45 protein-coding genes are annotated in these 52,448 nt (G+C 54.9%); 26 read left to right on the forward strand and 19 right to left on the reverse strand.

What is annotated here, in order from left to right:
- Positions 1–138: 138 nt before the first annotated feature.
- From NA637_RS09520 to NA637_RS09535, 4 genes are read right to left on the reverse strand one after another with little or no spacing between them, the layout of a single operon-like run.
- A complete protein-coding gene (locus NA637_RS09520) occupies positions 139–1,374 on the reverse strand; it encodes a TolC family protein (protein WP_019751560.1) in 1,236 nt (411 codons plus the stop codon).
- Positions 1,374–1,676 (reverse strand): DUF3240 family protein, encoded by a 303-nt coding sequence (locus NA637_RS09525; RefSeq protein WP_019751561.1) that lies wholly within the window; start codon positions 1,674–1,676, stop codon positions 1,374–1,376. Before NA637_RS09525 ends, NA637_RS09520 begins: the two co-directional genes overlap by 1 nt.
- Entirely contained in the window at positions 1,669–4,752 is a 3,084-nt protein-coding gene (locus tag NA637_RS09530) for an efflux RND transporter permease subunit (RefSeq protein ID WP_019751562.1), read from the reverse strand. Before NA637_RS09530 ends, NA637_RS09525 begins: the two co-directional genes overlap by 8 nt.
- Positions 4,752–5,789, reverse strand: a complete 1,038-nt coding sequence (locus NA637_RS09535) for an efflux RND transporter periplasmic adaptor subunit (RefSeq protein ID WP_031314781.1) — start codon at positions 5,787–5,789, stop codon at positions 4,752–4,754. Before NA637_RS09535 ends, NA637_RS09530 begins: the two co-directional genes overlap by 1 nt.
- A gap of 274 nt (positions 5,790–6,063) precedes the next feature.
- Here NA637_RS09535 and NA637_RS09540 point away from each other — a divergent pair, with 274 nt between their 5' ends.
- From NA637_RS09540 to NA637_RS09555, 4 genes are all read left to right on the forward strand, one after another.
- Positions 6,064–6,225 carry a hypothetical protein gene (locus NA637_RS09540; protein WP_155738440.1) on the forward strand — a complete coding sequence of 54 codons (162 nt, stop codon included), beginning with the start codon at positions 6,064–6,066 and terminating at the stop codon, positions 6,223–6,225.
- A gap of 9 nt (positions 6,226–6,234) precedes the next feature.
- Complete coding sequence (locus NA637_RS09545) at positions 6,235–6,909, forward strand: heavy metal response regulator transcription factor (RefSeq protein WP_256072045.1); 675 nt, start codon at positions 6,235–6,237, stop codon at positions 6,907–6,909.
- Positions 6,906–8,300 carry a heavy metal sensor histidine kinase gene (locus tag NA637_RS09550; protein WP_019751565.1) on the forward strand — a complete coding sequence of 465 codons (1,395 nt, stop codon included), beginning with the start codon at positions 6,906–6,908 and terminating at the stop codon, positions 8,298–8,300. The genes NA637_RS09545 and NA637_RS09550 overlap by 4 nt, the downstream gene beginning before the upstream one ends.
- 201 nt (positions 8,301–8,501) lie before the next feature.
- Positions 8,502–8,711, forward strand: coding sequence for a hypothetical protein (locus NA637_RS09555; protein ID WP_019751566.1), 210 nt, complete (start codon positions 8,502–8,504; stop codon positions 8,709–8,711).
- Positions 8,712–8,837: 126 nt separating this feature from the next.
- Here the strand turns inward: NA637_RS09555 and NA637_RS09560 are convergent, their stop codons facing one another.
- Complete coding sequence (locus tag NA637_RS09560) at positions 8,838–9,113, reverse strand: metal/formaldehyde-sensitive transcriptional repressor (protein WP_019751567.1); 276 nt, start codon at positions 9,111–9,113, stop codon at positions 8,838–8,840.
- Between the two features lie 138 nt (positions 9,114–9,251).
- Here NA637_RS09560 and NA637_RS09565 point away from each other — a divergent pair, with 138 nt between their 5' ends.
- The 6 genes from NA637_RS09565 (at position 9,252) to NA637_RS09590 (ending at position 15,721) form a co-directional block, all read left to right on the forward strand.
- Positions 9,252–10,379: a nickel/cobalt efflux protein RcnA gene (locus tag NA637_RS09565; protein WP_019751568.1), complete on the forward strand. Its 1,128-nt coding sequence runs from the start codon at positions 9,252–9,254 to the stop codon at positions 10,377–10,379.
- A gap of 215 nt (positions 10,380–10,594) precedes the next feature.
- A complete protein-coding gene (locus tag NA637_RS09570) occupies positions 10,595–10,768 on the forward strand; it encodes a DUF1289 domain-containing protein (protein ID WP_019751569.1) in 174 nt (57 codons plus the stop codon).
- A gap of 162 nt (positions 10,769–10,930) precedes the next feature.
- Entirely contained in the window at positions 10,931–11,872 is a 942-nt protein-coding gene (locus tag NA637_RS09575; protein ID WP_023629706.1) for a chromate resistance protein ChrB domain-containing protein, read from the forward strand.
- Positions 11,865–13,235, forward strand: a complete 1,371-nt coding sequence (gene chrA / locus NA637_RS09580) for a chromate efflux transporter (RefSeq protein WP_019751571.1) — start codon at positions 11,865–11,867, stop codon at positions 13,233–13,235. Before NA637_RS09575 ends, chrA begins: the two co-directional genes overlap by 8 nt.
- A 181-nt stretch (positions 13,236–13,416) precedes the next feature.
- Positions 13,417–14,721 (forward strand): MFS transporter, encoded by a 1,305-nt coding sequence (locus NA637_RS09585; protein WP_019751572.1) that lies wholly within the window; start codon positions 13,417–13,419, stop codon positions 14,719–14,721.
- A gap of 40 nt (positions 14,722–14,761) precedes the next feature.
- Positions 14,762–15,721: a zinc ABC transporter substrate-binding protein gene (locus NA637_RS09590; RefSeq protein ID WP_019751573.1), complete on the forward strand. Its 960-nt coding sequence runs from the start codon at positions 14,762–14,764 to the stop codon at positions 15,719–15,721.
- Between the two features lie 26 nt (positions 15,722–15,747).
- On the opposite strand, the gene NA637_RS09595 is transcribed toward NA637_RS09590, so the two are convergent.
- The 3 genes from NA637_RS09595 to NA637_RS09605 form a co-directional block, all read right to left on the reverse strand.
- Complete coding sequence (locus NA637_RS09595; RefSeq protein WP_031314779.1) at positions 15,748–17,193, reverse strand: sensor histidine kinase; 1,446 nt, start codon at positions 17,191–17,193, stop codon at positions 15,748–15,750.
- Positions 17,194–17,543: 350 nt separating this feature from the next.
- Positions 17,544–18,221: a hypothetical protein gene (locus NA637_RS09600; RefSeq protein ID WP_023629704.1), complete on the reverse strand. Its 678-nt coding sequence runs from the start codon at positions 18,219–18,221 to the stop codon at positions 17,544–17,546.
- Positions 18,222–18,233: 12 nt separating this feature from the next.
- Positions 18,234–18,971, reverse strand: coding sequence for a HupE/UreJ family protein (locus NA637_RS09605; RefSeq protein ID WP_023629703.1), 738 nt, complete (start codon positions 18,969–18,971; stop codon positions 18,234–18,236).
- Between the two features lie 514 nt (positions 18,972–19,485).
- On the opposite strand from NA637_RS09605, the gene NA637_RS09610 reads away from it, so the two are divergent.
- Genes NA637_RS09610 through NA637_RS09620 form a run of 3 tightly spaced genes read left to right on the forward strand, consistent with a single transcriptional unit; the run spans position 19,486 to position 21,006 of the window.
- Positions 19,486–19,791, forward strand: coding sequence for a metal-sensing transcriptional repressor (locus NA637_RS09610; RefSeq protein ID WP_019751578.1), 306 nt, complete (start codon positions 19,486–19,488; stop codon positions 19,789–19,791).
- Positions 19,792–19,828: 37 nt separating this feature from the next.
- Complete coding sequence (locus NA637_RS09615; protein ID WP_029380634.1) at positions 19,829–20,269, forward strand: YqaA family protein; 441 nt, start codon at positions 19,829–19,831, stop codon at positions 20,267–20,269.
- 53 nt (positions 20,270–20,322) lie between these two features.
- A complete protein-coding gene (locus tag NA637_RS09620) occupies positions 20,323–21,006 on the forward strand; it encodes a TraX family protein (RefSeq protein ID WP_019751580.1) in 684 nt (227 codons plus the stop codon).
- Between the two features lie 66 nt (positions 21,007–21,072).
- Here the strand turns inward: NA637_RS09620 and NA637_RS09625 are convergent, their stop codons facing one another.
- Positions 21,073–23,226 (reverse strand): SEC-C metal-binding domain-containing protein, encoded by a 2,154-nt coding sequence (locus tag NA637_RS09625; RefSeq protein ID WP_019751581.1) that lies wholly within the window; start codon positions 23,224–23,226, stop codon positions 21,073–21,075.
- Positions 23,227–23,577: 351 nt separating this feature from the next.
- On the opposite strand from NA637_RS09625, the gene NA637_RS09630 reads away from it, so the two are divergent.
- On the forward strand, positions 23,578–24,708 hold the full coding sequence (locus NA637_RS09630) for a DUF3800 domain-containing protein (RefSeq protein WP_019751582.1): 1,131 nt from the start codon (positions 23,578–23,580) through the stop codon (positions 24,706–24,708).
- 86 nt (positions 24,709–24,794) lie between these two features.
- On the opposite strand, the gene NA637_RS09635 is transcribed toward NA637_RS09630, so the two are convergent.
- From NA637_RS09635 to NA637_RS09650, 4 genes are read right to left on the reverse strand one after another with little or no spacing between them, the layout of a single operon-like run.
- Entirely contained in the window at positions 24,795–25,241 is a 447-nt protein-coding gene (locus NA637_RS09635; protein WP_019751583.1) for a hypothetical protein, read from the reverse strand.
- A complete protein-coding gene (locus tag NA637_RS09640; protein ID WP_123902471.1) occupies positions 25,238–27,172 on the reverse strand; it encodes a hypothetical protein in 1,935 nt (644 codons plus the stop codon). The genes NA637_RS09635 and NA637_RS09640 overlap by 4 nt, the downstream gene beginning before the upstream one ends.
- A 1-nt stretch (position 27,173) precedes the next feature.
- Positions 27,174–28,673, reverse strand: a complete 1,500-nt coding sequence (locus tag NA637_RS09645) for a tyrosine-type recombinase/integrase (RefSeq protein WP_081259081.1) — start codon at positions 28,671–28,673, stop codon at positions 27,174–27,176.
- Positions 28,660–29,847, reverse strand: coding sequence for a tyrosine-type recombinase/integrase (locus tag NA637_RS09650; protein ID WP_063977569.1), 1,188 nt, complete (start codon positions 29,845–29,847; stop codon positions 28,660–28,662). Before NA637_RS09650 ends, NA637_RS09645 begins: the two co-directional genes overlap by 14 nt.
- Here NA637_RS09650 and ligD point away from each other — a divergent pair.
- The 4 genes from ligD to NA637_RS09670 all read left to right on the forward strand — a co-directional run bounded on the left by ligD (position 29,797) and on the right by NA637_RS09670 (position 35,336).
- Positions 29,797–31,737, forward strand: a complete 1,941-nt coding sequence (ligD, locus tag NA637_RS09655; protein WP_336605498.1) for a DNA ligase D — start codon at positions 29,797–29,799, stop codon at positions 31,735–31,737. The two genes, NA637_RS09650 and ligD, sit on opposite strands and share 51 nt — an antisense overlap.
- Positions 31,738–32,131: 394 nt before the next feature.
- Positions 32,132–34,324 carry an FAD-dependent oxidoreductase gene (locus NA637_RS09660; RefSeq protein WP_256072046.1) on the forward strand — a complete coding sequence of 731 codons (2,193 nt, stop codon included), beginning with the start codon at positions 32,132–32,134 and terminating at the stop codon, positions 34,322–34,324.
- A gap of 205 nt (positions 34,325–34,529) precedes the next feature.
- Positions 34,530–34,838, forward strand: coding sequence for a hypothetical protein (locus NA637_RS09665; RefSeq protein ID WP_041013812.1), 309 nt, complete (start codon positions 34,530–34,532; stop codon positions 34,836–34,838).
- Positions 34,839–34,868: 30 nt separating this feature from the next.
- Positions 34,869–35,336 (forward strand): antitoxin Xre/MbcA/ParS toxin-binding domain-containing protein, encoded by a 468-nt coding sequence (locus tag NA637_RS09670; RefSeq protein WP_191122669.1) that lies wholly within the window; start codon positions 34,869–34,871, stop codon positions 35,334–35,336.
- Positions 35,337–35,381: 45 nt separating this feature from the next.
- Here NA637_RS09670 and NA637_RS09675 read toward each other — a convergent pair whose 3' ends face one another.
- On the reverse strand, positions 35,382–36,380 hold the full coding sequence (locus tag NA637_RS09675; RefSeq protein ID WP_041013810.1) for a DNA-binding protein: 999 nt from the start codon (positions 36,378–36,380) through the stop codon (positions 35,382–35,384).
- 100 nt (positions 36,381–36,480) lie between these two features.
- Between NA637_RS09675 and NA637_RS09680 the strand changes: the two genes are divergently transcribed.
- Positions 36,481–37,530: a site-specific integrase gene (locus NA637_RS09680; protein ID WP_080950572.1), complete on the forward strand. Its 1,050-nt coding sequence runs from the start codon at positions 36,481–36,483 to the stop codon at positions 37,528–37,530.
- A gap of 74 nt (positions 37,531–37,604) precedes the next feature.
- On the forward strand, positions 37,605–38,237 hold the full coding sequence (locus NA637_RS09685; protein ID WP_256072047.1) for an HAD family hydrolase: 633 nt from the start codon (positions 37,605–37,607) through the stop codon (positions 38,235–38,237).
- 86 nt (positions 38,238–38,323) lie between these two features.
- Here the strand turns inward: NA637_RS09685 and NA637_RS09690 are convergent, their stop codons facing one another.
- A complete protein-coding gene (locus NA637_RS09690) occupies positions 38,324–39,214 on the reverse strand; it encodes a cation transporter (protein ID WP_256072048.1) in 891 nt (296 codons plus the stop codon).
- 92 nt (positions 39,215–39,306) lie between these two features.
- Between NA637_RS09690 and cadR the strand changes: the two genes are divergently transcribed.
- On the forward strand, positions 39,307–39,711 hold the full coding sequence (cadR, locus tag NA637_RS09695; protein WP_003292662.1) for a Cd(II)/Pb(II)-responsive transcriptional regulator: 405 nt from the start codon (positions 39,307–39,309) through the stop codon (positions 39,709–39,711).
- A gap of 122 nt (positions 39,712–39,833) precedes the next feature.
- On the opposite strand, the gene NA637_RS09700 is transcribed toward cadR, so the two are convergent.
- The 3 genes from NA637_RS09700 to NA637_RS09710 all read right to left on the reverse strand — a co-directional run bounded on the left by NA637_RS09700 (position 39,834) and on the right by NA637_RS09710 (position 43,519).
- Positions 39,834–41,207, reverse strand: a complete 1,374-nt coding sequence (locus NA637_RS09700) for a heavy metal sensor histidine kinase (RefSeq protein WP_256072049.1) — start codon at positions 41,205–41,207, stop codon at positions 39,834–39,836.
- Positions 41,204–41,878 (reverse strand): heavy metal response regulator transcription factor, encoded by a 675-nt coding sequence (locus NA637_RS09705; protein ID WP_256072050.1) that lies wholly within the window; start codon positions 41,876–41,878, stop codon positions 41,204–41,206. The genes NA637_RS09700 and NA637_RS09705 overlap by 4 nt, the downstream gene beginning before the upstream one ends.
- A 321-nt stretch (positions 41,879–42,199) precedes the next feature.
- Complete coding sequence (locus NA637_RS09710) at positions 42,200–43,519, reverse strand: OprD family porin (protein WP_102833696.1); 1,320 nt, start codon at positions 43,517–43,519, stop codon at positions 42,200–42,202.
- 830 nt (positions 43,520–44,349) lie between these two features.
- On the opposite strand from NA637_RS09710, the gene NA637_RS09715 reads away from it, so the two are divergent.
- From NA637_RS09715 to NA637_RS09730, 4 genes are all read left to right on the forward strand, one after another.
- Complete coding sequence (locus NA637_RS09715; RefSeq protein WP_256072051.1) at positions 44,350–45,657, forward strand: TolC family protein; 1,308 nt, start codon at positions 44,350–44,352, stop codon at positions 45,655–45,657.
- Between the two features lie 8 nt (positions 45,658–45,665).
- Entirely contained in the window at positions 45,666–47,012 is a 1,347-nt protein-coding gene (locus NA637_RS09720; protein WP_256072052.1) for an efflux RND transporter periplasmic adaptor subunit, read from the forward strand.
- A gap of 17 nt (positions 47,013–47,029) precedes the next feature.
- Positions 47,030–50,200, forward strand: coding sequence for an efflux RND transporter permease subunit (locus NA637_RS09725; RefSeq protein WP_102833684.1), 3,171 nt, complete (start codon positions 47,030–47,032; stop codon positions 50,198–50,200).
- 233 nt (positions 50,201–50,433) lie between these two features.
- A complete protein-coding gene (locus tag NA637_RS09730; RefSeq protein ID WP_023444716.1) occupies positions 50,434–50,559 on the forward strand; it encodes a hypothetical protein in 126 nt (41 codons plus the stop codon).
- Positions 50,560–50,837: 278 nt separating this feature from the next.
- On the opposite strand, the gene NA637_RS09735 is transcribed toward NA637_RS09730, so the two are convergent.
- Positions 50,838–51,167 (reverse strand): hypothetical protein, encoded by a 330-nt coding sequence (locus NA637_RS09735; protein WP_080950630.1) that lies wholly within the window; start codon positions 51,165–51,167, stop codon positions 50,838–50,840.
- A 393-nt stretch (positions 51,168–51,560) separates the two neighbouring features.
- On the opposite strand from NA637_RS09735, the gene NA637_RS09740 reads away from it, so the two are divergent.
- Positions 51,561–52,448, forward strand: an 888-nt coding sequence (locus NA637_RS09740; RefSeq protein WP_256072053.1) for a cation diffusion facilitator family transporter, incomplete at its 3' end; no start/stop codon positions are given.

Below are 52,448 nucleotides of genomic sequence, written 5' to 3' on the forward strand. Positions count from 1 at the left end.
CCCTTATTATTCAACTGCTGAGTGGCGACCGCTTCCTATCATTACTGCCCAAAACTAACTGGAGCATGATAAGTTCATTACGATTTTGACAGATGGCCCGGCACTCCCTGCCGGGCACTTCAGGCTAAACGAGCGTGCTCAGCTTTCGTCCAACCCCCATATCCAATGGGCATCGATCAGCAGTGACAAGTGAGTCCGCAAAGTATCGACATGCGCCTGCAGTGCATTCGATGCCGATGTCACTGCTTGACGTCGAGATAGCAGCAGGGACTGCAGGTCAGCCTCACCCAATTCGTAGGCGCGTTGCATTTGTGCCTCGTTCTGAGCCATGGCCTCAGCCCCCTCTGTAGCAATGCGGAAGTTTTCATAGGCGCCTGAGGCCATCTCCACATCACTGGCAATCGCAGCTTCCAGTTCTCGCTTGATGAGGTCTACGTCCTGGCGGGCAGCACTCTCTTGGGCCATTGCCTGGCTGTAACGAGCACTGCGAGTACCGCTTGGAATCGGCATGCTGAAGGTCACGCCGTAGATTCTTTCCCTAGCGCCCTGCTCCGAAGCAGTGAACACACCCAGCGTCGGGTCTGGGATCTTGTCTGCCTTGGCACGTGCCGACTGGCCTTCACTTTTCAGCAAGCTGGCCTCTACCCTGCGCAGTACATCACTTTCGGCGAGGATCCGCTCACGCCAGGTTTCATACTGACCAAGCTCTGACGATGGCACCGGTAAAGCCACGACCTTTCGGTCGATACCCGGGAATCGCCGTGACAACGTCGCCCAACTGGCTGCAGCTTTGACCTTCGCCTCGTTACCCTGGCGAAGTTGATCAGCAATTTCGGCTTTCACGAGACTGACATCAAGCTTCGATGCGTCCCCCGCACGGTTACGCTTTTCAACCGCAGCAAGACTTTCCTTGGCCGAGGCCAACCCTTTGTTGGCGATTTCGAGAGCGTGTTCAGAGGCCAGCCAATCGAGCCACATCGTCATGAGCTCACGCGCAGTCTCGTGACGTACCTCACCATAAGTCGCATCCGCCAATTTGACCGTGGCACCACTGATATCCTGGTCTGCCTGGCCTTTGCCAGGCAGCCGAATGGTGCGCTGAATGCCAACGTTCCACTCGTTGTAGTTGGGACCAGCATCGACACGCCGCTGCTGGCCGGTTGCTGTCGCATTCCACTCGTAGGGCGACTTACGAATAATCCCCGCCTCAAGCATGGCTGCATCCATGGTCGATCTGGCCGACGCGACGCGCGGATCCGCATTGAGCAACGACATCGCCAGAGGTTTGGGCAGGATGTTCATGGGTGCGACTGGCTGAGCGCCTGCAACGGAACTCAGTCCCATCAGAACCACCAGGGGTAAAATGCGTTTCATCACATAAACTCCCCAAACTCACTGACCCGAACTGTCCAATAGCGCACGCCCGTGTTGGGAAACTCCTGCCTGAGCGAGTCCAGCAACGGCTCAAGATGCTGTTGCTCAACGACCAATTGGATCTGCACGGCACGGGCACGCCCCATCACGCGTTCAACTGGATTCAGGGCATCCGTGGACAGACCATGGGCAGCGACAGTAGCGCTGGTGAAGATCCTCGTGCCGACTGACACCAGCAAATGGTCGATGATTTTTTCTTCAAGGCTCGGGGTGCAGAGCAGCGTCAACCAGATGTCAGGCATCGGCAGTCTCCTTTTTGGCATGTGCAAAACGCAGATAGAGGATGGGAAGCAACATCAGGGTCAGGGCTGTTACGGTGATCAAACCACCAATAACAACGATGGCAAGAGGTCGTTGAATTTCAGATCCAGGTCCCGTGGCGAACAGCAGCGGGACGAGACCGAATGCCGTAATCGACGCCGTCATCAATACCGGGCGAAGTCGTCGGCGTGCGCCCTGAAGTACAACCTCCCTCATCGGTAAGCCTTCGCCATGAAGCTGGTTGAAGTAGCTAACCAGAACGATGCCGTTGAGCACTGCAATACCCAGCAAAGCAATGAAACCGACCGACGCAGGCACCGAGAGGTACTCTCCAGTAACCCACAGGGCGACGATGCCGCCCACCAGCGCGAATGGAATGTTGCTCAGGATCAAGAGCGCTTGGCGAACCGAGCCGAAGGTGGAGAACAGCAGGACGAAGATCAGGCCCAGCGCCACCGGAACCACGACGGAAAGCCGTGCTGCGGCGCGTTGCTGGTTCTCGAATTGCCCACCCCAGCTGATGCGATAGCCATTGGGTAGCTCAACCTGCTGAGCGACCAACGCTTTCGCTTCTTCGACGAAGCCGACAAGGTCTCTTCCGCTGACGTTGGCGATGACGACGCTGTAGCGACTGCCCATTTCACGGTCGATCTTCACTGGGCCATCGGCACGCTCCAGCTTGGCCACGGCGCTCAGTGGAATGGTCTTGCCATCAGGTGTAGTAATACGTACGGCATCGAATTCCGCGGGCGAATTGCGTACCGACTCGGCGGAGCGGATGAGAATCGGGGTACGCTGGTTACCCTCAATGACCAGCCCGGCCTGACGCCCTTCGATCTGCACGCGCAGCGCGTCCTGGATCGTCTCGACATCCAGCCCGAAACGGCCCGCTTGAAGGCGGTCAATTTCGACCCGCAGGTACTGCACGCCGTCGTTCTGAACGGTGTACACATCCTGGTTACCCTGAATGGTCTTGAGCAGCGATTCGATCTTGCCACCGAGCTGATTCAGGGTTGCCAGATCCGGTCCGTACACTTTGACGGCCAAGTCACCCCGCACACCGATGATCATCTCAGAGACGCGCATCTCGATCGGTTGGGTGAAGCTGTAGTCGATACCAGGCATTGGATCGAGGACCTTGCGGATCTCCTCCATCAATTCTTCCTTGGTGTCCATCCGCCATTCCGACATTGGTTTGAGCAGCAAGTAGGTGTCGGTCTGGTTCAGGCCCATGGGGTCGAGACCGATTTCATCAGAACCTGCCCGCGCAACGATGCCGCGAATCTCAGGGATGGCCTTCATCAAGGATTGATGGATCTTCTTATCCAGCTCGGCCGTCTGTTCAAGGCTCACCGAGGGAAGCTTCTCGATACCCACGATCAGGTCGCCCTCATCCATGGTCGGCATGAAGGTCTTGCCCACTTGTGTGTAAACGAGCCCCGCTACCACCAACATGGCGCCGGCAATGATTGCGATCACTTTCTGGCGAGCAAGCCCCCACTCAAGGATGGGGCCATACGCACCCAATAGCTTGCGTGCCAACCAGGGGTCTTCATGCTTGACCTCTCGCAGCAGATAGGAAGACAAGACGGGAATCACAGTCAGCGAGAGCAACAACGAAGCTGCCAGTGCGAAGACAATCGTCAGTGCAACCGGAACGAAGAACTTGCCCTCCAGATCCTGAAGCGTCAGCAGCGGCAGGAACACCGTGATAATGATCAAGATGCCTGAGGTGACGGGGACTGCTACTTCGCGAACCGCTCGGTAGATGATGTGCAGCCGTGGCAACTTCCCACCGGAAGTGTCTGTGGCCAGGCGCTGGACAATGTTCTCCACAACGACGACTGCGGCATCGACCAGCATGCCGATCGCGATCGCCAACCCGCCGAGGCTCATGAGGTTGGCGGACATGCCGAAGAAACGCATCATGATGAAGGTGATCAGCGCTGCAAGCGGTAGTACCAAGGCCACGGTCAATGCTGCACGAACGTTACCAAGGAACAATGCCAGCAGCAGAACGACCAATACGGTCGCTTCAATCAGTGCTTTGGATACGGCACCTACGGCCTTGTCCACGAGGGAAGATCGGTCATAGAAACTGGTGATCTTGACGCCAGGAGGCAAAGTGGCCTCCAGCTCCTTCAGCTTTTGCTGAACACCGCTGACAACTTCACGGGCATTAGCCCCCTTAAGGCCCAGCACCAAGCCCTGAACGGCTTCACCTTTACCGTCCTGGGTTACTACGCCATAGCGCGTCAGGGTGCCAAGGCGGACTTCGGCCAGGTCGCCAACGCGAACCGGTGACGAGTCACTGGGGTTGACCACGACAGCCCGCAGGTCATCCAGGGTGCGAATGCTCCCCTCACTGCGAACCAGCAGAACTTCATCCCCCTCACCGAGGCGTCCGGCACCATCATTGCGGTTGTTGGTGTTCACCGCGTTGGCCAGTTGCTGCAGGCTGACACCATTGGCAGCCATGCGAACGGGGTCCGGCAGCACTTCAAACGTACGAACCTGGCCACCCAACGAGTTGACATCAGCGACGCCGGGCACCGTGCGCAATGCAGGTCGAATGACCCAATCCAGCAGGCTACGGCGCTCGACCAGCGACATGGCCTCGCTATCGACGGTGAACATGAACATCTCACCCAGCGGCGTAGTGATGGGGGCCATACCGCCGCTGATACCGCTGGGCAGGCTGTCAGTCAGGTTGCCCAAGCGTTCGGACACCTGCTGGCGAGCCCAATAAATGTCCGTGCCATCCTGAAAATCGATGGTGACGTCGACCAGGCCATACTTGGTAACAGAACGCAGAATCTTGGTTTTCGGGATGCCCAGCATCTCGACTTCGATGGGCACCGCGATGCGGCTTTCCACTTCCTCAGGTGTCATGCCAGGCGCCTTCATGATCACCTTGACTTGGGTGCTGGCAACGTCCGGAAATGCGTCAATAGGAAGACCGCGGTAGGCGTACCAGCCCGCTGCGGTCAGCAGAACTGTCGCCAACACCATGAACAGGCGTTGGGACAACGAGAATTGAATGAGACGGCTCAGCATTACTCTCCGTCCTCTTCCAGCCAGGCACCTTTCAGCGCAATAACGCCAGCAACGGCAACCTGATCCTGCTCACGGATGTTGCCCTGCACGCGCACAAGCTGCCCGGCACTGGCCTCAACCTTCACAGGGCGCGCTTCGAAACCCTCAGGCGTACGGACGAACACAACGGAGTCAGCCTTGTTGCGCGCCACTGCGGAGATGGGGATATCCCAAGAATTACCGGCGGACTGGACCGGGATCTCGACAGTTACCAACTCACCCGGGCGTATAGCGCGCCCAGGGTTTTCGATCTCGGCCCGCAGCACTACAAACTGGTTGTCTGCTGTAACGGTCGGACTCAGGTTGATCACTCGCCCGCTCACATTCTTGTCGACGATCGTTACCGGTGCACCGGGCTGGATACCGATACTGGCCTGAGAAGGCACTTGCACATCCAGCCACAGGGCGTCGACCTGGGTGATGTTGAGCAACGATGTAGCGCCATCTACACGCTGCCCAGGGCGAACGGAGATTGCACTGACGATCCCATCCTGGACGGCGGTAAGGATTATCCGGTCAGATGGAATACCTGAACGGACGACTTGCTCCATCATCGGCGGGGTCAGACCTGCCAACGCCAGCTCCGCTTTCGTCTGGACCAACGTCGCTTCGGCTTCCTTCAGCGTGGCCTGTGCTTCCTGAGCCCGGCGCTTGGGAATAATCCCCTCATCAAAAAGCGTCTGCTCACGGGAATAGGCCTGACGGGCAAGCGTTGCACGGGACGCAGCCTGCAACAGTTGCAACTGAAGCTGGCTCATGGCTGGGCTGGAAAGCCTGGCTACGGGGTCGCCTTTGCGTACGGGTTGGTATTCGCCCACCAGTAACTGAACGACAACACCTTCCAGCGGGGAGCTGACGATCTGTTCAGCCTTTGGCGGCACGACAACTTGGCCAGGATAACGACTGCTGACCGTCTGCTTCATGCTTTGGACCGGTGAAACCTTGATACCCAAAGCCTGAATCTGGTCTTCTGCAACAGAGAACTTCTCAGCACTCATGGCGGGCCCGGAAATAATAATTGCGGTGAAAAAAGAGAGACTCTTTACACAGCGCAGGTATCTTTCATTGTTCATCAGAAGTTCCCCGTCAAGCGCCATAACAAGGACATGATCTCGACCTGTTTGAGGATTTGAAGATAAGCAAGGCGTGCACAACTATTGGGGCTAACTATTTAACCCGCTCGTCTGCTGCACTCTATGCGCGGAAGGGAAGTGTCGTAGACTCCTCTACTGCTCCGATTCTAGAGGGCAGCGACTATCAGGAACGTTACGGGTGAATTACAAATTTGTAGGAATTGCCCGGCCGCATTTTTTTCGCGCTAAGATCACCCTCAACGCGGCCTGCGGGCGCTTGAAGCCCCAAGCAAGACACACCCTGAAACACATGAAAAAATATTTAATTGACCGCAAGCAATATTTTACTGACGAATTTTAGAGATCAAATATGCGCGTTCTAGTTGTGGAAGATGAAACTAAAACTGCCGAATATCTTCAGCAAGGATTGACCGAGAGCGGTTATATCGTTGACCGTGCAAGTAATGGCGTAGACGCTCTTCACCTGTTCAACCATAACACCTACGGCCTGGTCATTCTCGATGTAAATCTGCCAGAAGTTGATGGTTGGGAAGTGCTGGAGACCATCAGGAAAACCAGCCGCGTGCGCATCATCATGCTCACCGGACGAGGCCGGCTTCATGAAAAGCTCAAGGGTTTGGACGGCGGAGCGGATGATTACCTGGTGAAGCCCTTCGAGTTCCCGGAGTTGCTCGCTCGCGTCCGCTCACTCCAGCGCCGCGGCGATGACATGATTGAAAGCAATACGCTCAAGGTCGCCGACCTGGAGCTTGACCCCGGCCGTCACCGCGCATTTCGCGGCGACCTGCGCATCGAGTTGACCACCAAGGAGTTTGCCCTGCTGCACCTGCTGATGAGTCGCGCAGGCGAAGCCCTGGCGCGATCCCAGATCATCTCGCTCGTGTGGGACATGAATTTCGATTGCGATACTAACGTGATCGACGTTGCAATCAGGCGCCTGCGTGCGAAGATCGATGACCCGTTCCAGGTCAAGCTCATCCATACGATGCGCGGTGTTGGGTACGTGGTAGAGGACCGCTCATGAGGCAGTTGAGCCTGGCTGCCAAGCTGGGATTGAAAGTCGGCTTCATGAGCGTGCTTCTTCTGGTACTGTGCGCGTCCATTGGCTATGTGATGCTCGGCCAAGCGCTGGAGAGCACGGCCCGTTCAGCGCTTGAAACCAAAATGAGCGGCATGGCCCATAACATTGCGACCATCGAAGATGTATCGGGGGTGACCGCTGATTCCCACCTGCTCGTCGATCTCGCGATGGGGCACAACAATCTGTATGTCAGCATTTTCGACTCTGCTGACAGCAAGGCTCCATTACTGACCATCGGCTCCAAACAAGTGAGTTTCGAGCTCCATCGCTTCCCTGCTCGGGACGAATTGGCCTTCCATGAGTGGCAGGATCAATCGGGAAATCCGATGCTCAGTGCGGCGCAGATCATGCGCTTGAAAGACGGCACCCAGATTGGCGTCTACATGACTGTGGACGAGTCGTCGGACGCACAGCTCCTGGGCGCCATGGTCACTTGGGCGCTGACCGCATCACCGTTCATTCTGGCCGTTATTTTGATTGTGGCCTGGTGGACTGTCCGACGTGGCTTGCTGCCGTTGACCCGTTTTCTCAAGGTAGCGTCCAAGATTTCCACCGACAATCTGGGCCACCGCCTGCCCACTGACAAGCTGCCGGCAGAGCTTCGACATCTGGCGGATGGCATGAACTTTATGCTCCATCGCCTGGATGGTGGGGTACAGCAACTCTCGCAATTCTCGGACGATCTGGCCCACGAGCTCAGGGCACCGCTGTCAAATCTCATGGGGAAAGCACAAGTAGCGTTGTCGCGTGAACGCTCATCCGCTGAATACCGTGATGTGCTCGAATCCTGCCTGGAGGAGCTGGACCGCATGACGCGCATGGTTGCGGACATGCTTTTCCTGGCCCATGTGAGCCAGCCAGCTGCCTTGGTGGAATTTGAGACCGTGGCCTTGGTGGATGAAGTGCAGAGGGTCTGCGACCTGTTTGCCTTCTCGGCCGAGGAAAACGGAGTAGCACTGCAGATTTCAGGGAGCGCCGATGTCGTGAATGGCAACCGACTCATGATCCAGCGAGCAGTTTCGAATCTGCTATCCAACGCTATTCGTTATTGCCCGAAAGGCGAATCGGTCCAGGTCAAAGTCCACCGTGGCAGCGATCAGATTCAGTTGAGCGTCGGTAACCCTGGACGCGGTATTCCCGATCAACATCTGCCTCATCTGTTTGAGCGCTTCTATCGCGTGGACAGAGGCCGAGCACGTAGCGAGGGGGGCACAGGTCTCGGTCTAGCGATCGTGCGCTCCATCATGAGCCTGCACCAAGGCACTGCCAAGGTTGAAGTCAGCGGTGACAGGTATACCTGGTTCCATCTCAGCTTTCCGACCAGCCATCTGTGACCTAGCGCCCGGCCTCACAAGCTAATCCCAACGTAAGGCCTTCCGATGGATCGAAGGCCTGAAGCCTGTTCATCTCTTCAATCATACGGCGTCGTCTTTCAACATTGTAATTCGCGCCTCACGCTCTCGTCAGAGACAGGTCTTTAAGCTTCAGGGTATCGAAACCTCAAGATCACTACCGATCCAGCCCCGGAGTTTGATATGCGACTGACTAACCTTTTCCTGATTGGCGTAATGGCAGTGGGCATCAGCGGCCAAGCCTTTGCAGAGGGCGGGGCCGAGCGCTCACTGAAATTCAACAAAGAATTCCGCGATGACCAGAAACGCCTTTGGGGCGAGAAGGAAAAGGAGGCAGAGCAGTCGAAGCCTTCGTCCACCCAGCAAAAGGAGGGCCCTAAAAGCCAGTCCTGAGCTGATAGATGTGCTGTTCATCTACCTATTTTTTGCTGCTCGATGATCAAAGGCGCCTCGGCGCCTTTTCTCGTTTCTACCATCCCACTCCGCCATACCGACTACCCGACCTGCTAGGTCAGCTCCTCACTTCAAGTAAGACCTGAGTACCGAGGAGATTTTGTCTGCCTCCTCTAGTCGCTGAGCCGCATCCAGATGCTCTGCCGCCAGATGCTCACGGATATGGCCTTCCACCACCTCGGCCATCAGCCCATTCACCGCCCCCCGGATCGCGGCAATCTGCTGAAGGATTCCCAGGCAATCCTTTTCCTGCTCCAACGCTGCCTCCAGGGCGGCAGCCTGCCCTTTGATCTTCTTGACCCGAGTCAGCAACTGACGCTGATTCTTCATGGTGTGAGACATGACAACCTCTTTTCATATCCCCTACTGGGGGATAGTATTTTAAGGGTACGATTTCAACCCAATCGTACGACAATTTAAAGGGCGGCCTCTATGACTGCCGCCCTCACGCGCTATTGGCACTACTCCAGAGGTCTCACCATGGGTTTCGCAGAACTACTTCAGCAGGGTACCGCCCACGCTTGGCTCTACTTCCCAAGCGCCATCCTGCTCGGCGCCCTGCATGGCCTTGAGCCAGGGCACTCCAAAACAATGATGGCAGCCTTCATCGTCGCTGTGCGAGGAACTGCCAAGCAGGCGGCTCTCTTGGGGCTGGCTGCCACGTTCTCCCATACAGCCGTGGTCTGGCTCGTCGCCATGGCAGGGATGTACCTGGGCGGCAACCTTGATGCTGAAACCACCGAGCCCTACTTCCAGCTAGGCTCAGCAGCCATCATCATCGCCGTCGCATTGTGGATGCTTCTGCGCACCTGGCGCGGAGAGCAAATGTGGAAATTCGAGCAAGGTGACGGGCACGATCACGGCCATGAGCATGCCCATGATGAGACACGCCGCGTCGACACTGGGCATGGACGTGTTGAACTGTCGATATTTGAAATCGGGCAACCACCTCGGTGGCGACTGAAAACCTTAGATGGCCATCCATGGCAGGCCGCTCAAGTTAAGGCCCTCACGACTCGGCCGAACGGTGAAACAATGTCGTTCGCCTTCGAGAAACGTGACGGCTTCCTGGAATCCATTGACTCGATTCCTGAGCCTCATGAGTTTTCAGTACGCCTGACCTTGGGTCATTCCGACCATGCTCATGACTACGATCTGGAGTTTGCCGAAGCGCATGATCACCACCACCATGGCGAACTCGATCAGCTCGAACTGAGCGTCGATGGCTATCAGGATGCGCACGAGCGCGCCCATGCAAACGACATCAAAAAGCGTTTCGCCAACCGTGATGTGACTACCGGCCAGATCATCCTGTTCGGTTTAACTGGCGGCCTGATCCCATGCCCGGCAGCGATCACTGTTTTGCTACTGTGCCTGCAGGTCAAGGAAATCGCACTCGGGGCCGTGCTGGTACTGTGTTTCAGCATCGGCCTCGCCATGACCCTGGTAACTGTTGGGGTCGCAGCAGCGGTCGGAGCGAAACGCGCCTCCAATCGCTGGCCCTGGTTGGGAGCTGTGGCTCGTCGAGCACCGTACCTGTCCAGCATGATCATCATCGCCGTAGGCATCTACGTGGGTATCAACGGCTGGATCGGACTCACTAGCTAACGAGGGATGTCATCCAATCGTGCATTTTGCGCGTTTGGCGCTCCCGTTGCGGTCGTCGCCATTGATGGCCAATGCCGCAATGAGGGAATCACGAGCGGCTACTGCCGCTCCATGAAACCTGACCACAAATGTCCTTCGAGTGAGATATGTGGGTGCTGGCCACACTTGCTGCCGGCATTCGCACACTCCGACTCAGACCCACAGGTAATTCATCAATGGCTTCGCAAATCGAGAACCCTTGTATTTCACTCTGCCAATTGAAGGGAGATCTTTGTGTCAGCTGCGGGCGCTCAAAAGATGAGATCCGCAAGTGGAAGCGCATGAAACGTCCAGAAAAGATGGCCGCCGTGCAGAAAGCTGCCGCGAGACTGAAGGGGCTGAAGAAGTAGCCCTGGGGCACCATTCAGCGCTCCAGCACCAGAGTTCAAGTGGATAGCGTCGGCGCCGCCACGCTGCTCAACGGGCTTTGCGCATGCGGGCATTTACTCGTTGATTTCGACCGACTCAAGACCTAATGTAGATACAGATACATTTTTTGTTGAGTATTCTACATGAGCGAATGGTCGCTACTGATTCTCGGGCTTCCCACGGCTAACGCCACGGAGCGAATGCGCGCTTGGCGAACCCTCAAGGCTTCTGGTGCTGCAGTACTACGAGATGGCGTATACCTGCTGCCACAACAAAGCACGGCTCGCGAAGCGTTCGAAGCCGTGGAACGAGACGTGCTGGCGATCAATGGCACGGCATTTCTGCTGTCTCTGCCTGAGCGTGAGGAGCGCTTCAGTGGGTTGTTCGACAGAAGCGAGGACTACGCCAAGCTGATGGAAGAAATTGCAGGCTGCCGAGCGGATCTTTCACCGGACAACGCCCTGCAAACCGCGCGGCAGGTGCGCAAGCTTCGAAAGGCTTTCAGCCAATTGGCGGCGATCGATTTCTTCCCTGGCGTGCTCAAGGCTCAGACTGACTCGACCCTGCAGGCGCTTGAGACCGCAATCAGCCGTGCACTGTCATCCGATGAGCCCAGTGCGCACGACGAGACAATCATCAGACTTGAGCGCAGCGAATACCTGGGTCGCCGCTGGGCGACTCGAAAACGCCCCTGGGTGGATAGGCTGGCGTGTGCCTGGCTCATCCGTCGCTTCATCGATGCTGACGCCCAATTCCTTTGGCTGGAAAGTCCCAGCGACTGCCCGACCGATGCGTTGGGCTTCGACTTCGATGGCGCGAGGTTCAGCCATGTCGGCCAGCGGGTGTCGTTCGAGACCCTCATCGAAAGCTTTGCGGTTGAACAACCAGGCCTGTCTCGGTTGGCAGCTGTTGTTCATTACCTGGATGTAGGTGGAAGCCAGCCCTCCGAGGCACCTGGCATCGAGCGCGTCCTCGCGGGTTTGAGAGAAAGCATTGGCGATGACGATCAACTGACAACGGTCGCCGGAGGCATCTTCGATGGCCTGCTGACGGCTTTCGCAAGTGAGGAAAAACAAAATGGTTGATACCACCTCCGCAGTCAGCGAACAGCCTCCGTCGCAAGCTGCTCAGCAGCCGATCGGCTTGTTTGAAGCGTTTCTGTTTTGGCTCAAGCTGGGCTTCATCAGCTTTGGTGGACCCGCCGGGCAGATTTCGATCATGCATCAGGAGCTGGTTGAGCGACGGCGGTGGATCAGCGAAAAGCGATTTCTGCATGCGCTCAACTACTGCATGTTGTTGCCTGGACCAGAGGCTCAGCAACTCGCCACGTACATCGGCTGGCTCATGCACCGTTCATGGGGCGGTGTGATTGCCGGTGCGTTGTTCGTGCTGCCGTCATTGTTCATCCTGATCGCTTTGTCCTGGGTCTACGTCGCCTTCGGTGAGGTGCCCGTGGTGGCTGGGATTTTCTATGGCATCAAACCGGCGGTCACTGCCATCGTCGTTCACGCGGCTCACCGGATCGGGTCGCGTGCACTGAAGAACGGCTGGCTGTGGGCCATGGCCGCCGCTTCGTTCGTGGCCATCTTTGCCCTCAACGCCCCATTCCCGCTTATCGTGCTGGTAGCCGCCATCATTGGCTATTTAGGCGGTCGCTTTGCTCCAAGTAAATTCGTGATCGGAGGTGGCCATGGCGCCACGAAGAACAGCTATGGACCTGCCCTGATCGATGACAACACCCCAACGCCTGAGCATGCCCGCTTCAGCTGGGGACACCTGCTGCGACTACTGCTGGTCGGTGCTGCGCTCTGGGTCCTGCCCATGGGGCTGCTGACGCTGTCGTTTGGCTGGGACGGTACTCTGACGCAAATGAGCTGGTTCTTCACCAAGGCCGCCCTGATGACGTTTGGCGGTGCATACGCTGTGCTGCCCTATGTCTACCAGGGCGCTGTCGGGCACTACGGGTGGCTGACACCCACCCAGATGATCGATGGCCTCGCCTTAGGGGAAACCACGCCAGGGCCACTGATCATGGTAGTCGCCTTCGTAGGCTTCGTCGGGGGTTACGTGCATCCAATGTTTGGCGCAGAACACCCGTTCCTCGCCGGCGCAATCGCGGCGAGCCTCGTCACCTGGTTCACTTTCCTGCCGTCGTTCATCTTCATTCTCGCCGGTGGCCCGTTGGTAGAGTCGACGCACAACGAGATGAAGTTCACCGCACCACTGACCGGCATCACCGCAGCAGTTGTGGGGGTAATCCTGAATCTGGCGCTGTTCTTCGGCTACCACGTGCTTTGGCCAAAGGGGTTCGCTGGAACATTCGACTGGCCTTCAGCGCTGATCGCGATCGCTGCAGCGATTGCCTTGTTCCGCTTCAAGCGTGGCGTCATCCAGGTACTGCTTGCCTGTGCCCTGGCCGGTCTGGCAGTTCATATGTTGCGTATCTGATGCCGGTTGCCGGCTGACATCGTTGGCCGGCTCCTCAACAAGCACCTTGCCCCCTGAAAGTGCATGCCCCTGACTAAGCCTGGATTGACCATATCCCCCCCAGGGGGATACGCTATAACCAATTCACGCTGCCTGCGATGCCATATCGCGGCCAGGAAAACAGCACTGCAGGGAGGTTTGCATGCTATCGGTCCTGAAAAATCGAACCTACAGACACCTGTTCCTGGCTCAGGTCATTGCACTGGTGGGTACCGGGTTAGCCACCGTTGCCTTGGGCTTGCTGGCCTTCGATCTGGCGGGCGCCCAGGCAGGCGCAGTACTGGGTACCGCGTTGGCGATCAAAATGGCGGCTTACATCGGCGTCGCACCCGTTGCGGCTGCGTTCGCGGAGCACCTGCCTAGAAAAGCCATGCTGGTAACGCTGGACCTGGTGAGAGCCGCGGTTGCTTTGCTGCTGCCGTTCGTTACGGAGATCTGGCAAGTCTATGTACTCATTTTTGTCCTGCAGTCCGCCTCTGCTGCGTTCACCCCAACCTTCCAGGCAACTATTCCAGACATCCTGCCCGACGAACGCGAATACACCAGAGCGCTGTCGTTGTCTCGACTAGCCTACGACCTGGAAAGTGTCATCAGCCCGATGCTCGCAGCGCTGCTGCTCACCGTGGTCAGCTTCCACAGCCTGTTTGCCGGCACTGTCGTGGGCTTCCTGGTATCTGCCGCGATGGTAGCCACAGTGGTTCTGCCCGCTGCTATACGCGGCCCCAAACGCAGCATCTACGAGCGAACCACCAAAGGTATGCGGATCTTCCTGCGCACTCCACGACTGCGTGGCTTGTTGGCCTTGAACCTGACCGTCGCGGCAGCCAGCGCGATGGTCATCGTCAATACCGTCGTGCTTGTTCAATCTCGTTTCGGGTTGCCGCAGAGTTCAACGGCAATGGCGCTCATGGCATTTGGTGCAGGATCAATGATCGTCGCACTGGCACTCCCACGCCTGCTTGAACGTCTGGATGACCGAAAGGCGATGCTCGCTGGCGGCGCGGTCTTGGTCGTAGGCCTGCTGCTCGGGACCTTCGTGAACAGCTATTGGAGCCTCGTGGGGTTGTGGGTTGCACTGGGAGCTGGTTACTCCCTTGCTCAAACCCCATCAGGACGCATCTTGCGTCGTTCATCAACTTCCCAAGACCGCCCAGCATTATTCGCTGCGCAATTTGCCTTGTCCCACGCTTGCTGGCTGATCACCTACCCCCTGGCTGGGTGGCTAGGCGCTAGCGTTAGCCTGACCGCGTCTTTCATTGGCCTGACGCTTGTCGCAGCAATGGCTTGGATTCTGAGCAAGCAGATATGGCGACCGGAGTATGACGAAGAGGTGGTCGCGCATTCTCATGTCGACTTGCCGGAAAACCACCCACATGTTGCTGAAGGTAAGGCACATGCCCACACATTCGTGATCGATGATGATCACCCCAAATGGCCGGGTTGCTGATTCTGCTGGGTCTGGCTGTTCAATTTTTGAAGGACGTTTAATGCTCAAGAACGCGTTAATGATCAGTGCTGCAATGATGCTGGGGATGGCAAGCCTCAAGGCGTCAGCCGCTGTAAACCTGGTGACCAGCATCAAGCCTCTGCAACTGATCGCGGCGGAAGTGCAGGACGGATTAGGCGAGCCTGTCGCGGTCGTGCCGGCGGGTGCCTCCCCACATAGCTTTACGCTCAAGCCGTCAACGGTGAGGGACTTGCAACAAGCCGACCTGGTGTACTGGATCGGTCCGGACTTGGAAACTTATCTGAGTAAAACACTAGAAGCCCGACGCGGCAAAACCGTCTCGATTCAAAACCTGGACGGTCTGCATGTCCGCCACTTTGGCGATAGCCAACTTGGGAAAACCAATCAGGTAACCCCTGACGAGCATCCGGATGATGCCCACGACGACCTTCACCGCCCGGGCTCCATCGATGTTCACCTCTGGTTGAACCCGGGGAATGCATTGATCATCGCCAAGCAAATGGCAGACGATTTAGCAATCGCAGACTCGCAAAATGCGGAGCGCTATCAAGCCAATTTCGCAGCATTCCGAGAACGTCTAGAACAGCAGGATGGGGATTTGAAACGTCGCCTGGCCCTTCTGTCAGGTAAGCCATTCTTCCTGTTCCATCAGACCTTTGATTACTTCGAGGAGGCTTATGGACTGAAGCACAGAGGCATCCTCACGATAGGCAACGAGATTCAACCCGGAGCCCGACATGTCGCCGAGCTCAAAGCACTGCTCAAAGATGCAGGTGCCAGCTGCATTTTCTATGAGCCACCCGTACGCCCCAAGTTGGCGGAGACCATTGCTGCAGGCATGCCAGTGCGCTTCGCTGAGCTGGATGCCCTCGGCTACGGGATCACGCCTCAAGCAGGTGGTTACAGCATGCTTCTTGATCGTTTAGGGCAGTCAATGGGTAGTTGCCTGGAGCAACTCGATCGCAAGTCCTCGTCATGAAATGCTGAGGGATCACCCAGGCTTCATCACTGAGCCGCAAGGGCAAAAGTAAGACGAACCTGGGTCCCCTCGTTCTGCGCACTGTGGATGTCTACCTGTCCACCAAAGCGCTCCATGATGCGTTTGACCATCACCAACCCAATGCCCAAACCACCTTGCTTGGTCGTTGTGAATGGCTGAAAGAGCCTTTTGCGTTGTGATACCGACATCCCGCTACCGGTGTCGGCGATCGCGATGGTCAGTTTCGGTTCGGAGGAATGTCTGAGCACTTCGATGGTGAGAAGGCCCCCTTTTGGCATTGCCTCAAGAGCGTTGGAGAACAGGCTGTTCAGGACCTGCAGGAGCAGGAGGCGCTGGCTCAGAACCGCTGGCTGGTCATTGGCTGCTACAAGTTCAACTTCAACGCCGCTACTGCGGATTTGCGACTGGAAAGAAGCCAAAGACTCTTCTACCACGGCCATGGGATCAACGTTTTCGCTGGCTCCGGCTGATGGGCCGGATGTCACAAGGAGGTCGCGGACCCATTGCGACATGCGATCAACCTGATTGATCACGTCATTCAGGTTACGTTGCAGCCCATCGGGTGCCATCGCCTGCATGAGCTCCGCACTCGATCGAATACTCGCCAGAGGATTACGCAGACTATGGGCAACAGCGGAAGACATCTCACCCATCGCGACTAGCGTTTCATTTTCGATAATCTGCTTTTGCTGGGCGATGAGAAGGCCTGCCGCTTTCCGCACGACCCGGTACAAAGCCAGGTAGATCAGCGCTCCCCCAATCGAAGTGGCCAGCCACATCAACAAATAGCCGCGCTGCGTTCTGGCGATCAGATCCGAGGGCTCCTTGTAAATTTCAATAAGGGCAACCGCTTCGCCAGAAGCATTGAGCATGGGAATGTAGTTTTCAATGAACAGCCCTTGTGGAGGCCTTGGGAAGTTCTGCTCCTCTCTTTCAGGTACCGCACTGTGATAGGTCGCGAACACACGCTTTCTGGTTGCGAAGGAACGGGCCAGTTCCTCGTCATCCCATATTTGCATGCCGACCAGTGCTGGATTGCTTGACCAGATCACGACGTTGTCAGGGGCGTAGATGTTGATCAGTAACGAATCAGGTTGCTTCGAAATGTTGTCGATGTGTGCCAGAAACTCTCGGCGGGCAGTTTGTCGCCGAATGCGCTCCTGGTTCGATAGAACGATATCGGCCCGAGGGTCCAACACCTCCCCCATCTGACGGTTTGGCAAGTAATGTTTGCTCAACTCACTGGAAGCCAGCGACTGAATGAATTGTGCAGTGAGGGCCGCATCGCGCTGGATGCTTTCGTTCACAACGAATCGAGAGGCGATGAAACCCAGGCCCAATGCGACCAGAGTGATGATCAGGACACTCACAATGGAAAACCAGCGCAGCAAATCGAACTGCATAAGGCGCGCAGTTGCATCCCTTCCAACGAAAAAGTCCCGTAAACGCATGTGAGGCCCTCTCCCAGGCTTTCTGACATGTGCATTACGGGTTATAGCTCAACCTGATCACCCCACCTGTTACACGTCAGGTAATTAGCGTGGTGGCCTATCGATGGGGGATGAACGGAGACAGTTGCGGGGCCGAGCGACCCCGCAACGTTCAATCACTCGTGAGAGTGCCCATGGCCCTCTGAACCAGAGGTGCCCTCGGTTTCTGTACCGCCACAGGCGGTCAAGAGGCCGAGCAAGCAGATCATCATGATGGAACGGGTCAGTTTGATAGCCATTTGGCAAAATTCCGGAAAATTGACTGTAGGTAAAACCGGCCCCCCGCACTCGACATGGGCGCCGGTCGCGGTTTACTTCTTGACGTTCAGATAGTCGCCTGATGTCTGCAGCGCGATGGTCACATTGCCCGAGGTGCGGTTACGCCAGAACCAGCCGTGGGTTCCATCGAACAGCGCTGTCAGCTCGCCGTTATCGCCTTTGACCTGACGCCCCTTGCTGTAACTGTGGAAATCGCCTTGCGCAGCGTTGTAAGTCTCACCGTGGGTATCGTGGTTGACTGGACCGGAGGCCGTCCATTGGTAAGAAACCACGCTGCCCTTGAGCATCTCCAGCTTGATCTCACGACCCTCGCCAGGTTTGAGGGTCAACGTAACCTCGTCAGACTTCGCGGCTGACTTTTGAGCGGCTGGCTGAGCGGGTTGCACAGCTGCAAGCTGCTGAACCGGTGCAGGTGCCTGAACAGGTGCAGGAGCCGGAGCCGGTGTAGCCGCTACCGCGGCAACAGGTGCTTTGGCCTGTTGCGCAGCCAACTCATCAGCCAGAGCCTCCTGAGCCAATGTGATCTTGATCTCCCCCATCTGGGTGAGGCCCATGGCACGACCGACGCCTGTCGGGTCCACCGCGTATTCCGATGGCATTACAACGGTAACGAGCAGCCCCATCGCAACGGCAAACGCGATAACAGAGGAACGGACGAGTTGACGGCTGGACGGCAGTTCACTTGCCGAAGGAAGTGGAGAATTGAACATGATCGAAGGTCCTTAAGCAGAGATAAACAGGCCGGTAATCTGGTAACCCATCAAGAGGAAACCGGCGCTCATCATGGCAACGTTGGCGGTATAGGCATGGCGCCAGAAGCTTGGTGTGCTGCGCCAGAACCCCATCAGGATGAGGATTGCGCTCAGCGCCAAAAGCTGGCCGATTTCGACGCCTACGTTGAAGGCAATCAGGTTGGGGATCAGGCCATCCGCCGAAATCTCGTACTCCTGGATCTTGGTGGCCAGGCCGAAACCATGCAGGAGGCCGAAGATCAAGGTCGCGGCCTTTGTATTAGGCTGATAGCCGAACCAGCGCTTGAAGGCGCCCAGGTTGTCCAAAGCCTTGTAGACCACCGAGAAGCCGATGATCGCGTCGATGATGTACGAGCTGATGCTGATCTCCGTCAGCACCCCAAACAACAAGGTCACCGAGTGGCCAACAGCAAACAGCGTGACGTAAAGGCCAACGTCCTTCAGGCGATAGAGGAAGAAGATGACGCCGAAAAGGAACAGCAGATGGTCGTAGCCCGTCATCATGTGCTTGGCGCCCATGTAGATGAACGGGATCAACATGACCCCTGTGCTTTCCTGGATAAAGCCCTTGTCACCCTCTGCTACAGCATGGGCCAAGGCTTCTGGCATGCCAATGAACAGGGAAGCAACCAACAGGAACAGCAGAAACAATGGGTGGCGTGAACGCGTGGCGAACAGTCCCCTACCCGTTATCGAGTGCAGATGCATGGATAAACCCTTTCTTGCAATGATCGTGAGCCGCTAAGCGGCTGATGTCAGCAGGCAAGTAGAGGACGAGGTGGGCGCTCGATGCGGAAAATAGGCGGTCGAGGCACTGAATCGCCGGGTAATCCCATGCGAACCGAGGGCTCGAAAGTAGAAAAAAGCTGGACGGAGGACGTGAGTTGAGGCGTCTCGTGCTGATGGTCAGGGGTAAGCGGTGAGTGATAGTGGTCTGCGCACTGGGCACAGCTCCAGGAGGACTCAGCATGGTCATGCCCGTGCTGGACTACCTGCTTGCTGTACACAGGGCTCTGCGTCGGCACTGAAAGCGAATAGGCGTGACCGGTCCAAGCCAGCAGAAAGGCTATAGCCAGAAACACAGTCATGGTCGCTGAAAGTAGACGGCGAGACATCCTGACGCCTTCGTAACGGATACGGACTAGCAAACGGACACGTTTGACCTAACCCCCCTAGGGGGATAGCATGCAAGCCTAATGTAAAGCCGTCCGAGACTCAAGCCATGACCGAGCCAGTCCATGAACATATCCATGGCCACACCCATACTCATCAGAGTCACGAAGCAATCATCAAACGCCTGAAACGTGCTGACGGCCATCTGCGCAGCATCATTACCATGATCGAAGAAGGCCGTGAGTGCGTAGACATCGCCCAGCAGCTACATGCTGTCGAAAAGGCAGTTTGCCAAGCCAAGCGCACGCTCATTCAAGACCATATCGATCACTGCCTGGAAGATTCGGTTACCGCTTTGAGCAATGGTGATCGATCCGCAATCGACGAATTCAAGCAGATCACCAAATACCTCTAAAGGTTGTCCATCGCTTGCCCGTAAGGCGGTCACCATGATGTTGGCCCTTGGCAGTTACCTAGGTCTATTCCTGGCCGCATTCGGTGCTGCGACTCTGCTTCCAATGCAGTCCGAGGCAGTGCTTGCAGGGATGCTGGTCTCTGAGTATTACGATCCCCTGCTGCTTTTGACCGTTGCCACCTTGGGCAACGTGCTGGGTTCTGTGGTGAACTGGCTGCTAGGGTTGGGGGTTGAGCGTTACCGGGATCGCCGCTGGTTCCCAGTAGGTCCTGACAAGCTGCAGAAAGCGCAGAACGTGTACCACCGCTATGGCTACTGGTCTCTCCTGCTCAGCTGGGTCCCGCTGATAGGAGACCCCCTGACCCTTGTCGCGGGCATCATGAGAGAGCCGCTCTGGCGCTTTCTTCTGATCGTCTCGGTGGCCAAGGGCGCTCGGTACCTCATTCTCACCATGCTTGTCCTGGGAAGTATGCCTTGAACGTACAAAGCCGGGACACGGCCCCTACAAAGCCACGCAACGCAGAACAAGACTTGATCAAGTGGATCGCTCTCCTCACGATGGTTTTTGACCACATGCGTTTGGTATGGCCTGGTGCAGAGGATCTTTTCGTCCTGGGTAGACTTTCGTTTCCCCTGTTCTGCCTCGCTATCGCAATCAACGTCGCACGCACCCAGCCGGGCGAACTCTTCACCCGTAGTAATGGCCGATATCTCGCGCTGATGGTGCTGTTCGCTGCCATCTCGGAGGTCCCGTACCGAATGATCAGTAGCTCAGGCACGTTTAACGTGCTTTTCACGCTGATCTTGGGGTTGATGGTTGCCTGGGGAGTCCACCACCGGAACTGGTCCAGCCTCTTGATGGCTGCCATAGCACTCGGTTTCGCCAGTGTTTTCGCAGATCCACTGATGTACGGGTTTTACGGGGTATTGGTACCAGCGGCTTTAGTACTTGCGATCAAGCGCCCGGAATTTTTCGCGATGGTCCCGGTTGTACTGTGCGTGCTAGCCAATTCGCGTACAGGGCTTTTTTCGCAAGCCATCCACTTGGAGCCCGCTGCCTTGGCCGCCCTCATACTGGCTGCTCTGGCGCCACTTCTCGGACTGATAGTTCTGTGGTCGCGTATGCCTTTCAGGGTTCCGCCTGTGACTCAGTGGAGCTATTGGTTTTATCCAGGACACCTCGCTGCCTTGCTCGGTATTCGCTCCCTAATGTGAAGGCTTCGGTTGAGCGTATAGGTGTCCACTACTCCCCTTCGGTGAACCTGCTGCTCATTAACCAGGCTAAGACATACAGCACTTTTTGTATTTTTTCCCACTCCGGCAGGGGCAGGGTTCGTTCCGACCCACTTTCCTCCCATTCGACTGGCGTATGAGAGACTTTAACGATGATATTGGCGCTGGCGCCTGAGCATCTCTGGTGAGTTCGTCCATCTGATCAGACTCAGTCCAGGGAAAATTCAAAGTTACGCCGAATTGAATGTCACAATCCCCGTCGACAGCCAAGCCAAACCAAGTATCTGATCGCATAATGTACTTACGCTTGTGGCAATGGAATTGCAGCCGGCGCATCGCTGCCGGCGACGGCATTCTATTAGAGTGGAAGCAGATCCCGGAGTTACCTTGCTCAGCCCCGATCGTAAAGTCGTGCCCCTGCCCATCCTCTCGCGTCATACGAGTAATGGCTTCCAGCCCACGATGCACATTAAAAGCAGCATCCTCATTCATGGCTAAAAGCTGAAGTCCGAGTTCAAGCGTTGCAGGATTGGCCTCAGCTTCGATCTGAGAAATAACCTGCTCATAGCGCGTGCCTGCCAATCTAGTCAGTATGCCTTCAGGTGTATGCTTGCCGGGATGCCCCTCCCGCCGTACAGTCATAGCGGTATCGAGATCGACTGCATATGAGTCATCAATCATCACGTAGCTGAATTCCTCATCAAGCCACATGTTTCGTTTAAGATGGAATCCCAAGGCCGTCAGTTCATGACTCAGATTCACCTTACCGGCTGCGGCAATCCGTAGACGAATGTAGCTGAGGAACCTCAGCGGTGACGTTAACATCTCCGCAATAGCGTCCAAGAGGAAGACGTCCATAACGAGTGGCGCTTTGATCACCTCAGTCGTCTGGTAAGTTAGGTACTGACTGGATTGAAAAGCTAATGCCGGATAGTGTTCAGAAACGACGCTGAAAAGATAGATCTCTTTAGGAGGATGAGGAAGCTTCAATTCTCGACCTTGATCATTCTCCAGTCTGCACTCTCCCTCCACGATAATATTGGCGCAAATCCATCCCTGATCGTAGGACTGCTGAATGGCAGCGGCGAAGTCGGACTTTAGTTGTCCGTCATTGCCTTTTCTAGCCTCAAGGGTCAGCTTTTTCGCCTTGGCTTGGATGATGATCAGTCGATCCCCGAACACCACCAGCACGTCTGCTTCACCCGCAACGTCCTTGCCCTTGAACAAATTCACATTGGTATGCACGTTGTCCTGACCGAAAACGGCTCTCAATCTCAGCGCTGAGAACTGCTCTGCAAATGCACCGCGATGCTCCATAGCAGTCGGCCGGTACGGCTTGTCGGCCCACATCCAAAAAAAGGGCGACTCATAAAGTGCCTCATAAATTGCGTAGTGCTGGAACAGCAACACAGTACCGCGACCGGTTGGCAGCAACGGTGTGGCAGCGACCGCGTTGAAATCGCCAATGGTTTGGAACTGCAGGTTATCGCCAGTTAGCGTCAATGCACCGAAAACAGCTTCGACAATGGGAACATCCAGCCCGCTTGAGTCCGCAACAAGCTGTGCTGAATATTCGAACGCTCCTATCAATATGTGGGGGTCAATCACTGGGGCTCTGGACTTGGCAAAAGTCGCGCACGCCTTCTCGTCCATTAGGTTACACATTGTGCTAGCGACCAACTGGGCCTGGGTGATGGTGAAGCCCATTTTTTCAACGAGCCAGGTATCGTCCGCGCCGTACTTTGTGGGAAGTAAATCTCGGTACTGGAAACTATATGCGGACTCGGTTCCATAAAAAATCGGCTCCCGCATGGACATACCGTCCCAGCCTATCTCGGCTGTGCTACCGCTGACCGCTTGGGCCGTCAGAGATGAAAGCATCGGTCGAGAAAGTGCGTGGTGTAGCTCCAACATCAGCGTGTCGGTGCGTTCTACCAAATATCCCAGGACCTCTACGGTGGGCACGCTCATGTCCAAAGCCTGGCGGACCATCAACCCAAGCAAAGTCGTGATCTCAGTCCTCAATAATCGGTCGTTGGTGAACAGATGAGCCATATCCTTCGGGTTCAGCTCATCGCGGTACAGGACCAGGTTGTCCCGGTGACATATGAAGGCAATCGCATGAACGTAGCCAGGTGAGGCAGTTAGCTGCACAAGATCAGCTAGAACCTCCGTTTCGGTTCGACCTACAGGTGTCGGCATGCGGCATTACTCCATGGTTGGCTTAGGCGATCGGCAGACAGGTCTTGAGCGCGACATCGATGGTAGCGTGGCTTAATTTCCGCCATTAGCCCCCCGCGAAGCCTTTACAAGCTAGGCGCATGACATCCCCCATGCGGGTTTCAGTGCTCCCAGAGCAACCGCGGTTCCCAAATCCTATGATCGAAGCATCCTACACTGCGGTGACGCCCTACCGCCTGCATGCGTAGACCTTCCTGACCGGAATGATGATGCTCTGTCAAATGGTGGTTCACGTCTAGAATGAAACAGATATCCCGGCATGCGTGAAGGGAATCACTACTACCACTGACACGCCGCACAAGGAATAGATTTATGTATTTTTATGTAGATGAGAGTGGGCAAACGGGTCTGAATCTGTTCGACCCGCAGCAGCCGATTTTATACTATGGTGTACTGTCCTCGCCGCACAATGTGGATGAGGTCGCTAATGATGAAATTCAAGAACTACGCGAACGCTTTGGCGTTGCAAGATTGCACTCAAGTGAGTTGGGCATGGGGCGACTGACCAGTATTGCCTCTGAACTCTCGGCATTGCAAGCAAAGCTAGACTTGACCATAGATATTTATCGGATATCCAAACCTGATCATGCTTTGATAAGTTTTTTTGACCAGCTCTTTGATCAGGGGCTCAACAAGGCAGTTCCATGGTCAGCATATTGGACTCCTTTACGTTTCGTAGTATTAGCGAAGCTTGCATACCTATTTGATGAGGATTTGATTAAACTAGCCAGGAAGGCTCGAATCGAGAAAAAGACCGAAAAAGCAAATACTATATTGCAAGAGGTATGTAACACGCTGCTGTGTCGGATTGACTATCTTCCCGACCCTAGAAGTCGCGAAATAATACGAGATGCTCTTACATGGGCCTGCAAGCATCCTGATGAAATCCATTACAACATATACAGCAACAATGATCGCCTTCAAATATCTCCTAATTTAATCGGCTTCCAGTCAGTCATGCATGGTATTGCACTCAGACTGAAAGTCGGCGGAGGGGATGCCGCTGCAATCGTGGTTGACAGGCAAGGTGAGTTTAATCGCGCTCAAGAATGGGTCGCTAACTTTTATAGGAGCGCGAAAGATAAGGGTGGGCCATGGGAAGTTGGGCCGGGCCTGCCTAAAATGGATCTATCCAACATCCCCGACATTCCTATCACGTGCACCCCTGGCGATATGAGTGCTGGTTTAGAATTGGTGGATATTTATCTTTGGTTGATGAAGCGTCTTTTTGAGAAAAAAGATTTGAGCCCTGAGTTGCTAGAGCTTTTAGCGCCTCAAATGGAAAAAGGAATGACTGACGAGGTTTCGTTTGCTGGAATAATGAAACGATGGGAGCCAGTTCTGATGAATCTTCCTGATCCAAGCCCCGAAGAGGAAAAGCGTGCGCGACAACTCATGGCCCGTCATGAAGAGTATCGAAAAAATCATCTTGATGGAATATAGATTCGTTTAGGCAATCATCCGGGGCGATATGGACTCGGTGCAGCAACAGACTGCACCAACCGTAAACTGAATGCGACAGCACCAAATCATTTGATGTCGACAACCATCGCCTTTGCAGGAGCAGCATCAAGAATTTGTACAGCATCACCTACCTCTTTGTATTCCTTCCAGAATCGTTCGAGTGCGCTCATACCACCAGCTAATTGTACTGCGCGAATAAGACCTGCATGCGCAGCTATCAGCCTCTTTAATTTAAGTACCAGTACTTCATTGTCTCTGTTTAAGCGCTGCGATTTTTTGTCGTGTACGTCGAAAGAAGATAAACTCGCTGCCGCAGCCCGCGCTTCAAGTTGTTTTTGGCGACTTTCGACAATGAGTTTCATTCGTGCAGGGTTGCGTGTAAATGCCGAGGCGTTTTTGAGCAGCGAATGGTGGCGAGCGATTGCCCGCGCCGTAATATCGACGTCCTCTAGCGCCAACTGATCAAGAACTTTTTTCAATTCAACATTTGAAGGATCCAGCAAGGTTCTCATGAGAAGATGTCCTTTTTGTCAAGTCTTGAGTAATCGACTCCATCGGGATAAATTGTTTCATATGGCTGAGCTTCAATTGCTTTTTGCACACCATCAATGAGTTTGGATGCATGCGCAATTTGATTCGCTCGACCTGTTGTTCTCACCGGCTTGCCCTCAGCAGAGCAGCGCATAATCACTAGACTTTCTTTCAAATCAATCAACGTCTGCCGATGATGGGGCAAGCCACTTGCTGCAAAATGCCTGCATCCATCGAAACACTTGAGATGTCTCGAGCAAGGATTAAGGGAGAAGCTGTTGGTGCAGAAGCCGTAAGGAGTTACATGAAATCCATCTGAGTTGGCTGCGAGGTATGCAAACGCTGCCTCATCACCATGTTCTAGTTGAATTCTCTTGAAAGATTCTCCGATATGGCTACTAACAGCTATGCCGCTCACGACCATTTTTGCCACTAATTCGTGAGTGCTACCTGCGGGAATAAACTGCTGCGCTACAGTGGGCAGTTCGACGAATTTGAGTTTTTCAGCAAGGCTACGATGATCGTACTCATAACTCTGTGCTACTGACACTCGGCCAAACTGATGTGTGATGACTGTATCTGAAACGTTCTGGCGAAACAACTCAGTATTCATCAAGTGTCGCAACGAATGAGGTTTGATAGACAATTTCTTCATTTCCGAAGTTGAGCCATACTTCTTAAAGAAGGAAAGTGAACCATTACCTTTCACCATACCAAGCGAAGTGTACATTCTAAGCTCGCGCGGCGTGGTAATAACTGAATCACCAGAAACAGCGGCGCTCGACAAAGGCCATTTCTTAATACACCCGGCAGTAAGAAATAGCCGTTGCCATGTCCCTACAGTACCTCCTGAATCCGTTCTAAATATTCGCAGGTCAGATCCGAACGTTTGAGACTGATTTAGATATTGATTTTCCAGAACCCCCCTAAATGGCTTCGTAGCAAGCCTCGCTTCCAGTATCGTGCTTTCAATGAGCTGCTCAAATCTTTTTGGCACAAAATAAAAACTTTCAATCAGAGTGCCAGGAGTTTTGTTTCGTTTTTTCTCTGAATAATAGCGCAATCTCAAAGAACGTCCTACCCCGCCGATATCGGATGCGCTTTTATTGGTGACCACATCTACATGCTCGACCCATGTCAGGCAGTCTTCAGGCAGCGTTAACACCTCATTAATACGCAAACCCGTAAGTATTAATATCCTGATAACTAAAAAATAAATTAAATCATTATATGTTCTTGCGCGCTCACAAAACACGATTCTAGTCAACTCGAATAGCGAGTCTGCCTCAGGAAGCTTGGATGCATCTTTTCGTACCAGGTAGCCGGCTAAAAGCCCTGGCCTTCGATCTCGCTTTACCGTTGGGCGAACAGGACAGAAGTTTGAGATCATGTTTTCATCAATAATCTTGGCCACAGTAGCTATATCCCGCGAGGCCTTTTCACTCCACGACTTAATAGATAGTAGCGCTTCAAAATTTTCTCGTGAGATCTCATATGGAGTTAGTACGGTACTTGAGAATAGTCGCCTTGCTGCCTTAGCTACTACTTGCGCGCAATCCGCTGTGCGACCACTCAAGCAAATACTCCCGATTATAGCCTTGATGAAGTCTTGGACTATTGTTGGAAGCACTCGACTGGCTGGAAGGCGTGCTTCAGGCCAGCCTGCGGTTAGGGCCAGTTGATGAGTTTCTATATCTACTCCGAAGCCCCCTGTACCATATGCATGCCTGTCGTGACTATCGTTAAGGATTCGAAGATCCCAATCTGTACCTTTTATCGGTTGGCCACAGTCATTCAGAGGAATGTCCCAGATTACTCCTTTTGCCTCAACAGCTCTGCGCACACTGGTGACAAACTTCTCAAATAGATATTTCGCCGATGGCTCATTGGACGGAGATTCAATCACGGCCATTTTACTTCGCCCCCGCAATCTGATCGATATTGTCTAAAATTTGCTGAGCTCCTGAGAGCGCACGAGTGAGCTGGAGATAAGCTGGGCTTTCCGCACTGATACCAATGTCCAAAAACCTCCTAACCTGTTGTCGCATGCCGTCAACGGCCTGCAGATGAGGTTCCTTTTGCAAAGAGGGCATAAACTTTGCACATCCATAACAAGACGTTACTGGATTATAGGCACAATGGCTCTGACCTGTCTGACATAGCCCTACTCCTGCAATGAGGGAATTGCCTACGACAGCTCCTATCTGCTGATCTTCTTGCGCGTTTAGAATTTCCTCAAGAGAAGCAAATCTACCTGAAGCAATGCTTTGGAGTTTCGCATACAACTTAGATGCCCCAAGCGCCGAATTGACGAGGTCGGCTTGTTGCATGCTAGCGTGTATATAAGCTCCAGAAGTACCCGTATAGACATGACCTAAGAACTTACAAATGCTTTCGCGACTATGCCCGGCATCTGCCAATGACTGCGCTGCAGTATGACGCAACTGTGGAGCGGTACAATCCAGGTTAACTCCATAACGCCGGCAGAAAGCCTTGGCTTCCGCCCAAAGAGCCGTAGAGTTGGTTGCTTCGAATAGTCGTTTTCTGCCTGCAGCTTTTGCAGACTCCCACAGTCTTTTTACTATCTGGACCCACTCTGGTTTAACCTGACGAACAATTTCAAATTGCTGCTCATCACGCTGCTTGGCTGCGTGAAACGAAACAATGCAAGCACTTTCATCATTTGCATCCTTAAAAAATCTTACATGCTCAGTATCCAAGCACAACACCTGCACAGGTCGAACACCGTGTTGATATATAAACACCAAAGCGGCCGCCCCTTCTAAATATTCATTTTCGACTTCAGCACTCCATGCTTCTGCATCTAATGATCTTACAATATCTGCCTGCAAGCTTATATTTACAAGTTCTTCCCGACTTATAAGGGTGTTCTTCCTGCGTGCCATTCCTGCATTTGCATGGGTATTCAAGCTACGAACTAGACTTAGGGCCCTCCCATTCCAATGCCCCACCTCAGCATCGCAAGCCATTTTAAGGAGACGTTTCATAACACCTGAAAAAGATGAGTCTGTGACATGCTCATTCCAAGCATTTCTTAGCTCTTCCGCAGGGGTCGTAACCAGCGTACAAACACTCTCCCATTTGCGGACCAATAACCTTGCAGCACGATGAAGACTACTAGGACTTTGATGCCCAGACGTCAACATTGCTAGCCTTCTCTGCAAAGCGCCCGCGGAGCCGCTCGCGAATGAAATCGATTCAGCACCCCCTTTATAACTGAACTTCCACTCATTTTCGTCAGCCTCAACCACATAAGTAACATCAGTGTACTTATCGTAAAGAGAAATAATTGCTGGCGGCAGTGGCCAGGCCCATTCGAGAATAAAAGTTTCAGCACTACTTCCCGCACAATTCACGGTAGTTGAAGCGCTCTTACCCTTATATGCTCTCATGTTGAATATCTCGCAACGCGCTTATTTTTAAGTCAAATAGCCGACCCCACGCCTGCATGAGATCTTCTTGAATTGCTGCGCGGGCATAATGCTCTGGCATAGCCGAATTTACGGACCAGCCAAAAAATGCACGCATACGCTGGAACGTAAGTTCCCTGTCTTGTTCACAATCCATGAACGTCGCGTAATATGCTGTTGCGCAGGTATGCCGAAGATCATGGGGGGATATATGTGCCTTTCCGCCTGTGCGATCACTGAATTTTTTTAATGCCTTGGGTGAGATTGCGCCTGACAGTGCGTGGAAAATCTTGGTTACAGCCTCAGCAGATAGAGGAGCTCCTGTAGCCGCTGTAAAAGCGTAGCCGTGCTCTGACGAGTCGTATCTGCTCTCGGCTATGTACTGTTGATAAAGGTTTGCAAGTTCCGGCGAAATTGGTACTTGCCTATGTGCCTGCTCAGTTTTCATGCTTGGGGCAGTAGATCGGGTTTCAGATTCTGTCCCGGCCGTAACGTCCAGCCAATACACAACCTCTTGAGACTTCGTATCTACGTCAGATTTGAGAGCATCACAAGTCAGCAGCATCAACTCGCTGCGCCTGAGTCCTACCAGCAGAAGCATGTTAAGGATCAGCCAATTCCTGTTCTTAATGCGCACACCTTGGAAGGGGTTTCGATCTGAAGCAGGATTTCCAACCTCAAGCAGATCAAACAATGTGCTCGCTGGAATCGAGCGGATAAACCTTACCCGCCCCCTCTGAGGCTTTCTCATCCTTCCCATCGCAGACAAGGTCGATCGAAGAGAACGCCATGCTTCGCACGAAGCTGATCGATGAGAGGCCAGGTGCACCATGAACCTTCTGACAGCATCCCATCGCTGAACAGCCGTTGTTGAGTAGTTTTTGGCGGATGTCAGATTCAGATAAAACGCCTCCACCAACTCCTGCGTTCTGGCCGCATCACGGCTACTCACAGCTGAATCGAACGAATCAACCCCGTACCGGTCATCACAGAAAGAGTAGAAAACATCTATGTGACGCAGGGTTGTCTTACGGGTGTTCTCCGCTAGGGCATGTCCTTGATTACTCAGGGACCACACGGTTGCCCAAAACCTAGGGAGCATGCGATGAGGATCAACGATGACGAGGTCGGGCAACGCACCAGTTTTAACCATCATGAAAGCCACCGATCACTGAGTGTGAATCATTTGAGGAGACCCCATCCCATTGAGCTTAGATCGCAACAGGCCGGCAGGTGCCTATTAAAGTTCGACGGCTACCGGATCATGGCGCGAATCGATTCAGGCAAGGTGCAGCTATTCACCCGCAACGGTCATGATTGGACGGCCAAGATGCCGCAGCAAGCCGAAGCGCTGGCCGCGCTGGGGCTGGAGTCCGCCTGGCTCGACGGCGAGGTGGTAGTGCCGAACGAGGAGGGCACACCCGACTTTCAAGCGCTGCAAAATGCGTTCGAAATCGGGCGCAGTGGCACCATCGTCTATTACCTGTTCGATCTGCCGTATCTGAACGGCCTGGATTTGCGGCAAGTCCCGCTGGAAGAACGCCGCGCTGCTCTGGGCCAATTGCTCGAGGCCAACGACAACGAGCTGCTGCGCTTTTCCGCCGATTTCACCGAGCACCCGGAAAGCGTCCTGGAAAGCGCCTGCCAGATGAAGCTCGAGGGATTGATCGGTAAGCGCGCAGGCAGCACCTATGTCTCCAAACGCAGCAATAGCTGGGTGAAGATCAAGTGCAAGAACCGCCAGGAGTTCATCATTGTCGGTTTCACAGATCCCAAGGGCACGCGCAGCGGTTTTGGTGCCTTGCTGCTGGGCTTGCACAACGATAAGGGTGAACTGCATTACGCCGGTAAGGTGGGCACCGGCTTCAACCAGGCGACGCTGAAAAGCCTGCATGCCAAGCTCAAATCGCTGAAGGCCGACAAGAGCCCGCTGGCTAAGACACCACCCGCTGCGGATGTGCGGGGTGCGCATTGGCTCAAGCCGGAACTGATGTGCGAAGTGGCCTACGCCGAAATGACCCGACAGGGCGTGATCCGCCATTCGGTGTTTCATGGGCTGCGTTCTGACAAACCCGCCAAAGCGATCACCCACGAGCGCCCAGCGAAATCGGCGAAGGCCAGCTCGGGCAACACCGCAACCAGCGCAGCGAACAGCGCCAGCGGCAAGATCAAGATCTCCAATCCGGAGCGCATAATCGACAAATCCATCGGCGCCACCAAGATGGAGCTGGCCCGTTTCTACGCCGAAGTGGCGCCTTGGGCCTTACCGCACCTGCGTCACCGGCCATTGGCGCTGGTGCGCGCGCCGGAAGGCATCGATGGTGAGCTATTCTTCCAAAAACATACCGAGAAGCTGAGTATCCCGCACATTACCCAGCTGGATACTGCATTGTTTCCGAAGCATGCCGCGCTGATGACCATCGACACGGCGGAAGCGCTGGTCAGCGCCGCACAGATGGGCACCATCGAGCTGCACACCTGGAATGCGGTGGCGCCGGTGCTCGACCACCCGGATCGCTTCGTGCTCGATCTCGACCCGGACCCTGCGCTGCCATGGAAACGCATGACCGAAGCGACCCAGCTGACCCAGACCCTGCTGGATGAGATCGGCTTGCAATCGTTCCTCAAGACCAGCGGCGGCAAAGGGTTGCACATTCTGGTGCCGCTTGAGCCAGTCCACAGCTGGACCGAGGTCAAAGCCTTCAGTCAGGCCATAGCGCAATACATGGCGAAATTGATGCCCCAGCACTTTTCCGCGGTCAGCGGGCCGAAGAATCGAGTCGGCCGCATCTTCATCGATTACCTGCGTAACAGTAAGGGCGCGAGCACTGTCGCAGCGTATTCGGTGCGGGCTCGCGAGGGGCTGGCTGTGTCTGTGCCTATCCATCGAGATGAACTGACCGATCTCAAGGGCGCCAACATCTGGACCATCCGCAACCTCATCCCGCGCCTGGAAGAGCAGGGCGATGACGATCCTTGGGCCGGCATCGGCGAGACGGGGCAGACAATCACGGCGGAGATGCGCGAGCGGCTGGGGATGAAATAGGCGTAGACGGCAGCCGTAGCGGATCTGAGCCTTTTAGTGGGAGTGCTCACTTACCCCGTATCGCGTGGGCGTGCGTCGAGAGGGCAAATAATCGTCCGATTGCATTAGCGCCTCCGTTGGATGATGGCGAGCCCTTGGCGATGGCGCCCGGTCCGCTGATCACCGGTGCATGCCACAGATTTGTGGCAACGAGTGAGGGGGAGGGCTGTCGGTCGTCGACCCGGTCGGAACACCTGCCTTCCGCAAGGCTCGAAGTTAGGCGCACCGAAAGAGAGCCGTCCTTTGAGTATTCCGTGTTCAATTATCGCCCCCGGGTCCGCGCTGCTGCACCGGGTCGCCAAACGGACCCTGTCCGAGCTGCAGTCATTCGGGTTCGAAAGGGGGTAGGGCAGGCATGAAGCTCTCGCGCATCCTGATCGTGCTGGTCTTCATCGTAGGGGCTTTCTGTTTCTTCTGGTTCGATCTGGGCGAGTACCTGACGCTCGAGAATATCCAGTCCAAGAGCGGGGCACTGCGGGACCAGGTGCAGGCGCATCCCGGGTGGGCCGGCACGGTGTTTTTCACTGTTTATGCCGGGCTGACGGTGTTGTCATTTCCCGGCACGGTGGTACTGACGATCCTGGCCGGCGCTCTGTTCGGCTTGGTGAACGGCACCATGCTGGTGTCTTTCGCCAGCAACGTGGGCGCACTGATGGCGATGCTCATCAGCCGCTTTCTGTTGAGGGATTGGGTGCAGCGCCGTTTCGCCAAGCAGATTAGTGGCATCAACCGTGGCCTGGAGCGAGACGGGGCGTTTTACCTGGTGTCGTTGCGCCTGATTCCCATCGTCCCGTTCGTTCTGCTCAATCCGGCGCTTGGCTTGACCCGGGTGAACATCTGGACGTTCTGGTGGACGACTCAGCTCGGCATGCTGCCGGGCAATGCGATTTATGTGAATGCTGGCCGGCAGTTGGCGCGCATCCGGGAGATATCCGACATCCTTTCGCCGAGCATGATCAGCACGCTGATCCTACTGGCCGTGTTCCCACTCGCCGCGACGCGGCTGCTCACGCTGTACAAGGCGAGGAAGGCGTTTCGCGGCTGGAAGAAGCCCAAGCGCTTCGAACAGAACCTGGTTGTGATTGGCGCCGGCAGTGGCGGCCTGGCAGCCGCGCGGATTGCCGCATCGATGAAGGCGCGTGTAGCGCTGGTCGAGCGCGATCGCCTTGGTGGTGCCGCGCTGCATCGCGGCAGCGTGCCGGCGAGGGCGCTGACGAAGGCGGCCAACATGGCGCACGCCTTGCGCAAGGGCGACACGCTCGGCGCGGGACAATGCCCGACCATCGATTTCTCAAAAGTGATGGACCAGGTGCGCCGCACGCTCGGCGATGCGCAGGCGCGCGTCACCGTCGACAGCTACCGGGAGCTGGGTGTCGAGGTCATCGAAGGCCAGGCCCGACTGACCTCACCGTGGATGGTGCAGGTGGGCGAACGCAACATCAGCACCCGTTCGATAATCATCGCGACGGGCAGCAGCGCCTACCTGCCACCCATTCCGGGGCTCGATCAGATCGAGCCGCTGACGTCTGAAAATCTTTGGACTCTGCAAGAACGGCCTGATCGCCTGGTGGTACTGGGCGGCAACAGGAACGCCTGTGAACTCGCTCAGGCGCTTCAGCGGCTGGGTTGCCAGGTGACCATGGTGGTCGAGAACCAGCATCTGCTGGACGACCTCGAGCCCGAGGCGCGGGCCGCCGTCTGCGATGCGTTGGATGCCGATGGAGTCACCCTCATGCTCGAGCACCTGCCCGAGCGTATCGAATCGTCAGAACAGGGCCGTCAGTTGATATGCGGGGCGGGACAGAGCAGCCAGGCCGTTTCGATTCCTTTTGACCGTCTGTTGGTGACGCTGGGACGCCGTGCCCGACTCGGCGATCTGGGCCTGGAAGATCTGGACTTGAATACCCGCGACGACGGCAGTCTCGAGGTGGATGAATACCTCGCCACACGCTATCCCAACATCTTTGCGGTAGGCGCCGTGGCCGGCTCTGACACCTCGACCCACGAAGCAGCCCATCACGCAAGGTTCGCCACCCTCAACGCGTTGTTTTCCGGCCTTCGACGTGTCGTGGTGAGTGATCGGGTCATGCCCAGCGTCGCCTTTACCTCGCCGGAGGTCGCCATGGTCGGCCTTACCGAACAGCAGGCCCAGGCAGCACATCAGGAATATGAAGTGACCCTGATCCGGCTCGAGGACTTGGCGACTGCGCACCTGAGCGCCGGCAACAAGGGCTTCGTCAAGGTGCTGACCGATCGCGGCCGAGACCGCATCCTTGGCGCTACCGTGGTTGGCGATGGCGCCAGTGAGGCGCTGGGCATCTTCGTGGTCGCGATGAAGCACAAACTGGGCCTGAAGAAGTTGCACCGAGCCGTGCATCTCAATCCGACACTGGCAGAAGGCAGCGTCGCGGTGGCCGAAGCCTGGCTGCAAGCCCACAGCGCAAAACGCCCGTTGAAATGGTTGGAGCGGCTGCAGCGCTGGCGTCGCGGCGGCGAATCGAGGCAAGCCGAAACAGGCAACGAGTCGCACACCAAGTCAACGGTATAGGGGTGCGTGCCGAGATAAGGGAAAATTTCACTCACTTCCTCTCTAACCTTTTGATCCATAGGTGAATTCTACGCTCGAATACATTGGGCGTGCCGACATACGCTACCCTCGTCACTTCGAGGTGATCTCTCGGGTCGCCTTTTCAATGCCTTTATATCGATTGGTAAGTTGGGTGGCAGCCTAAAGCCTCCCTTCCTTGGAGCTGATGATCATGCGCCACGTTGCTACCGAGCCGACGGAAACGACCTCAGACGTTACTTGCGACGCCTGTTGCCAAAGCACACGCGTTGAGGGCTATGGGCACCAGTTCGGTGTTCTTCAAGCTTGCTGGGGTTACGGTTCAAAGCATGATGGCGAGCGCTATGAGATTCACCTTTGTGAATCGTGCTTTTTCCGAACGCTGGCCATGCTTCGTCGCGAGCGAATGGTTAACACCATGTTCGATGATGAACCTGACGCCAATCAGGATGAGTTTGGTTTGGTGCGAAAGGATGATTTCTGGGCCGAAGGTTGAGTGCGCCGATCAGGCAGCATTCGCAGTCACATGGTCAATGACTCAACGGCTCCTGCAGGCTTTGCATCCGCTGAGCCTGAAACTTTGGATATGCATGACCCCGGAGACAGTGTAAACAACCTCTTCGATAAGCTGGATTTGCCGAAAGGCCACTACTACCTGCATCTGGCTGTACTGGCGGGCCTGCCAGCTCCGTTGATCGCCGACCTGGCTCGGGAGCTTGGGCGATCGCCTGTGCAGATAGCGGAATGGGTCGGGATATCTGCCTGCGGTGAATCAATGTCTGAAAAGGAGAGTGAGATTTACTGTCGCCTTGTCGAGACTCTGGATGTTCTGCTGGATTTATATGACGGCAACCTAGAAGGTGCGCTCCGATGGCTGACCACAACGAATATGCTGCTGGCAAATGCGCGGCCGGTCGATCTGGTGGTAACAGAAGCTGGAGGGCGTGCCGTACAGCAGGCCATTCATGCGATTGAACATGGCTTGCCTGTCTGACCCGCCCACGGTACCGGTGTCTGTTTCTGGCCGCAGTGAGCCGGATCATGGGCTACTTGCATTGCCGGGGACGGCAGGCGGTGCATGCCTGAGCAGCTTTAGCTGCGCGAGGGCTTCGGACAAGCGCTCCTGTAAGCCCTGGGCTCTTTGTGCCTGAGCATCGGTGGCTTCGCCAAGCCGGGCGACTTCATCTTGCAAAGCGCGGCAGCGCTGCTCCAGTGCATCATTCGTACGCTCCATTCCGGTCAACGTGCTCCGGGCGATCTCCAAGGCCTGAGTTTTCTGCGTGAGATGCTGTTCTTGAGCACGCTGATCCTTCTGCATCTGCCGCGCCTCGGTGAGTAGACGTGCATTGTCACGGTTAAGCTGGGTCAGCTCGTCCTGCTTAATGATCAGAGTCTGCCGGAGCTGTCGGAGCTCAACCTGCAATTGCTGAACTTGGGCTTCGTGACGCCGCTGGTCTTGCTCGCGCTGATCCTTGCTGGCCTGCCGGTAGTGTTCCAGTGCGTCACGTGCATGTTCATGCTTGTCCTCCAGCGACGCAATTTGGCTGTCGCGATCAATCAGACGCATCTCCAAATCGGCATTGGCCTGCGCTAACCGCGCATTTTCCAGCTCGACCTGCTGGCACTTCTGCTGCTCGTGCTGCAGTGTCTGCTGAGCAGCGTTGAGCTGCTCCCCGAGCGTAGAAGACTGACCTTCAAGCTGCTCTATTCGGCTTTCAGCCTGCCGAATCTGGTCCTGGTAATCGAGTCGCTCCAGTGCCAGCTGTTCGCGTTCCTGTGCTACAGCTGCCTGAGCCTCTTCTCTGAGCTGCTCAGCGAGCAGGCTCACCAAATTGCCTAACTGCTCGCTGAGAGACGGAGCCGTTTGCCGGCCACGCTCAGTCTCTTCCATTTCTTTCAGGTAGCGATGAATGGTGGTTTTCGAGCCTGTGTTGCCAAGTTCGACCCGCACCGCATCGATGCTGGGATTCTCGCCCCGCGCCAGGATGGTCCGGCGGGCCTTCTGAACCAATGCCTTGTTAATGCCGCCACGGGCCATGGTTGCTCCTACGATTTCGTACTAGAGTACATACCATGTATTTACATACTAAATAGATCAGATGTAAAGCGAGATAATATGGGTTATTTCAGATACGATAATGAAGCATTATCCAATATCAGTTGTGAAAAACGCCTCATATCGTCGTTCTCAGGTACACAAAGGGCCATCACAGGCAATGAAGGATGTCGGACGCTATCTTCAGGCTGGAACGCGAGAAAACACTCGCCGTAGCTACCAGTCGGCCATTGATCACTTCGAAGTGACATGGGGCGGCTTTCTGCCCGCGACAGGCGACAGCGTTGTCCGCTACTTGGTGGACTACGCCGATACGCTGAGTGTGAACACGTTGAAGCAACGCTTGGCTGCTCTCGCTCAATGGCATATCACCCAAGGCTTTCCCGACCCAACGAAGACTCCCACGGTGCGTCAGGTGCTCAAGGGCATCCGCACCCTGCACCCAGCACAGGTCAAGCAAGCCGCCCCTTTGCAACTGAAGCACTTGGAACAGGCGGTACAGTGGTTGGCACTTGAGTCAGGGCGAGCTCGGATGCGGGACGATTTAGCGAGTCTGTTGCGCTGCCGGCGCGACATGGCATTGCTGCTGATCGGCTTCTGGCGGGGCTTTCGCAGTGATGAGCTCTGCAGGCTGCAGGTCGAGCATATTCAGGCCGAAACAGGCGCAGGCATGCGTCTGTTCCTGCCGCAGAGCAAGGGCGACCGAGAAAACCTCGGTACGACGCACTACACGCCGGCGCTAAAGCGACTATGCCCGGTACAGGCCTATCTCGACTGGATCAGTGCTGCAGGTATCGTTCGTGGAGCCGTGTTCCGCCGCCTGGATCGCTGGGGGCATCTCAGCGAGGATGCTTTACATCCGGGTAGCCTGATCAGCTTGCTGCGCCAGATTCTGCAACGCGCCGGAATTCCCGCTGAACTGTATACCAGTCACTCCTTGCGCCGCGGCTTTGCTACGTGGGCCTCGGCCAATGGATGGGACCTCAAAGCCTTGATGACCTATGTGGGCTGGAAAGACATCAAGTCGGCCATGCGGTACATCGATCCCGCTATTTCATTTGGTGGCCTGGCAGTCAGACCCGCTGTTGAATTCAATGCTGGCACTTTGACTCAATTGCTAGCTTCTCACTAACATCGCTGCACGACTGAGAGGGGCGGCATCGCTCTTCGGGTGGGCGGTTCGCCTCCAACGGTAGAGGTACCGGCATGATACAAGCAGTAGTTTTCGATGTGTTTGGCACGCTTCTCCAGATAGGTGAGCGCCGCCATCCTTTCCGCCAACTGATGCAGCACCTGCGGCTTCAGGGCAGAACACCAAGGCCGGATGACGCACGGACTCTGATGACTCGAAATCTGGGCTTGGCTGGAGCTGCCGATTATTTCGGTGCGCAGTTGAGCAACTCTGAGTTAGCTAGCCTTGAAAGCGACCTTTTCACCGAGCTGGCCAGCGTTCGCCTTTTCGATGATGCGTTGGAGTCGCTAAATCAGCTAAAGAACGCCGGCCTGAAGCTCGCGTTGTGCTCCAATCTCGCAGCCCCATATGCGATTCCGGCCAAACTGTTACTGCCGTCGTTCGATGTTTACGGATGGAGCTTTGAGGTTGGGACAATAAAGCCTGAGCCTGCAATCTATCGTCAGATGATCGAACAGCTTGGCTGCGAAGCCTCCGCTATCGCAATGATCGGTGACACGTTGCAAGCCGATATGCTTGGTCCAATTGGGCAAGGCATGCGGGGCTACCACCTACAGCGTGAAGGAAAAGCCGATCAGTGCGGCTTCGTCTCGCTGATGGACTTTGCAGCCCACGTTCTGCAATACCCACCGTCCGCCATCGGCTAAAGCGGCGTCGCCAGTTTTAGCTGACGCCGCTAGACCCGGATGGCTTACAGGCATGAAGACACCCTTTTTCTGTAACGGGAGCTCCTTCAACCCTTGAGCGCCAGAATACGCCGAGCGCCGTTTAGAACGATGAATCCCACAACGGTACCGATAATCAGGTCTGGGTAGTTTGACCCAGTCCAAGCGACGAGCGCTCCGGCGACTATAACCCCCATGTTGATGACCACATCATTGGCGGAGAATATCCAGCTCGCTTTCATGTGAGCACCACCTTCCCGGTGTTTGGAAATCAGCAGCAAACAACCCGTGTTGGCGAGCAATGCCAGGAACGCGACGGCCATCATTATCAGCGACTCGGGCTCGCTGCCGAATATAAAGCGTCTGACCACCTCTACGAGCACGCCGAGGGCCAAAATCAGCTGGAGCACACCAGCAAGGTGTGCAGCACGCACCTGCAGATTGACGCTGCGCCCAACCGCATAAAGGGCCAGGCCGTACACTGCCGCGTCAGCGAACATGTCGAGCGAATCGGCAATCAGACCTGCGGACCTGGCGATCAGGCCAGCAGTCATCTCTACCACGAACATGAAGGCGTTGATGCCTAACAGTAAACGTAGGGAGCGGGATTCCTGTGTAGAGTTCGCCGGATTCTCGGCGGCTTTGATCATCTCTGGGTCTGCCGCGACAGTTTTCTGAAGAGTGGCGCCTAGCCCTAACGTCGCCAGCTTTTTGGTTATGGGCTCAACGGCACTGTCATGCATGACATCTAACCGACGGTCCGACAGATCAAAAGTCAGCTTCCGAACTCCGTCCAAACCATTCAGCGCCAAGCGGATCATTCGCTCTTCTGATGGACAATCCATCTTGGGTACGGCGTAAACACTGACCCATTGCCCCGTCGTATCGGAAGGGTTTTGCATATCGGCATCAGCGGCTGGTGTCGCATCGCAGCCGCAGGGACCATCGGACTTGCTCATGATACGGCTCCACTTGAAATCGAAGATGGGATCATTAAAAGCCTTATAGCTACTATAAGGTCAATAACGCAGAGCCGATGAGGATTCACACGATGCGCATTGGTCAGTTAGCAAGGCTAATAGGGATTGATACACAGACGATCCGCTTCTATGAGCAGCAGGGCTTGTTGCCACCGCCTGATCGCCAGGCGAACGGCTATCGTGTCTACACCGAGAAGCATGGCGAGCGGCTAGCCTTCATCCGGCGCTGCCGAATCTTGAATCTGTCACTTCCAGAGATTCACGCACTCCAAAGCTACCAGGATGACCCTCGCCAGCCTTGTACGGCCGTCAATGCCTTACTCGATGATCACATTTCTCAAGTCAGATCTCAGATAACCGCTCTGCAGTCACTCGAACGACAACTCGTTTCACTGCGGGCTAATTGCAACGATGGGCGGGAAGTTGAGGCTTGCGGCATTCTCGCCGGAATTAGCGAGGACGCATGCATTAAATGAATGGCGTTGGGGCTCGCGGGCCTGATTACCCGACCAACGTGCGTGCCCCCAAATGGTTGCTCGTCCCTGTGGTTTGTGCGCCTTTGTAGTGGCGTTCGTCTCCATGCCGTATCACTTTTCAATCAGGCATGCCGAGGAAAGGTGAGTTCGAACGTGGTCCGACCGTCTTTGCTGGCGACGGCCACGTGGCCTTTGTGGAGGTTCATCACTGAACGGACAATCGCTAGCCCCAAGCCTGCTCCACGAGGTTGTATGCCGTTCACGCGGTAAAAGCGGTCGAACAGGTGTGGGAGATGATCCGATTCGATAGTCGCGCCATGATTGGTGACAGCCAGCGAGACGATGTCTACGTCCTCCTCAAGGATCTTAAGTTCGACCGTACTGCCAGTATTTGAATGCCGCAGCGCGTTGGATAGCAGGTTGGAAATGGCCCGCTGGACCATAAGTCGATTTCCCAAAATCATGGCATCGCCCGTTACTGTCGTAGCGACTCCCGCTTCTTCGGCAAGGACTTCGAAGTATTCACATACGCGCCTCGCCTCGCTTCCTAAGGATAATTGTTCGAGCTTCAGTGCTGGGCTGGCGTGGCTGGCCTGGGCGAGAAACAGCATGTCTGACACGATTCGATCCATGCGTTCGAGTTCTTCAACCGACGACTCGATCACCTCCCGATAATGCTCCTTGCTTCGCTCACGCACCAAAGTCACCTGCGCCTTGCCTATCAGGTTGTTCAGCGGAGTTTTTAACTCATGAGCCACATCGTCCGAGAATTGTGACAGTTGCTGAACGCCGTCATCGAGTCGATGAAGCATTACGTTGAGGCTGTGCGCCAATGCCTGGAGCTCTTGCGGAAGCCGATCGGTGCGGATTCGGGGTGATAGGTCCTGTGTCGATACCTTAGTCGCCAAGGCCCGGAACTTGCGCAGCGGCCGCAAGCCATTTTGGGCGATTAGCCATCCAGCCAATCCGATCAATATCAGTAGCATCGGCACGGTCACTAAGGCCGAGCGCAGGAATGCAGCCACCAGCCGTTGATCGGCACTGCGATCTTGCGAAAGTAAAAGCGTCATTGGAGCCAGTCCCGGGACTTGGATTTGCTTGCGCCCGGTTAGCATCTGCACGCCATCTTTCGTTGTCCAGCCAAGATAGTCGCCGTCCCTGCTCACGAGATCCAGCTGCTGCGGCGCATTGGCGAATCGGCCGATACTGAAAATGGGTGATTTCGCTGTATCGCCGATGACCGTAATCGAAAGGTTGTCATGGCCGAGTACGGTATCGCTCAATGCGTGTTGCCAGGAGCGGCCCATACGGGCTTTGGTGTCTTCGAGGAGTCCATGATCGATCTGAGAGAGCTTGGCCGTCACTTCCTCCTGGGCGCGCAGTTCCAGTTGGCGCACCAGTACCCAGTAGCTCAGTGCAATCAGCAGCGCGACCAAAGCGGCGCCGGTCAGTGTGATTTGAAGCGCGAGACGCGATGCGAGGCTGAGTGGCTTCAAGGCCGCGCCTCCAGCACGTAGCCCACACCCCGGATGGTGTGTATCAGGCGATCGCCGAAGGGTTCGTCCACTTTCATCCGCAGGCGACGAATCGCAACATCCACCACATTGGTATCGCAGTCGAAATTGATGTCCCACACCATGGCAGTTATTTCCGTACGCGTGAGGACTTCGCCAGTCCGGCGCATGAGCAGATGCAGTAACGCAAATTCTTTGCTGGTGAGGTCGATACGCTGACCGCTCCGGTAAGCCCTATGCCGGCCCGGGTCCAGTTCGAGGTCGGCTACACGCAGGTTGCTCGGAAGTGCGACTGCCTCGCCTCGCCGCAACAGTGTCCGGATACGGGCAAGCAGCTCGGGGAACTGGAACGGCTTTACCAAATAGTCGTCGGCGCCGAGATCCAGACCGTGGACTTTTTGCTCTAGGCGGCCGTTGGCTGTCAGCATGATGACGCGTGTCTGCTTACGCCTTCTGATGAGTTCGAGCACCTCCCATCCATCCATGGTCGGCAGATTCACATCCAGTAGCACGATGTCATAGTCGTTCTGCAGTGCCAGGTGAAATCCATCGAGCCCATCACTTGCGCAATCGACGATGTACCCACATTCGATAAGACCCTGCTGCAGGTAGTCCGCAGCTTTGATTTCGTCTTCTACAACCAGGATGCGCATGTTTTCAGGTAACTCGGTAAGGAGGTGCGTGGTAAGCGGAACCAAAAATAATCCATGTAGTAACTATAAGGTCAAGACGAAAGAGGTTTGGCTCTAGCGTGAAAGGCAGAGGCGAAATGATCTGCACAGGGAAGCGGGAAGCACTTTAACGCGGTAAAAGTCCTGCGGGGCTGTCTTGCAAATTTGTAATCTACCGGTCATTTGGTTGACCCGCAGCCCAAGGAGGTGCACTTAAGCAAAAAAAGGCGCCCTACGGGCGCCTGAAACACATCTTCAAACCAAGGGAGCACAAAAAGAAGATGTGGTGTTGCTCGTAGTGCTTCACAGGATCGAGAGCGGGTACTCGGCGATGAATCGAACCTCATTGAGGTCGGACTCGAAAGCAGTCGCCCGTGTTGTAGCCTGGCGCACCCGCAGAGAGAGGTCCTTGAACGAGCCTGTCTGTACAACGTAGCGTGCTTCGACGTCGCGTTCCCAGCGCTTCTGTCCGGTTAGAGGCGCGCCGTTATCGTCTTGGCGCATGTATACCTCATTTGCGTTGCTGTAATCGGCGCCCCAGCCGCGGGCGTAGCGAGTCATGAACGTAAGCCCAGGTATGCCGTAACCCGCCATGTTCAGGTCATAACGCAGCATCCAGGACTGCTCTTTAGGTGAGTTGAAATCACTGTACTGGATGGAGTTGTTCAGGTAGATCGAGTCAGCCTGGCGCAAGTAGTCAAAGTCGTTGTTACCGTTGTTTCGCTGATACGACGCCGTGACGGTGTGCGCGCCGAAGGCGACACCCAGGCTGGAGCTCCAGATGTTGTTGTTAAATTCGCCCAGCAATTCGCGGCCTTCATCGGTTGCCTTGTAGTAGTTGAAACTGCCCAGCAGCACGACGGCATCGGAAAGTGGATAGGTGGCCGAGACACCGAAATAATGTTGATCCCAGGCATCCTTCAGCCGGCTGGTATACAGGCTAAGACTGAGGTTTTCGTTCACGCTATAGTCGCCGCCTGCGTAGCCGAGCCAAGGCGAGTCGACGCCGCCGCCATAAAACGTGACGAAGTCATCGTTCGTGTTGCTGGTATTGGGCTGGCTCATCGCGTGTAGGCGCCCGGCCGCAAGCGTAAGACTGTCCAGCGAGTTGTTCACAACGGTGACACCCTTGAAAGACTCCGGCAGCAGCCGTGCGTCACCAAAGTGCACGACAGGAGTAGCGGGAAATACATCGCCTGCCTTGATTTCGGTGCCCAAGAACCGTGCTTTCACGGCCCCCCCTACTCGAGAAAAGTCATCCTCGGCATCGCCGGCGCTATTGTAGGGGAGAAGATCGACGGTTCCGCCAGCACCGGAACGTCCTGATCCAGAATCGAGCTTGAGGCCGAGCATGGCGAAGGCGTCGACGCCGATCCCCACCGAGCCTTGGGTATATCCGGACTCGAAGAAGGCCATCAGCCCGTGAGCCCACTCCTCAGAGTAGCCATTGCCGGTCGCACTCTCACCGTCGCGAAAATCTCGATTGAAATAATAGTTGCGATTTATCAGCGATAGCGTGCTGCCTTCGATGAAGCCCTCCGCTGTTTCCGATTGGGCAAAGACCGGGGCGCTGCCCAATGCCAGCGAAAGGGCTGTTAGTGAAAAAACGGCCATTTTGCTCATGATGATGCTCCTGGTGTACGGCAGGTCAGTGCTCAAATGACGCCTTTCGCTTTTTTTTAGCGCTTAGGCAAGTTCTTCCCTGCAGATGACCGCAGGATTAGCGGCAAATTACTATTTTGTTATCTGAGAGGCAAGCAATCGCGCATATCCTCGATTACAGATTTGTAATGTTGCGGTCACGCGGTCGTTATCCACTCTTCTTTAAAGTCAGCCCCATGGCCATCAGTTATCTCCCCGGCTTGGCGAGGCTGATAAAAACGCTTTCGTGTATTGTGTCCTAAACCCAGGACGAATCACTGTCGCAGTAGCGGCGCTGTGTTCCGCGTCTTGGCGGGGGTAGCTCTATGATTGGATTCGACATCTAAACCAGGAAGTCATCGTTTTGCCTTGGATGAGAAAAATAGTTCTGCTGTTGTTGCTAGCCCTGTTCCCATTGCAATCATCATGGGCAGTTGTTAGCACGAGCTGCAGACATGAGGATGGTTCGGCAGCAAATCATCTTGGACATCACGAACATTCGCACGAGTCTCTGGGTGCTGACGAGGAAGGATCGTCAAAAGCCGCAAAAAAAATCAGTCTGGATGGAGACTGTGTCTTTCATGGCGACCATATCAAGCCGCTTATAACGAAAGGGATTTCTCCCGGTTCGGTATTATCAATAAGCTTGAAACCGTTTTCTTCTGCTAGCTACGCATCGGCTGAAGCGGGGCGTCCTGAGAAACCTAATTGGCGCATCGGTGCAAAGCCGGTGAGACGCCAGATTAACCAGTAGGACGCCATTTATCTGTATCTGACGTCTCACCGAACCTTCCCTTTTCTAGGAGATTTCGGTGCGAAAAGTTCTTTTACCGCTGGGGTTGTCGATGTTGTCGTGCAACCTCGCCTATGCGCAGCCTTTAGAGTTGCCGACCTTCACACAGACCTTACCTGTCAGTGTGTCAAATACCTTCCCCGTTGAGTCTGTCGACTCCATAAGCTTTCTACGCGCCTTGGAGCTCGCTAGCTCTGCAAGCCCTGAACTGGCTGCTGCAAGACGTGAGCTGGCTGCTTCTCGCGCATTGATTAGCCAAGCCGGAGCACGTCCGAATCCAATATTGTCCGCTAGCCAGGACGGAATCCGAGGTGATGCCCCCGAGACGACGCTTGAGCTGAGCCAAGAAATAGAGCTGGGTGGTAAACGTTCGGCTCGTATTGAGGCAGCGCAACGCGCCATGGACGTAGCGGCCGCCGACCTACAGGACGCCCAAGCTCGACTGAGGGGGGCAGTGATGGGTGCATACTACGATGTGCTTACTGCTCAAGAACGGCTGGACCTCGCTCAGGCTGCTTCAAAGCTTGCGAAGCAAGCTGTGAACGTTGCCAATCGACGTGTGAGGGCCGGCATGGTCTCTCCCGTAGAGGAAACCCGGGCGCGGGTTGCGGCTACTGGAGTGCAAGTAGAGCTTGCCCAGGCCACAGCTGAACTCGAAGCTGCGCGCACTCGGCTGGCGGCCAACTGGGGAAATCCACAGCCACGCTTTGAGCGAGTAAAAGAGCCGGTAGAGGCAGTGCCTCCTCTTCCCGAGCTAGCTGAGCTTTATAGCCGTTTGAACGATTCCGCCCAACTAACCCGCGCGCGTCGGGAGGCTGAAAGACGTCGGGCTGCGTTGGAGCTGGAAAGGACGAATCGCTTTTCTAACGTGACGGTTAGCGTAGGTGCCCAACGCTCAGATGAATATAACGGCACGCTGGGACTGGTGAGTATCTCGATGCCCCTGCCGTTGTTTGATCGAAACCAAGGCAACATCGGAGCAGCACAGGAACGGGCCTACCAGGCGCAGGACGAGCTTAACGCCGTCCATATACGCCTGAAAAGCGAACTTTCCCAAGCGCACATGCGGCTGCGCACTGCTCGCCAGCAGTTTGAACTGTTGCGCAACGATATGCTCCCCAGTGCCCAAAGCGCTTATGAAGCTGCCAGCAAGGGGTTCGAACTTGGAAAATTCACGTTCCTTGACGTACTGGATGCTCAACGCACGCTTTTCCAAGCCCGATCTCAGTACCTGTCTGCGCTCTCGCAAGCTAACCAGGCGGCGGCAGAAATCTCGCGAATTGTCGGAGATGGGTCGGCCGTTATCACCTCGGCCACTCAGCCATAGGAATCCATATGAAAAGTAAATCGAATACATCTTCCTTGGCTGGTCACAAGAAGCAGATTTTTTGGATCGTCGTCATATTAAGCGTGGCACTTATGCTTGGCGGATTGCTTCTTCGCAGTAGTCCAGCTGTGCCCGATGCGGGCGACGCACATAGCGAGCATGGTGACGAATCGGAGCATGAGGATGAAGGGCATTCGGATGAGGATGCAGAAGCCGAAGGAGATCATGGCCATGATGAAGGAGGCGCCGATAGCGATCACGAGGTCGGTGCGGCAGAGAAAGATGAGCATGAAGATGAGCCCGAGGGAGCGGAGCATACTGAAACAGCAGAGGTAGAACTCTCAGAGACACAAATCCTAGCCGCCGGCATCTCACTGGCAACTGCTCAGCCCGCAAAGATAAAAAGCGCAATCGAGCTGCCAGGTGAAATTACGTTTAACCAGGATCGCACAGCGCAAGTTGTGCCTCGTCTCTCAGGCGTCGTTGAAGCGGTCAAAGTCGATTTGGGCGAACAGGTGAAACAGGGGCAAGTACTCGCTGTGATCGCGAGTACTGACCTGTCGGAACGTAGAAGCGAGCTCTACGCGGCACAAAAACGTCTTGCATTGGCTCAGAAAACCTATCGACGCGAAAAGGAGCTGTGGGAAGAGCGTATTTCCGCAGAACAGGATTATTTACAGGCACAACAGGCTCTACGGGAAGCAGAGCTGACTGTTGCGAATGCAAACGCACAGCTACAAGCGCTTGGCAGTGATGCTGGCAAGCCAGACGCATTGAGCCGCTACGAACTCAGGGCGCCGTTCGATGGGATGATCGTTGAGAAGGACATCACTCTCGGTGAGTCAGTCAATACCGATGACCAGATATTCATCATTTCCGATCTTTCTACCGTTTGGGCAGATATCAGCGTTCCTGCCAATGCACTCAGCGCGGTACGAGTCGGCAGCAACGCGGTTATCGAAGCCACAGCATTCGAGTCCAGTGCCAATGGCACCGTTTCTTATGTCGGCTCACTTGTTGGTCAGCAAAGCCGCGCCGCTACCGCCCGGGTCACGCTTCCCAACCCGGAAGGTGTTTGGCGCCCCGGCCTGTTCGTCAAAGTGCGGGTAGGCTCTGGCGGAGCGTCCGTGCCGGTTGCAGTTAAGCCCGATGCGATCCACACATTGGAAGATAGTCCGGTGGTGTTTGTACGGACCGATCATGGCTTCGCCGCTCAGCCAATCGTGACTGGTCGCAGCGATAGTGAAGCGGTTGAAATCAAGGAAGGCCTCCAGCCCGGAGCGCGCTATGCCTTGGATAACAGCTTCATCATCAAGTCCGAGCTTGGCAAAGCCAGCGCCTCGCATGCTCACTGATACGGAGTTATAGAATCGTGTTCGAACGTATCATTCGTTTTTCTATAGAGCATCGCTGGCTGGTTATGCTAGCTGTGCTTGGCATGGCAGCGTTAGGAGCATACAGCTACCAAAAGCTGCCTATCGATGCTGTCCCGGATATCACCAACGTACAGGTGCAAATCAACACTGCAGCGCCAGGTTATTCCCCGCTGGAAGTGGAGCAGCGCATTACCTACCCGCTCGAGACGGTAATGGCCGGGCTGCCCAAGCTCGAGCAGACGCGTTCCTTGTCTCGATATGGACTTTCTCAAATCACAGTTATATTTGAAGAAGGCACTGATATCTACTTTGCCCGCCAACTTGTAAACGAGCGCCTGGGTGGGGCCAAAGATCAGCTTCCTGAAGGCGTCACTCCGACACTTGGCCCTATTTCCACTGGGCTTGGCGAAATCTATTTTTGGACGGTTGAAGCTGAGGAAGGTGCCACCAAATCGGACGGTACGCCTTATACCTCTGCTGACTTGCGTGAGATTCAAGATTGGATCATCAAACCGCAAGTCCGCAATGTACCAGGCGTCACTGAGATCAATACGATCGGAGGATATGCAAAGGAATATCAGATCGCCCCCAATCCAGACACTTTGCGGTCGTTTGGACTGACACTACAAGATCTGATCGAGGCGGTTGAGCAAAACAATAACAATCTAGGTGCCGGATATATTGAAAAACGCGGCGAGCAGTATCTTGTTCGTGCTCCAGGACAAATGCAGTCAGTAGAGGACATCCGCAATACCCTTATTAGCAACGTTGACGGTACCCCAGTACGTATCCGCGACGTTGCGACGGTCGAGGTTGGAAAGGAGCTCCGTACTGGCGCAGCCACCGAGAATGGCCGCGAAGTGGTTCTAGGTACGGCCTTCATGCTTATCGGTGAAAACAGCCGGGTAGTTTCTCGGGCTGTCGATGACAAGATGAAAGAGATAAACCTTTCGCTTCCAGAGGGCGTAAAGGCGATTACTGTCTACGATAGAACTGTACTCGTAGACAAAGCTATATCCACCGTTAAGAAGAACCTCACTGAGGGTGCCATTCTTGTTGTGGTTATACTTTTTCTCTTCTTGGGTAATATTCGGGCGGCGATCCTAACCGCACTTGTTATACCGCTGGCGATGCTCTTTACGTTCACCGGCATGGTAGCCAACGAGGTCAGCGCCAACCTGATGAGCTTAGGCGCATTGGATTTCGGCATCATCATCGATGGTGCCGTGGTGATTGTTGAGAACTGCGTGCGTCGACTTGCTCACGCTCAGTCCCATCACGGGCGGGCATTAACGCTGTCCGAACGGCTTCATGAAGTGTTCGCTGCGGCAAAGGAAGTGCGTCGGCCTCTTCTCTATGGGCAGCTGATCATTATGATCGTATATCTGCCGATATTCGCCCTTACAGGGGTAGAAGGTAAGATGTTCACGCCCATGGCGTTTACCGTAGTGACAGCGCTATTCGGAGCGATGATTCTCTCGGTGACGTTCGTCCCGGCAGCCGTTGCGCTCTTTATCGGCAAGCGTGTTACAGAGAAGGAAAACTTTCTAATCCGCAATGCTAAACGGGCCTACGCACCTGCATTCGATGCGGTGATGGCCAACAAGCCAGTAGTGCTCACCTTTGCCGTAGTTGCAGTTGTACTTTCCGGCCTCGTAGGGGCACGTATGGGTAGTGAGTTCGTGCCTAGCCTCAATGAAGGAGACTTCGCTATCCAAGCTCTTCGTGTACCGGCTACCAGTCTTAGTCAGTCTTTAGAGATGCAGCAGCAGCTGGAACGAAAGCTTATGGAAGAGTTTCCAGAGATCGAGCGGATTTTTGCGCGTACTGGCACTGCGGAGGTGGCATCCGATGCCATGCCACCAAACATTTCCGACGGCTACGTCATGCTGAAACCTCAAGAACAGTGGCCGGATTCAGGCAAGCCGCGCGACGAACTCTTAAGCGAGGTCCAAGCATCCGCCGCTGAGTTACCGGGCAATAACTACGAGTTTTCCCAGCCTATTCAGCTGCGTTTCAACGAGTTGATTTCCGGTGTTCGTGCCGCTGTAGCCGTGAAAATCTATGGTGATGACATGGAGGTTCTTAACAGCACGGCGGCGGAAGTGTCCGAGGTGCTAGGACAAGTACCAGGCGCCTCCGAGGTTACGGTCGAGCAAACGACTGGCCTTCCTATGCTCACGATTGATATCGATCGCGATCAGATCGCACGATACGGCCTGAGTCTAGATACCGTCCAGCAAGCGGTTGCAGTAGCTATCGGTGGCCGAGAGGCCGGCACCTTGTTTCAAGGAGATCGGCGTTTCGATATCGTGGTTCGTTTACCGGACGAGATACGCAGCGATCTCGCCGCAATTGAGCGGCTTCCAATTGCCCTTCCAAGGGAATTAAACAGCACCATAAGTTATATCCCCCTCGGCGAGGTGGCCACCCTGGATTTGGCCCCCGGTCCGAATCAGATCAGTAGAGAAGAAGGGAAACGGCGAATTGTCGTCAGTGCAAACGTCCGTGGTCGTGACATTGGATCATTCGTATCTGAGGCAGAACAGAAAATCCAGGCCCAGGTAGATATCCCGGCAGGTTATTGGATCGACTGGGGCGGTACCTTTGAGCAGCTTGAATCGGCAACGAAGCGGCTGCAGATTGTCGTCCCCGTGGCGCTGCTCCTGGTCTTCATTCTGCTTTTCATGATGTTCAACAATGTCAAAGACGGTTTGTTGGTCTTTACAGGGATTCCATTTGCGCTCACCGGAGGCATTGTTGCGCTGTGGCTCAGAGATATCCCATTGTCCATTTCAGCAGGTGTTGGCTTTATTGCTCTGTCAGGCGTCGCCGTTCTAAATGGCCTGGTAATGATCTCCTTCATCCGTAGCCTACGGGAGCAAGGTTTACCTCTGGACACTGCGATCCGCGAAGGTGCCCTTACCCGGCTACGACCGGTATTGATGACAGCCTTAGTGGCTTCACTCGGGTTCGTTCCAATGGCCTTGAATGTGGGTACCGGTGCAGAGGTACAACGTCCCCTTGCGACGGTGGTGATCGGGGGGATTCTCTCCTCAACGGTGCTAACGCTATTAGTTTTGCCGTTGCTCTACCAGATGGCTCATCGACGCGAAGACGAATTGGCGGAGCAAGAAATCGCGTTGGCCGCTGACAGAACAAGCTAGAGATTGGATGGCGGCACACAACGCCCCGTTCTTGCTAGCTAGCGAGAACGGGGCGCGTTAATTATCGGAGCGCAGTTTCATTAGCGGCGCAGCGGACAGCACAGCCTTTGTGGCGCAGTCTGATGCATCTAAGCGGTAAATAAAAAATTGCTCAGCGCTTAGTGCGTATGACTTTCGCTACATACGCGTCCTTGACCTGATGGCTTTCACCCACGGTGAGCTGACGAAGGATTATGCAAACAGCGACTGACCTGCCCCGGTCGGCAGCAAAGGGCGATAGCTACGACAAAGCCCTGGCTGGAACGATCAGCGGGCTGTGCAAGGCCGAGCTGACACCGTCAATCATGGGCGAACCGTGAGGCCTTTGAGATAGCGACCCAGACATGGGTGCGCTGTACGCCACAGCGTCTGTTCAGCTCACTCGGACATGATCCTTGCGAAGGCTAATAACAACAGATCAGGCGATGGCGGCCTGACTTAAACGAAACGGCTTTTATAAATCAAGGGCGATTCGCTGGTAGCGATGTTGCGGGCAAGTTATGGAAACAAAAAAGCGCCCCGAAGGCGCTTAGAGTGCAACTGCTTCCAAAGGAGCTTGGAAGCTGCCGGAGGCGAATATCGTTCAGATATGAAGCGGTTAGTCAGCTTTGGTTTCTTTCTTAATTTCCGTGTTGTTCTGATCTTGGCGAATATCATTAACCTTCAACTCGTTTGCTTTTTTTTCGGCGGATTCGGTTCCGTGAATTCGCTTTTGATCTGCTCGGAATTTTTCATTAAATTTCATTGAACGGTCGTATCCATCTCCTGCATAAGACGATGCGGAGCCGAAAATTACCAAACCAACAACAATAGCTTTCAACAGATTCATAGGGCAGTCCTCGCTAAATTCAAAGGTGGCTTGCTGAGCTTTCTCGCTGAGCCCTGCAGGTTCGAATGAATTTTGCGTGATTGAAGCTAACAGCAGCATGAGCCAAGCATTACATTATTGAAATGTAATGCTTCCATTGCGCGGTGACATGAGCGCCTTGCTTCGTCATGTCAGCACCGAGGCGCACCAATCTGCAAGGGCCTATCCTACGAAAAGAATGATTGGAAGATTACAATTTTGTCATCCTCGGATTGACGCCGTATCATCTATCATTAGCGAGCAACGTCGTTTAACGTTTGAGAGGGATCGGCCAGTTATCGGCAAGTTTCAGACGATAATGCACGAACTCGCTTGAGAGTGGTCGCATTTCTGTCAGTGTGGTTTGGAAGGCCAGATGGTATAGGCACTAGTATTGCCTAATTAGCTATTATGGGCGGTCGTTTGGTTTTCCTACCCTTGTCTTACTTTATTTTTTAGGAGCGGTAAAAACCAATGGCCCACGAACATAACCATAACACCGAAGCCATAGGCGATAAGCGTTTAATCGCTGCCATTGGCGTTAATGCTGCGTTAACTCTGGCACAAGTTGTTGGAGGAATACTTTCTGGCAGCTTATCGCTTATAGCTGACGCGCTACATAATTTGAGCGATGCCGCATCACTGGTTATTGCGCTAATCGCGCGTAAGATCGGTCGCAGGCCGCCGGATGCTTTTAAAACCTTCGGCTACCGACGCAGTGAAACCATAGCGGCCTTAATCAACTTGGTCTCGTTGATTATCATCGGTCTCTACCTTATTTACGAGGCTATAGGTCGGTTATATTCCCCTCAGCCTATTGAGGGTTGGACAGTGGTCGTGGTGGCGGGAATAGCCTTGATTGTAGATATCGCCACGGCCTTGCTCACCTACACAATGTCTAAGGACAGCATGAATATAAAGGCGGCATTCCTGCATAATGTATCGGATGCACTAGCCTCCGTCGGCGTTGTTGTCGCCGGGACATTGATTCTTCTGTACGGCTGGTACTGGACGGATACTGTAGTGACATTGATGATTGCTGGTTACGTGCTCTGGCAGGGCTTTAGCATGCTGCCTAAAACCATTCACTTGTTGATGGAGGGCGCACCAGAAGGAGTTTCCATCGCCGATATAATCAACGTCATGGAGCAAGTAGACGATGTTGAGAGTGTTCACCACGTACATGTTTGGGAAATCGCGGAACATACAATTGCATTGGAAGCCCACGTTGTCATAAAGAAGGCTAGTCTGCCTGATATCGAACGAGTGAAGACCGATTTAAAACGAGTACTCCATGAGCAATTCAAAGTCAGCCACTCGACACTTGAAATGGAGCTAGACGGCAGTGTTTGTATCGACACT

It is taken from the genome of Stutzerimonas stutzeri, assembly GCF_024448935.1.
Lineage (GTDB): Bacteria > Pseudomonadota > Gammaproteobacteria > Pseudomonadales > Pseudomonadaceae > Stutzerimonas > Stutzerimonas stutzeri_AO.

What these genes read in the sequence shown, in the direction of transcription:
- NA637_RS09520 (WP_019751560.1), bottom strand. Translation starts at nt 1,374, where the DNA reads ATGAAACGCATTTTACCCCTGGTGGTTCTGATGGGACTGAGTTCCGTT.
- NA637_RS09525 (WP_019751561.1), bottom strand. Translation starts at nt 1,676, where the DNA reads ATGCCTGACATCTGGTTGACGCTGCTCTGCACCCCGAGCCTTGAAGAA.
- NA637_RS09530 (WP_019751562.1), bottom strand. Translation starts at nt 4,752, where the DNA reads ATGCTGAGCCGTCTCATTCAATTCTCGTTGTCCCAACGCCTGTTCATG.
- NA637_RS09535 (WP_031314781.1), bottom strand. Translation starts at nt 5,789, where the DNA reads ATGAGTGCTGAGAAGTTCTCTGTTGCAGAAGACCAGATTCAGGCTTTG.
- NA637_RS09545 (WP_256072045.1), top strand. Translation starts at nt 6,235, where the DNA reads ATGCGCGTTCTAGTTGTGGAAGATGAAACTAAAACTGCCGAATATCTT.
- NA637_RS09550 (WP_019751565.1), top strand. Translation starts at nt 6,906, where the DNA reads ATGAGGCAGTTGAGCCTGGCTGCCAAGCTGGGATTGAAAGTCGGCTTC.
- NA637_RS09555 (WP_019751566.1), top strand. Translation starts at nt 8,502, where the DNA reads ATGCGACTGACTAACCTTTTCCTGATTGGCGTAATGGCAGTGGGCATC.
- NA637_RS09560 (WP_019751567.1), bottom strand. Translation starts at nt 9,113, where the DNA reads ATGTCTCACACCATGAAGAATCAGCGTCAGTTGCTGACTCGGGTCAAG.
- NA637_RS09565 (WP_019751568.1), top strand. Translation starts at nt 9,252, where the DNA reads ATGGGTTTCGCAGAACTACTTCAGCAGGGTACCGCCCACGCTTGGCTC.
- NA637_RS09570 (WP_019751569.1), top strand. Translation starts at nt 10,595, where the DNA reads ATGGCTTCGCAAATCGAGAACCCTTGTATTTCACTCTGCCAATTGAAG.
- NA637_RS09575 (WP_023629706.1), top strand. Translation starts at nt 10,931, where the DNA reads ATGAGCGAATGGTCGCTACTGATTCTCGGGCTTCCCACGGCTAACGCC.
- chrA (WP_019751571.1), top strand. Translation starts at nt 11,865, where the DNA reads ATGGTTGATACCACCTCCGCAGTCAGCGAACAGCCTCCGTCGCAAGCT.
- NA637_RS09585 (WP_019751572.1), top strand. Translation starts at nt 13,417, where the DNA reads ATGCTATCGGTCCTGAAAAATCGAACCTACAGACACCTGTTCCTGGCT.
- NA637_RS09590 (WP_019751573.1), top strand. Translation starts at nt 14,762, where the DNA reads ATGCTCAAGAACGCGTTAATGATCAGTGCTGCAATGATGCTGGGGATG.
- NA637_RS09595 (WP_031314779.1), bottom strand. Translation starts at nt 17,193, where the DNA reads ATGCGTTTACGGGACTTTTTCGTTGGAAGGGATGCAACTGCGCGCCTT.
- NA637_RS09600 (WP_023629704.1), bottom strand. Translation starts at nt 18,221, where the DNA reads ATGTTCAATTCTCCACTTCCTTCGGCAAGTGAACTGCCGTCCAGCCGT.
- NA637_RS09605 (WP_023629703.1), bottom strand. Translation starts at nt 18,971, where the DNA reads ATGCATCTGCACTCGATAACGGGTAGGGGACTGTTCGCCACGCGTTCA.
- NA637_RS09610 (WP_019751578.1), top strand. Translation starts at nt 19,486, where the DNA reads ATGACCGAGCCAGTCCATGAACATATCCATGGCCACACCCATACTCAT.
- NA637_RS09615 (WP_029380634.1), top strand. Translation starts at nt 19,829, where the DNA reads ATGTTGGCCCTTGGCAGTTACCTAGGTCTATTCCTGGCCGCATTCGGT.
- NA637_RS09625 (WP_019751581.1), bottom strand. Translation starts at nt 23,226, where the DNA reads ATGCCGACACCTGTAGGTCGAACCGAAACGGAGGTTCTAGCTGATCTT.
- NA637_RS09630 (WP_019751582.1), top strand. Translation starts at nt 23,578, where the DNA reads ATGTATTTTTATGTAGATGAGAGTGGGCAAACGGGTCTGAATCTGTTC.
- NA637_RS09635 (WP_019751583.1), bottom strand. Translation starts at nt 25,241, where the DNA reads ATGAGAACCTTGCTGGATCCTTCAAATGTTGAATTGAAAAAAGTTCTT.
- NA637_RS09640 (WP_123902471.1), bottom strand. Translation starts at nt 27,172, where the DNA reads ATGGCCGTGATTGAATCTCCGTCCAATGAGCCATCGGCGAAATATCTA.
- NA637_RS09645 (WP_081259081.1), bottom strand. Translation starts at nt 28,673, where the DNA reads ATGAGAGCATATAAGGGTAAGAGCGCTTCAACTACCGTGAATTGTGCG.
- ligD (WP_336605498.1), top strand. Translation starts at nt 29,797, where the DNA reads ATGAGGATCAACGATGACGAGGTCGGGCAACGCACCAGTTTTAACCAT.
- NA637_RS09650 (WP_063977569.1), bottom strand. Translation starts at nt 29,847, where the DNA reads ATGATGGTTAAAACTGGTGCGTTGCCCGACCTCGTCATCGTTGATCCT.
- NA637_RS09660 (WP_256072046.1), top strand. Translation starts at nt 32,132, where the DNA reads ATGAAGCTCTCGCGCATCCTGATCGTGCTGGTCTTCATCGTAGGGGCT.
- NA637_RS09665 (WP_041013812.1), top strand. Translation starts at nt 34,530, where the DNA reads ATGATCATGCGCCACGTTGCTACCGAGCCGACGGAAACGACCTCAGAC.
- NA637_RS09670 (WP_191122669.1), top strand. Translation starts at nt 34,869, where the DNA reads ATGGTCAATGACTCAACGGCTCCTGCAGGCTTTGCATCCGCTGAGCCT.
- NA637_RS09675 (WP_041013810.1), bottom strand. Translation starts at nt 36,380, where the DNA reads ATGGCCCGTGGCGGCATTAACAAGGCATTGGTTCAGAAGGCCCGCCGG.
- NA637_RS09680 (WP_080950572.1), top strand. Translation starts at nt 36,481, where the DNA reads ATGAAGCATTATCCAATATCAGTTGTGAAAAACGCCTCATATCGTCGT.
- NA637_RS09685 (WP_256072047.1), top strand. Translation starts at nt 37,605, where the DNA reads ATGATACAAGCAGTAGTTTTCGATGTGTTTGGCACGCTTCTCCAGATA.
- NA637_RS09690 (WP_256072048.1), bottom strand. Translation starts at nt 39,214, where the DNA reads ATGAGCAAGTCCGATGGTCCCTGCGGCTGCGATGCGACACCAGCCGCT.
- cadR (WP_003292662.1), top strand. Translation starts at nt 39,307, where the DNA reads ATGCGCATTGGTCAGTTAGCAAGGCTAATAGGGATTGATACACAGACG.
- NA637_RS09705 (WP_256072050.1), bottom strand. Translation starts at nt 41,878, where the DNA reads ATGCGCATCCTGGTTGTAGAAGACGAAATCAAAGCTGCGGACTACCTG.
- NA637_RS09710 (WP_102833696.1), bottom strand. Translation starts at nt 43,519, where the DNA reads ATGAGCAAAATGGCCGTTTTTTCACTAACAGCCCTTTCGCTGGCATTG.
- NA637_RS09720 (WP_256072052.1), top strand. Translation starts at nt 45,666, where the DNA reads ATGAAAAGTAAATCGAATACATCTTCCTTGGCTGGTCACAAGAAGCAG.
- NA637_RS09730 (WP_023444716.1), top strand. Translation starts at nt 50,434, where the DNA reads ATGCAAACAGCGACTGACCTGCCCCGGTCGGCAGCAAAGGGCGATAGC.
- NA637_RS09735 (WP_080950630.1), bottom strand. Translation starts at nt 51,167, where the DNA reads ATGCTGCTGTTAGCTTCAATCACGCAAAATTCATTCGAACCTGCAGGG.